Origin of the sequence: Nocardia rosealba (genome assembly GCF_020216065.1) — a bacterium.
Lineage (GTDB): Bacteria > Actinomycetota > Actinomycetes > Mycobacteriales > Mycobacteriaceae > Nocardia > Nocardia rosealba.
Genome location: NZ_JAIWNA010000005.1, coordinates 246,474 through 302,119, shown reverse-complemented (window position 1 = coordinate 302,119; position 55,646 = coordinate 246,474). Strand labels below are relative to the sequence as shown.

Below are 55,646 nucleotides of genomic sequence, written 5' to 3'. Positions count from 1 at the left end.
CGTGGTCGCGCTGGTCGAACTCGACGAAGGCGTGCGGATGCTCGGTGAACTGCGCGGCATCGATCCGGCCGAGGTCGCCATCGACCTGCCGGTGCGCGTGGCCTTCGAAAAACTGGCCGACGGCACCGTGCTGCCGTATTGGCAGGCCGAGCGGTGAGCGCGGCACCTCGTCGCGCTTGATCCGCCCAGCCGTCGCGGAACAGTGCGTGGGGTGCGCCGAGTCGACTCGCTCTGCCCGTCCGGAAAGGACCCGCTCGTGACAACCACCATCGATCCCGCCGCTCTCGCGGTGGGAACCACCCTGCCGGAGTTGGTGATCCATGCCGATCCCACCTTCGTGATCAGTACCGCCCTGGCCACCAGAGACTTCCAGGACGTGCACCACGACCGCGACAAGGCCGTGCGGCGCGGTTCCGACGACATCTTCGTCAACATCCTCACCGACACCGGCCTGGTGCAGCGCTTCGTCACCGACTGGGCCGGTCCGCGCGCACGGGTGAAGTCGATCGCGTTGCGTCTGGGGGTTCCGCTGTATGCCGGTGACACGCTGAGCCTTTCGGGCACCGTCACCGCTGTCGACGGCACCCTGATCACCATCGACGTCCGTGGCCGCGACAGCCTCGGTGAACACATCATCGCCACCTCGGTCATCGCCGTTCCCGATCTGGAGCCGAAATGAGCACGCTGTCCGGCCGCGCGGCCGTCGTCGGTATCGGTGCCACCGACTTCTCCAAGGACTCCGGCCGCAGCGAATTGCGATTGGCCGCGGAGGCGGTCACCGCTGCCCTGGCCGACGCGGGTCTCACGCCCGCCGACGTCGACGGCCTGACCACCTTCACCATGGACACCAACACCCAGGCCGCCGTGGCCAGGGCCGTCGGCATCCCGAACCTGAAGTTCTTCAGCCACATCGGGTACGGCGGCGGTGCGGCGTGTGCGACCGTGCAGCAGGCGGCCATGGCCGTGGCCACCGGTGTGGCCGACGTGGTGGTCGCCTACCGCGCCTTCAACGAACGCTCCGGCGCCCGCTTCGGCCAGTTCTCACCCGCCCTCGCCGCCGCGCCGACGTCCTCGGGGATCGACGCGGGCTGGGCCTACCCGCAGGGCCTCGGCACGCCCGCCGCGCAGGTGGCGATGGTCGCGCGCCGGTACATGCACGTCACCGGTGCGACCAGTGCCGACTTCGGGAAGGTGGCCGTCGCCGATCGCAAGCACGCGGCCGTGAACCCGAACGCCTTCTTCTACGGCAAGCCGATCACGCTGGAACAGCACCAGGATTCACGCTGGATCGCCGAGCCGCTGCATCTGCTCGACTGCTGTCAGGAATCCGACGGCGGCGTCGCCATCGTCGTCACCAGCGCCGAACGCGCCCGTGACCTGCCGCAGCGCCCCGCCGTCATCGCCGCCGCCGCGCAGGGCAGCGGTCCCGACCAGTACGTGATGACCAGCTACTACCGCGACGCCATGACGGGCCTGCCCGAAATGGGCCTCGTCGGCGAACAGCTCTGGGCACAAAGCGGTTTCACCGCCGCCGACATGCAGGCCGCCATCCTCTACGACCACTTCACTCCGTTCGTCCTTATGCAACTCGAGGAACTGGGTTTCTGTGGTCGCGGCGAAGCAAAGGACTTCATCGCCGACGGCGCCATCGAACTCGGCGGCCGCCTACCCCTCAACACCCACGGCGGCCAGCTCGGCGAGGCCTACATCCACGGCATGAACGGCATCGCCGAAGCCGTCCGCCAGATCCGCGGCACCTCGGTGAACCAGGTCGCCGACCTGGAACGCATCGTCGTCACGGCGGGCACGGGCGTCCCCACCTCCGGATTGGTGCTCACCGCCTGAGGTTTCGCGCCTGGGTGACTCAACGCACCTGTTGAGCACGTCACCATGTGTGTTGCCCGGCTTCCTCGCCCCACTACAACTGGGTGGGACGAGGAGGTCGGTGTGACGGTGGTTCTCGATGCCGGGCAGACGGCGGCGGCGCGGCGGCTCGGGGAGTTGCTCGATCGGAACGGGCGGGTGCGCAAACGGGCGCGCGGGGTGTATCTGCACGGCAGGCCCGGGCGTGGCAAGACAATGGTGATGGATCGATTCTTCGCTTCGGCCGATCCGATTCGTCAGCGCCGCTTCCATTTCCACAATTTTTTCGCCGCATTGCACACCGCGGTACACGAACTGGGTTCGATCGATAATGCGATCGACCGTTTGCTGGGTGACGCGGATCTGGTGTGTTTCGACGAGTTCCACGTGCACGACATCGGCGACGCCATGCTCGTGGCCCGGCTGCTCGACACCCTGTTCGCCGAGCGTCGCACCCTGGTGGTCACCTCGAACTACCCGCCCGCGGGGCTGCTACCGAATCCGCTCTTCCACGACCGGTTCGTGCCGACCAGCGAGCGCATCCTCGCCAACCTCGAGGTCGTGACCCTCGACGGTCCGCTGGACTACCGCACTGTCGGCACCCGTGACGATCACGGATTCTGCGCAGGCCGGTACGTGGTGACGACGGAGCGCGCCACCGGTCCCGGCGTGGTGCTCGACCTGGCCGACGGGCGAACCGTGCGCGCGGAATCCGTCGACGGCGACGCGGTGACCTTCGCCTTCGAGCACCTGTGCGGCGCCGCGACCAGTGCCGCCGACTACCTGCGCCTGACCACGCGTTTTCGCCGCTGGACCCTGGTCGCGGTACCGCCGCTGCGCGCGGTTCCACCGGACTGGGCGATGCGGCTGGTGAATCTGGTCGACATCCTCTACGACGCCGACCTGCCGTGCACGGTCCACGCGGCCGAACCCGTCACCGAGCTGACCACCGGGGTACCGGTCGTGCCGGACCTCGCGCGCACCGCCAGCCGGCTCGGTGAACTCTCACTAACCGGATCTCACACCGTTCGCACTGCGTAGCGTGCCCCTTGCCTCGAGGGGGACAATGAATAGGAGGAAATCCAAAAGAGCCGATTTCCTCCCGAGCGAACCGCCCGGCATGTAACTATGTGGCTGATTTGTGCAGTCTCTGGGGTTTGGTGGTACAGCTGTGATCGGGGTGAATCAGCCCATTACGCGGGCGATCGTCGTGATCGCACTGGTGGCCTGCGCGACTTTCGCGTTGCAGGGCAGTCTCCCCGGCGCCGGATCAGACGAGTCCTCCGGCGCACCGTCACCGCTGCTCGTCGCGGTGATGCCGGTGCTGCTGCTGGTATCGATCGTCATCCTGGTGGCCGGAGTTGTCGCCAGCCAGCATCGCCTCCCGCTCGCCAAGCCGCAACACGAGGACATCGGGCTGCCGAGAATCCAGTGGCGCAGGCTCGCGGTGCTCGTGCCGATGCTCATCGCCTCCGTCGCCCTGATGTTCGCCGCAGGGGTCACCGCACTGTTCCTGCTGCCCGGTGCCCGGCCGGTGCGTCCGGCCGCCGAGACACTGTCCGAGGGCTCGGGCCCGGTGCCGACCCCCACCGACGCGCCCGCTCCCGACCCCACCGCGGGGCCGGCCGAACTCACCGGCACCGCCCTGCTCATCGCGGCGGGGCTGGCCATCACCCTGATCGCGGTCGCGCTGGCCGGGCTCGCCGCCGTCGCGGTCGCCGCGCGGCGTGCCCCCGAGCAAGCCGTCGCCGACGAGCCCGCCGCACCGTCCGCGAGCGATGTCGACTCGCTAACCAGGGCCGCCGAAATGGGCCTGGCCGCGATGAACGCACCGGGCCAGGACCCGCGCACCGCGATCATCGCCTGCTACGTGGCCATGGAACGCGGTCTGTCCACCGACAGCATCGCCCGCCCGAAGGCCTCCGACACCCCGATGGAGGTGCTGGCCAGAGCCTTCGAGAGCGGCGTGCTGCACGACGCCTCCGCCCGCGAACTCGTCGCGCTCTTCGAAGAGGCCAGGTTCAGTCCCCACTCGATGCTCGAATGGCAGCGCATGCGCGCCGAACAACTGCTGCGCATCGTGCTCTCCGACCTGCAGCGAAGGGTGGTACCCGCATGACCGGCCCACGTCGGGCGGCCCGTCGCGTGGAGGTCGCGTGAATCCCGGTGAAGAGATCAAGTCCAACCGGACGACCGTGGTCGTGACGGCGGTGGTCGCGGTGCTGGTGCTCGAGGTCGTGCTGTTGCGGCTCGACCGCGATCTGCTTCCGCTCGCCGTGGCTTTGCCGGTCGCGGTGGCACTCGGCGTGCTCGTGTGGTCGCTGCGTTATCGGGTGCGGCGCGAGGAGCCACTCACCGAGTACATCGACAACGGTCCGGCCGAGATGCTCGGCCGCTGGCATGCCCGCGCCGAGATGCTCGTCGCCCGTGCCGACGGCACCCGCGCCGACTGGGACCGGCACCTGCGCCCGCTGCTGGCCAAAGAGTTCGAATTGTCCACCGGTATGCGGGTATCCAAGAACCGCAGAGCCATCGAGGCAGCCGGTCAGCTGCAGTTCGGTCCCGAACTGTGGCGCTGGGTGGACCCGGCGAATTCGTCGTTGCGCGACCAGACGGGTCGCGCACCGGGTAGGGCGGCGCTGGACGAGATCCTGCGCCGATTGCAGTCGATGTGAGGGGTTAGAGGCCACCGATGACAATGCCGTTGAACGTGACCGTCCAGCGCTCCGACGCAGTGCTGCGTGAGCTGGGCCGGGTCGTGGTCGGCAAGCGCGATGAGATGCAACTCATCATGATCGCCGTGCTGTCCGGAGGCCATGTCCTCATCGAGGATCTGCCGGGCCTCGGCAAAACGCTGATCGCGCGTTCCTTCGCGGCCGCGCTCGGCCTGGATTTCACCCGCGTGCAGTTCACGCCGGATTTACTGCCCGCCGACCTGCTGGGATCGACGATCTACGACATGTCGTCCGGGCGGTTCAATTTCCGGCGCGGACCGGTGTTCACCAATGTGCTCCTCGCCGACGAGATCAACCGCACCCCGCCCAAGACCCAGGCGGCACTACTCGAGGCGATGGCCGAGGGGCAGGTGAGTATCGACGGCGAAACCTACCTGCTCCCACAGCCTTTCATCGTGCTCGCCACCGACAACCCGATCGAGTACGAGGGCACCTACCCACTGCCCGAGGCCCAGCTCGACCGGTTCGCCATCCAGCTGCGCCTGGGGTACCTGTCCGAACAGGACGAGACCCAGATGATCCGGCGCAGGCTCGAACGCGGTTCCACCCCACCGCAGGTGGGCCAGGTGGTCGACGCGCAGGGGCTGATGGAGATGCGTCAGTCGGTCGAGTTCGTCACCGTGCACCCGGATGTGGTGAATTACGTCGTCGCGCTTGCCTCCGCCACCCGAAGCCATCCGCAGGTGGAGGTCGGCGCCAGCCCGCGCGCCGAACTCGACCTGGTGCAGATGTCGCGCGCGCGTGCCCTGCTGCTCGGCCGCGACTACGTGATCCCCGAGGACGTGAAGGCGCTCGCCGTGCCTGCCATGGCGCACCGCATCACGCTGCGACCGGAGATGTGGGTGCGGCGCATCCGCGGCGAGGACGTCATCACCGAATTGCTGCGCAGGCTACCGGTTCCCCGCGCCACGAGCACATGAAGCACCGCGACGAATCGAAGACCGTCGAGGTCGACCTGCGGTGGCGCCCGGCGCCTTTGGTGTTCATCCTGGCCGGCTGCGCCGCGGCGGCGCTCGTCGTCGCGGTGCTGCGCGGGCAGTGGCAGCTCGTCGTCTTCGCCGCGCCGATGCTCGGGGTGCTCGCCACCGCACCGTGGCAGCAGAACCCGACCAGAATCCAGGTCGACGGCAGCGGCACCGTCCGCTGTTTCGAGGGTGAGGTCGTCACCGCCGTTGCCGCGGCGTTCGTCGAGAGCGGGCACGCGCTGCTGCGGATGGCCCCGGTTCCGCTCACCGGTCTCGACCTCGAGGTGGAGGAATCCCACGATTCCGGTGGCGCACCGGCGGGGATGCGGCTGGCACTCTCGGCCACCCGCTGGGGGCGCTACCCGGTGCAGGCAGCGGTGACCGCGCTGAGCCCCGCCGGGCTCGCCGTCGCCCACGCCGAGCTGCCCGCAGCGAATCTCTACGTCTACCCGATCGCCGATCCGCAGCGGATGCGCATGCCGCGCACCGAGCTGCCCGATCGCATCGGCACCCACCTCACCCGCAAGCACGGGCCGGGTGTCGAATACGCCGACATCCGCGCCTACGCCCCCGGTGACCAGCTACGCACCGTGAACTGGCCGGTGAGCGCGCGTCGCGGCAGGCTCTATGTCACCGAGCGGTTCACCAACCGCTCCGCCGACGTGGTCGTCCTCGTCGACACCTCCCAGCAGGCACCCGGCCCCGCCAGCGACTCGCTGGAACTGTCGGTGCGCGGCGCCGCCCAGGTGGTGCAGTCCACCCTGCAGGCCGGTGACCGCACCGCCGTGGTGTGTCTCGGTGAGCAGCCGCGTTGGTTGCGTCCCGATATCGGGCGCAGGCAGTTCTACCGGATCGTCGACACCGTGCTCGGCGTCGGCGACGAACATGTCGAGCACACCGGTACCCTCGCCCCGCACGCCGCGGTGCCGATCGGCGCCATCATCGTCGCCTTCTCCACCCTGCTCGACACCCAATTCGCGCTCGCCCTCATCGACCTGCGCAAACGCGGTCACGTGGTGGTCGCTGTGGACGTGCTGCGCGGTACCCCCTTCGCCGAGGGCCTCGACCCGACCATGGCCAAGATGTGGCAGCTCGAGCGGGCCTCGATGTATCGCGACATGGGCACCGTCGGCGTCGACATCATCGCCTGGCCCGACGGCACCCGCCTCGACCAGGCCATGCGCCTGCTGCCCGAACATCGCCGAACAGTGCGGGTGCGCCGATGACCAGATTCCTCGCCCTGCTGGCCGGCCTGCTGCTCGTCGCCTCGGTCGCCCTGATCAACCCGATCCTGGGCGTACCGGCCCTGGCTTTCGTCATCGCGAGCTGGTGGTGGCGCCCCGCCTCGGTCGCCGCGGTCCTCACCGCCATCGCCGCCCTCGCCTTCGCCGACGTCGGCGTAATCGCTTCCGCGGCAACAGGTCTGGTAGCAACCACTTACCTTCTCAACGCCGCGGTCCTGCACGCTCCCGAAGGCGTAGTCCCCACCACCATCCCCTCGGTAGGCGGCGCCGTCCTGTTCACCATTGCCGCGACCACCGCGGCCTTGGTCCCCGTCCACCTGGCCTGGGCCCCCTTGGCCGCCCCCATCCTCATCGTCACCATCTACGCCTTCCTCACCACCACCCTCACCCCCCAATCCCCGCACACCACCCTGCCCCCGCCCTGACCAAGATCACCACGCCCTGGTGGCGGCGACCTCTCGGCCGATTTCGCCACCAGAGCGTGGTGATCAGGGGGTCAGGACGTGGCGGCTTCGCGTTGGAGTTCGAGGGCGATGTCGATGAGCTGGTCTTCCTGGCCGCCGACGAGCTTGCGCTTGCCCGCGCGGACGAGCATTTCGGCAGCGGAGACGTTGTAGCGTTCGGCCTGGCGTTCGGCGTGGCGGAGGAAGCTGGAGTAGACGCCCGCGTAGCCCATCATCAGGGCCTGGCGGTCCAGGAGGCATTCGGTGGGCATGGCGGGGCGGACGACGTCTTCGGCGGCATCGGTGACGGCGAAGAAGTCGACGCCGGTCTTGATGCCGAGTTTGTCGCAGACCCCGATGAACGCTTCGACGGGGAGGTTGCCCGCGCCCGCGCCGAAACGGCGGGCCGAGCCGTCGATCTGGGTGGCTCCGGCGCGCACCGCGTAGACGGAGTTGGCGACGGCGAGACCGAGGTTCTCGTGGCCGTGGAAACCCACCTGCGCGTCGTCACCGAGCTCGGCGACTAGGGCCGAGACCCGGTCGGAAACCTGTTCGAGCACAAGGGCACCGGCGGAGTCGACGACATACACGCACTGGCAACCGGCGTCGGCCATGATGCGCGCCTGCTTCGCCAGCTTCTCCGGGGTGGTGGAGTGCGCCATCATCAGGAACCCGACGGTTTCGAGGCCGAGTTCGCGGGCCAGACCGAAATGCTGGATGGAGACATCGGCTTCGGTGCAGTGCGTCGCGATACGGCAGATCGACGCGCCGTTGTCCTGGGAGATCTTGATGTCTTCCTTGACGCCGACGCCGGGCAGCATGAGGAAGGCGATCTTGGCCTGCTTGGCCGTTTCGGCGGCTGCTTTGATGAGTTCTTGTTCGGGGGTCTTGGAGAACCCGTAGTTGAACGACGACCCGCCGAGCCCGTCACCGTGGGTGACTTCGATGACCGGGACGCCCGAACCATCGAGGGCGGCAACGATGTTGCGTACCTCGGCCACCGTGAACTGGTGGCGCTTGTGGTGCGACCCGTCACGCAGCGAGGTGTCGGTGACGCGGACATCGAGTTCGCCCGAGAAGGGCTTCAGGATTGTGCTCATTGCGGAAACTCCTTACACCCGAGCCGAGATGATCTGATCGGCCAGCACGTCACCGACGCGGGTCGCGGCGGCGGTCATGATGTCGAGGTTGCCCGCGTACGGGGGCAGGAAGTCGCCCGCGCCCTCGACCTCGACGAAGATCGACACCTTCGCCATGCCGCCGGACACCACCGACGGGTCGTCGAACTGGGGTTCGTTGAGCAACCGGTAGCCGGGCACGTATTCCTGGATGGACTTCTCCATCCGCAGGATGCTGTCGGCGATGGCGTCGCGGTCGGCGTCTTCGGGAATCGAGCAGAAGATGGTGTCGCGCATGATCATCGGCGGCTCGGCCGGGTTCAGGATGATGATGGCCTTGCCGCGCTGGGCGCCACCGATCGTTTCGACACCCTTGGAGGTGGTCTTGGTGAACTCGTCGATATTGGCGCGGGTACCGGGCCCGGCCGACACCGACGCCACCGACGCCACGATCTCGGCGTACTGCACCGGCACCACGCGGGAAACGGCCGCGACCATGGGGATGGTCGCCTGCCCACCACAGGTGATCATGTTGACGTTCGGTGCGTCCCGCAACGAATCCAAGTTCACCGGCGGAATCACGGCCGGGCCGACAGCGGCGGGAGTGAGGTCGACGGCGCGGATGCCCGCGGCCTCGTACTTCGGTGCGTACGCGCGGTGCACGTAGGCGGAGGTGGCTTCGAACACCAGGTCCGGTTTGTCGTCCAGGGCGAGCAACCAGTCCGCGCCCTCGGCGGAGGTTTCCAGGCCGAGCCCGCTCGCCCGCTTCAACCCCTCGGAGTCCGGGTCGATGCCGATCATCCAGCGCGGCTCGATCTTGTCCGAACGCATCAGCTTGTACAGCAGATCGGTGCTGATATTGCCGGACCCCACGATCGCGGCGGTGACTTTACTTGTCACGGAATACTCCTAGGGAAGGTCAGCTGAAACGCAAACGGACCGAACCGAGTCCGGTGAATTCGGCGTGGAAGTCGTCGCCGGGGCGGGCGTCGATGGCGCGAGTGCAGGAGCCGGGCAGCACGATGTCACCGGCTTTGAGTCGCACTCCGAAGGTGGCGACTTTGCGTGCCAGCCAGGCGACCGCGATCACCGGGTCACCGAGGACCGCGTCGCTGCGACCCTCGGCGGCGACCTCACCATTGCGGGTGAGGACCGCATCGATCGCCTTGATGTCGATATCGGCGGGAGCCACCCGTTGCTTGCCGAGTACGAACCCGGCCGAGGACGCGTTGTCGGAAATGGTGTCGACCAACCCGATCTTCCAGTCGTTGATCCGCGAATCGATCAACTCGATCGCGGGCGCGTAGGCGACGGTCGCGGCCAGCACGTCGGCTTCGGTGCAGTCTTCGCCGGGCAGGTCTTTGCCGAGGACGAAGCCGACCTCGACCTCCACGCGGGGGAGCAGGTACTGGGAGGTGTCGACGGGAACGTCCTCGAAGACTTCCATCTCGGCCAGCAGATGCCCGTAATCGGGTTCGTCGACACCCATCATCTGCTGCATCGCCTTCGACGACAGTCCGACTTTGTGCCCGACCACCTGGGCGCCGTCGCGCAACCTGCGCTGGATGTTCAGCAACTGGATCTCGTAGGCGTCGACCACGTCGATCCCCGGATACCGGTCGACCAGCGGCGGCACAGCCACCCGATCGTGTTCGGCGCGCGCCAGTTCATCGGCGAGTTCACTCCGCTGCGCGTCGGACAGCACGGGTACCTCCTGGGAAAAATCTGCTCGGCCGGACAGTCAAACTGTAACCGGTTTCGGAGCTGAATATCTGCTCTTCTTCCAGACAACATAGCGCAACAGCGCCCTGATTCTATAACGTGTTCTACATGAGTGATCGGGAATACGATGTGGTGGTCGTCGGGAGTGGCGCCGCTGGAATGACCGCCGCCCTCACCGCGGCGCACCACGGGCTGAGCGTGGTGGTGCTGGAGAAGGCGGCGCACTACGGCGGGTCGACCGCCCGGTCCGGGGGCGGTGTGTGGATTCCGGGGAACAAGGCGCTGCTCGCCTCGGGCCGCCCCGACGATCGCGACGAGGCGCGCACCTACCTGCACAGCATCATCGGCGACGTGGTGCCCGCCGAGAAGATCGACACCTACCTCGATCGCGGTGCCGAGGCGTTCGACTTCGTGCTCGACCACACCCCGCTGAAAATGAAGTGGGTGCCCGGCTACTCCGATTACTACCCCGAGGCTCCGGGCGGCCTGGGCCAGGGCCGTTCGTGCGAACCGACCCCTTTCAACGGCAAGGTGCTCGGACCGGAGCTGGCCGCTCTCGAGCCGCCGTATGCCAAGGCACCGATGAACGTGGTCGTCATGCAGGCCGACTTCGTGCGGCTCAACCTGATCCGCCGCCACCCCAAGGGCATGATGCGGGCGCTGCGTGTCGGCGCGCGCACCTACCTGGCCAAGTTCACCGGCAAGCACCTGCTCGGCATGGGCCAGGCCATCATCGCCGCCATGCGCAAGGGCCTGCTCGACGCGGGCGTTCCGGTGCTGCTCAACACCCCACTCACCGACCTGGTGGAGACCGACGGCCGGATCACGGGCGTGAAGGCCACCGTCGACGGCGAATCGGTCACCTTCACCGCGCGCTACGGCGTGATCCTCGGCAGCGGCGGTTTCGAGCACAACGCCGACATGCGCGCCAAGTACCAGCGGCAGCCGATAACCACTGAGTGGACAACCGGTGCCGCGGCCAACACCGGCGATGGCATCGTCGCGGGTATGGCGGCAGGAGCGACGGTCGGGTTCATGGAGGACGCCTGGTGGGGTCCGACGATCTTCAAGGGCGGCAAGCCGTGGTTCGCGCTCGCCGAACGCAACCTGCCCGGCACCATCATGGTCAACGACCGCGGCGTGCGTTTCGGCAACGAGTCGGCCCCGTATGTGGAGGCCGTGCACACCATGTACGGCGGCGAGTACGGCCAGGGCCCCGGTCCCGGCGAGAACGTGCCCGCCTGGCTGGTGTTCGACCAGCGCTACCGCAACCGCTACATCTTCGCGGGACTGCAACCGGGACAGCGTTTTCCGAAGCGCTGGATGGAGAACGACAACATCGTCAAGGCCGACACGATCGCCGAACTGGCCGCCCGCATCGGTGTTCCCGCCGACGCGCTCGCGGGCACCGTCGAGCGGTTCAACGGCTTCGCCGCCAAAGGCAAAGACGAGGACTTCGGTCGGGGCGACAGCCATTACGACCGCTACTACGGTGACCCGACCGTGAAGCCCAACCCGTGCCTGGCCGAGATCTCGCAGGGCCCGTTCTACGCCGCGAAGATCGTCCCCGGCGACCTGGGCACCAAGGGCGGCCTCGTCACCGATACCGCCGGACGTGTGCTGCGGGAAGACGATTCGGTGATCGACGGCCTCTACGCCGCGGGCAACTGCAGCTCGCCGGTGATGGGCCACACCTACGCGGGCCCCGGCGCGACCATCGGTCCCGCGATCACCTTCGCCTACCTGTCCGTGCTCGACATCGTCGGCAAGAAGTCCGCTACCGCAAAGGAAGTGAAGTAGTGCCCATCGATCCCCAGATCGCGCTCGGCGCGGCGCTGCCCAGCCGCGAATTCAGCTGGACCCCCACGGATGTGCAGCTCTACCACCTGGGTCTCGGCGCCGGCGCGCGCTGCACCGATCCGGTCGAGCTGCGCTATCTCGACGACAGCGAACCCCAGGTGCTGCCCACCTTCGCCACCGTCGCCCCGACCCTCGGCGAGACCGCCGCGCCGCGCGTGAGCTTCCCCGGCGTCGAGATCGACCTGGCGAAGGTGGTGCACGGTCATCAGGAAGTGGTGGTGCACAAGCCGATTCCCGCGGCGGGCAAGGCCGTGTCCGTCGGCCGGATCTCCGAGGTCTGGGACAAGGGCAGCAATGCGGTGATCGTGCAGGAGCACACCGTCACCGGCGCCGACGGGGAGCCGCTCTGGACGGCGCGCTCGTCGATCTTCGCCAAGGGCGAGGGTGGTTTCGGTGGCGAACGCGGACCGAGCACGAAAGCCGAGCTCCCCGATCGCGCCCCCGACGCGGAACTCACCACCGCCACCCTGCCGCAGCAGGCACTGCTCTACCGCCTCTGCGGTGACCGCAACCCACTGCACTCCGATCCCGAATTCGCGAAGGCGGCCGGTTTTCCCGCACCGATCCTGCACGGGCTGTGCACCTACGGCGTGGTCTGCAAGTCGCTCACCGATGTCCTGCTCGACGGTGACGCCACCCGCGTCGCGGGCTTCCGCGCGAAGTTCACCGGCGTGCTCTACCCCGGCGAAACCCTGCGCACCAAGGTCTGGCGGGAGGCCGACACGCTCGTCGCGGTGGTCACGGCCGTCGATCGCGACGACGCGCCCGTCCTCGGCGACGTCACCCTGCGCATCGCCTGACCTGAACACCTGATCACCACGCTCTGGTGGCGGCATCGGCCGAGAGGTCGCCGCCACCAGCGCGTGGTGATCTTGGTTTCGGTGCGGAAACTCGCTGGACACGGGGGCTATAAGTGGGGGATGAGCGAAAACGGGTTGTCGTTGTTTTGTGGTGGGGAGTTGGCGGCGCGGATCGAGCGGGTGGAGACTTCCGCGATTGTCGGGGCTGCTCGGGTGGGGATCGGGCAGGGAGTCGACGGGTTCGTCCGGGAGGTCGGGGGTGGGGCGGCTTGTTTCGCGGGGGTGGGGTCGCCGTTGAACAAGGTGGTGGGGGTCGGGTTCGGTGGGGTGCCTTCGGTGGGGGAGTGGGAGGCGATCGAGGAGGCTTATGCGCGGGCGGGGTGCCCGGTGCAGGTGGAGTTGTCGCAGTTGGGGGAACCGCGTATCGCGGAGGAGCTGACGGGGCGGGGGTATCGGTTGATGTCGTTCGAGAATGTGCTGGGAATGCCGTTGGACGGCGGCGGGTGGGTGGCGCCGGACGGGGTGGAGGTGCGACTGGATGCCGGGGACGATCTCGGGCCGTGGCTCGATGTGGTCGTCGACGGGTTCGCCCATCCCGATGACGGTCCGACGCATGAGGAATTCCCGCGCGAAGCCATCGCGGAAGTGATGCGAAATATGGCCTCGGCCAACGAGACTCGTCGCTACATCGCCTACCGTGACGGTGTGGCGGCCGGTGGCGCGAGTATGCGCACCGATGGTGGGATCGCCGCACTCGCGGGCGCGGCCACCCTCCCTACGCATCGCAGGCGTGGGGTTCAGACCGCGCTGCTCACCGCACGTCTCATCGACGCGGCTGAAGCCGGATGTGACCTGGCGACAGTCACCACCGCGCCCGGCTCCAAGTCGCAACAGAACGCCCAAGGCCGAGGATTCTCCCTCCTCTACACTCGCGCAATCCTGGTGAAAGAGCTCTGAGTACCCGGGCAGCTTCGTCCTGGCCCGGGGGCCCCAGGGTGGTGCGCCGGGCCGCGTCCGCACGCGTCGGATTCGGCCTACCGGACGGTGCACGTGACCCCGCCGGGGCCTCGCTGAACGGTCGCGGTCAGAGTGCGGCGAGGGCTTGGGCGACGCGGGTCGCCCGCTCTTGCGACGTAGCGGCCTTGAGGATCGGTAGGAACAGTCGGTACCGATCCGAACGGTTGAGCGCCGCGTAAGCCGATGCCGCGCTCGGTGATTCGGCAAGGGCGGCAGCCAGCTCCGCAGGCGTCTCGGCGGTGCGCTGCCGTTCGTAGGCCCCCGCCCACCGACCGTCGGCAACGGCCTCCTCGATCGCCGCGAACCCGGCAGCCCGCATCCGGCCTGCCGCGATCAACGCCTCGGCCTTGGCGACATTGACCTGCGACCAAGGACTGCGGGCCCGTCGCGGCGAGTACCGCTGCAGGTAGTGATGCGCGTCGAGGGAACGCCGGTGACTGTCGATCCAGCCGTAGCAGAGCGCGCCGTCGAGCGTCTCGGTGATCGTCACCGAGGGCTCCGGCGCGCCCTTCTTCGCGATCCGCACCCACACCTCGTCGACCGAGGCGTGGTTCGCGGCCAGCCACGATTCCCATTCGGCGGAGTCGGCGCAGGTGATGAATTCAATGCTCGCGGTCATGAGAATCATCCTGCTCGCCAAAGTGCTCACCGAATGAGCAGTTTCCTCGTCGATTTCCACGTGTAGAACGACCGGTTGACGAGCGCCCTACGCGGCAGTTAGAGCGGCCAGCAAGGTGTGTGCGCCCTGTTTGGCCTGCTCGGTGCGCTCGGGCTGGTCCACACCTTGGAGGTGAAAAGCCCAGTGCGCTTCGAAGAGGCACGCCAGGGCGTACGCGGTGGCGGCCACCCGTTCCGGTGCGGCCGCCGGGTACGCGGCGGCCAGCTGCTGCTCGAGTCCGGGTAACCAGCGCTCCGCCCACAGATCCGTGAGCCGTTGCCGCACAACAGGTTCCCGCGCAGCGAGCGCGACCAGTTCGCACCACACGACCAGGTCGTCGCGACTCGCATAAGCGCCCGGCTCGAACATTCGTGCCACCCGTTCCTCGATCGGCGAATCGGCGCCGATCCGCAGCAGGGTGTCGCCGTATTCCGCCACCGCGTCGGTGATGAACGCCTGCATGAGACCGTCCCGGTTGCCGAAGTAGTGCAACACCAGGGTGCGTTGCACGCCTGCCGCCGTCGCGACCCGTGACAGCGTCGTATTCGCGAACCCGTCGGCGGCTACCACCGAGCGTGCCGCCCGCAGGATCTGCGCGATCCGCTCGGGGGCCTTGCTGGGCCGGCCGATTTTATTTACTGTCATGACAGTCAATATATTCGAAGGGGAGGCAGTGATGCGAGTTCTGGCACTGGGTGGGGCAGGGGAAATGGGGCGTGTCGCGGCGCGCGTCCTGCGCGGCGACGACAGGGTCACCGCGTTGACGATCGCCGACCGGAACGAACAGGCGGCGCGCAAGGTCGCCGGGGAATTGGGTGCCGAAGCACGAGCACTCGACGTCACCGACGGTCCGTCACTCGCCGCGGCACTGCGCGAGACCGACCTCGTGGTGAACACCGTCGGCCCGTACTTCCGCTTCGGCCCGCCGATCCTGGCCGCCGCCATCGCGGCGGGTTGCGACTACATCGACATCTGCGACGATCCACAACCCACCGCCGACATGCTCGAACTCGACGCCGAGGCGAAAGCGGCCGGGGTGACGGCGCTGCTCGGCATGGGCGCGAGTCCGGGTGTGGCGAACCTGCTCGCGGTCCGGGCGGGCGCCGAACTCGATCGGGTCGACTCCCTGGTGACGGGCTGGAACATCCACTCGGCCCACACCGAGGAAAGCGCCGCGGCGACCGCCGCCGTCGTGCACGGCATGCGCCAGATCAGCGGGAACATCCCGGTCACCAGGGCCGGAATACGCGTCGAACGCCCTGCACTGGAACGGTTTCGGCTCGAATACCCGGGACTCGGCACCGGTGAGGGCCGCAGCTTCGGTCACCCGGAGGCGATCACCTTGCCGCTGGCTTTCCCCGGTGTCAGGGACGCGACCTCGGTGGTCGTCGCCGATCGTCCGACCTCGGCCGCGCTGCTGGCACTGCGCTGGGCGATGAACCGCCGCCTGCTGACCGTCGATCGCGCGGCGATCCTGGCTGCCCGTCTCGAACGCCTGCTCCCGGCGGACCCGGCAACTCTCGTCGCGGCCGGTGGACTGCCGCCGCTGTTCGCCATCGCCGAGGGGCAACGGGACGGCTCCCCCGCGAGGGTCGCCACTGCGCTGAGTCAGGTCCCCGGCCTGTCGATGGCCGACAACACCGGCGTCCCGTTGGCTGTCGGCGCGCTGCTGCTGGCCGCGAACCCATGTCCAGGGGTCCACGCACCTGAAACGCTGCTCGACCCGGACCAGTTCTTCGAAGCCTTCGCGTCCCACTGCCTCGGCGCACCGGACCCCGCGGCGATGACGATCACCACCCGCAGCTGGGCCACCCCCGACAGCAACGCCGCGGCGCTGTCGTCCGCCCTGCTGACAGCCCTCATCGCGGCACGCTGAGCCCGCGACGCACTACGTCGGCACGCCCGACCCGCCACGATGAGTTTCACAACGACAAGCTGGGCTGTGCCCGAAGCCAACGACGAGGCTTGTCGTCCGCCCTGCTGACCGCCCTGATCGCGGCTGAGCCCACAACCGGGCGTCAGCGCTCGTGCACGTCGGCGATGCGTGCTCACTCGAGCACCGGCGCCACTTACAACCAGGTGTCGAGGCTGGTGGTGGTGAGGAAGTGGTCCAGGTCGGCGCGCCAGGGGGCGGGGGTGGTCTTGTCCGGTTCGATGCCGGTGTACTGGCCCCGGTAGAACAGCAGCGGGCGACCATTGGTCGTCGTCTCCGATTCCGCCAGCGCCTGGACTCGTCCGATGACGATGAAGTGGTCACCACCGTCGACCACCGAATCCACCGTGCATTCGATCGTGGCCAGCGAATCGTCGAGTACGGGCACACCCAGATCCGAGGTGTGCCAGGGGACTCCGGCGAACTTGTCGGGTTCGCGGGAGCCGAAGCGGGCACATGTCGGCTGCTGTTCCTCGGCGAGCACGTTCACACAGAACTTGCCCGCCGCCTCGATCGCCGCCCACGAGCGCGACCCCTTGGTGGGGCAGAACAGCACGAGCGGCGGATCGAGGGAAAGGGCGGCGAAGGACTGACAGGCGAACCCGATCGGCGCACCGTCGGGGTCGAGCGCGGTGATCACGGTGATGCCGGTGCAGAACTGCCCGAGCACATTACGGAATTGCCGGCCGTCGATCGCCGGTGTCTGTTCGGTCATGTCCCTCGCCGCCATTCCTATTGCTGCTTGAATCCGACGGTGAAGTCGTGACCCCAGAGGCTGACCGCGGTGGATTCGCGGGCCGTCCAGTTGTCGTCGTCGACTTCCAGTCCCTCACAACCGAATTCGATGTCGAAGCCGCCCGGCGTCTTCATGTAGAACGACAGCATCTTGTCGTTGATGTGCCTGCCGAGGGTGGCCGACATCTTCACCTTCTTGCGCAGGGCGCGATCCAGGCACAGGCCGACATCGTCGGAGTTCTCCACCTCGACCATCAGGTGCACGATGCCGGTGGGGTTCGGCAGCGGCAGGAACGCCAGCGCGTGGTGGCGCGGGTTGCAGCCGTAGAAGCGCAGCCAGGCGGGGTCGCCGTCGGCGGGTCGACCGACCATCTGCGGTGGCAGCCGCATGGAGTCGCGCAGGCGGAAGCCCAGCACATCTTGGTAGAAGGCTTGTGCCGCAGCATCATCGGTGCAGGTCAGCACCACGTGGCCGAGTCCCTGTTCGGCGGTGACGAACTTGTGGCCGTACGGGCTCACGAAGCGGCGGCCCAGGTACTGCGCGCCGTAGAACGCCTCGAGGGTGTTCCCGGACGGATCCTGGAACCGGATCATGCCCTCGACACGGCGCTCGCCCAGCTCGTCCTTGGTGCCCTCGGTGTACTCGACCCCGGCCTTGTCCAGGGTCTCCCGCAACTGCTGCAGACCACGCGCGTCGGTGACCTCCCAGCCCGAGACCAGCAGCCGGTCCTGCTCACCGGGGACGATCACCAGTCGCGCGGCGAAATCGTCCATGCGCAGGTAGAGGGCGTCGGGGTTCAGCCCGGTGCCCTCCATCATGCCGAGTACCTTGAGGCCGTACTCGCGCCAGGCCGCCATGTCGGTGGCCTCGATGCGCATGTAGCCGAGTGCGCGAATACTCATCACTTGCTCCCGAGGAAATCGACTGTGAGCCGGTTGAACTCGTCGAACTTCTCCAGCTGCGCCCAGTGGCCGCAACCGCCGAACACGTGCAGCTGCACCCGGGGAATCACCTTGGTGGCTACGAGCGCGCCGTCGAGCGGGTTCACCCGATCCTCCCGGCCCCAGATCAACAGCACCGGCTGACGCAGTTTGTAGGCATCGCGCCAGAGCATGCCCTTCTCGAAATCGGCGCCGGCGAAGGACTTGCCCATCGCGCGCATGGCCGCCAGCGATTCGGGGGTGCTCGCCTGGGCGAACCGTTCGTCGATGAGCTCCTCGGTGACCAGCGACTGGTCGAAGACCATGATCCGCAGGAACTTCTCGAGGTTCTCCCTGGTCGGCGCGTAGCTGAACGCCGAGAGCAGCTTGACGCCCTCGGTCGGGTCGGGCGCGAACAGGTTGGTGCTCAACCCGCCCGGACCCATCAGCACGAGTTTGCCCGCGCGCGTGGGGTTGTCGAGCGCGAAGCGCACCGAGGTGCCGCCACCGAGCGAATTGCCAAGCAGGTGAACACGATCGGTGATCTCGAGATGATCGAGCAGCGCGAGCAACGCGGTGGACGCGTGCACGAAGTACTGCGGATGATCCACCGGCTTCTCGGACTTGCCGAAACCCGGCTGGTCCAGGGCGATCACGTGGAAGTTCTCGGCCAGCACGGGGATGTTGCGGGCGAAGTTCGACCACGCCGAGGCGCCGGGCCCGCCGCCGTGCAACAGCACGATCGTCGGACCGTTGCCGACGCCCGCTTCGTGATAGTGCAACTTCAATGAGGGGGTGACCTGCGCGAAGCGTGAGGTCGATGCGTAGGTGATCTCAGCGGTCTGGGTCATCGGCTACACCATGGCGTCGGTGACGGGCAGCCCGAACTCGTGCGTGCCGTACATGACGTAGGCGCGCTCGGGATCGTTGGCCGCGTGCACTCGTCCGGCATGCGCGTCGCGCCAGAAGCGCTGCAGCGGAGTGCCGTTGGCCAGCGCGGTGGCACCGGAGGACTCGAAGAGCTTGTCGATCGAGGCGATCACCCGGCCGGTGGCGCGCACCTGGTCGCGCCTGGCCCGCACACGCAGGTCGAACGGCACTTCCTCGCCCGCGAGCAGCAGCGCGTACTCCTCGGCCACATTGCCCGAGAGCTGTCGCCAGGCGGCGTCGATATCGCTGGCTGCTTCGGCCACACGGACCTTGGCGAACGGGTCGTCCTTGGCGTTCTCACCCGCGTAGGCCGCGCGCACCCGCTTGCCCTGATGCTCGACGTGCGCCTCGTAGGCGCCGTAACCCATGCCGACGATCGGGGTGGAGATGGTGGTGGGATGGATTGTGCCCCACGGCATCTTGTACACGGGATCGGGATTCTGCGCCAGGCCGGGCGAGCGGCCCTCGCTCATCGCGCGGAAGCTGAGGAAGCGGTGCGTCGGTACGAAGATGTCCTCCACCACAACGGTATTGGAACCGGTGCCGCGCAGGCCGACCACATTCCACACGTCGTCGATGCGGTACTCCGAGCGCGGAATCAGGAAGCTGCCGAAGTCGACCGGCTTCCCGTTCTTGATGACGGGTCCGCCGAGCACTGCCCAGGTCGCGTGATCGGAGCCCGAGGACCACGCCCACGACCCGCGCACGATGTACCCGCCGTCGACCGCCTGGCCCATGCCCATGGGGGCGTACGACGAGGAGATCCGCACGTCGGTGTCCGCACCCCACACCTCCTCCTGGGCGGCCTGGTCGAACAGTGCGAGGTGCCAGTTGTGCACGCCGATGATGCCTGCCACCCAGCCCGTCGACCCACAGGCGCTGGCGATGCGGCGCACGGAGTCGTAGAAGACCACCGGGTCGGCGGCATGCCCGCCCCACTGCTTGGGCTGCAGCAGCCGGAAGAACCCGGTCTCCTGCAGTGCCTTCATGGATTCGTCGGGTATGCGGCGCAGGTCTTCGGCCTCCTGCGCGCGTTCGCGCAGCGTCGGCAGCAGCGCCTCGACCCGTTCGGTCACTTCTTGCGTCATTTCGCCAGCCCGTTCCTGCCCTGTCGGAATCGACAAACTGTTCTCGTTCGTCTCTGAGACTAGAACAGGTTCCCATTCCTGTCGAGAAGGGAATAACGCGGACAGCTAGCGTGAACCGGCCGTATTTTGTAACGTGTTCTAGTGAAGAAGGAGGGTTCGGGATGGCAGTCAACCCCAAGGTGAGAGAACTCGATGTCGGTACCACGCCGACCAGGTTCGCGCGCGGCTGGCACTGCGTCGGTCTCGCGAAGACGTTCCGCGACGGTAAACCGCACGCGGTCGAGATCTTCGGAACCAAACTCGTGATCTGGGCCGATACGTCCGACCAGCTCCGCGTGCTCGACGCCTACTGCAGGCATATGGGCGGCGACCTGAGCATGGGCTCGGTGAAGGGCGACGACATCGCCTGCCCGTTCCACGACTGGCGCTGGGGGGCGAGCGGCAAGTGCACCGCGATCCCCTACGGGCGCCGGGTGCCGCCGCTGGCGCGCACGCGCAAGTGGACGACGCTGGAACGCAACGGTCAGCTGTTCGTGTGGCACGACCACGAGGGCAACGAACCGCCGCCCGAGGTCACGATCCCGCACATCGAGGGCGTGTATACCGACGCGGACGGCAACCCGAGCGAAACCCACGACAGCGGCTGGACCGACTGGACTTGGAACTCGCTGCTGATCGAGGGTGCGAATTGCCGCGAGATCATCGACAACGTCGTGGACATGGCGCACTTCTTCTACATCCACTACGCCTTCCCGACGTACTTCAAGAACGTCTTCGAAGGCCATGTGGCGACCCAGTTCCTGGAGACCAAGGGCCGCCCGGATATCGGCATGGCGGCCAAGCACGGTGGTGAGACGCTGCTCAAGTCGGAGGCGTCGTACTTCGGTCCGTCCTACATGATCAACCCGCTGATCAACATCTACAGCGGGTACGAGATGAAGGTCGTGCTGATCAACTGCCACTATCCGGTCACCCAGGACTCGTTCGTGCTGCAGTGGGGCCTGACCGTCGAGAAGCCCAAGGGCATCGATGACGAGACCGCCACCAAGCTGGCCAACACGATGACCACGTTCTTCGGCGACGGCTTCCTGCAGGACGTGGAGATCTGGAAGCACAAGTCCAAGGTCGAGAACCCGCTGCTGTGCGAGGAGGACGGGCCGGTCTACCAGCTGCGACGCTGGTACGACCAGTTCTATGTGGACATCGCCGATGTCACCGAGAAGATGACCCAGCGCTTCGAGTTCGAGGTCGACACGACCAAGGCGAACGAGGCCTGGGAGGCCGAGGTCGCCGAGAACCTGCGGCGCAAGGCCGAGGAAGCGGGCGTGTGACATGGCCGCCAGCTGGGCCAAGGCACCGGATTTCGCCGATCAGCCCGCCCGCCGGGCGGCGGTGCGGGCCCAGACCGCCCTCGACCAGCAACGGTATCTCGACGAAGGTCTGACGCCCCTGCGGTGTCAGGCATGCAGCACGGAGGTGCTGGTGCGCAAGGCAAGTGCGCACCAGACCTCGGTGCAGTGGACCGAACGGCCCGAAACGCGCTGTCCGGTCTTCGCCGAGCTGAGTTCCCACGGTGCCCGGCCGGGTCGGCCGGACACCTGTCCGTCGCTGCAGAAGACGATCGAATGGGCGGTCGACGAGGGCGTGCTCGAGGTCCCCGACAACCCGTCCTAGCCGCTACGCCGCCCCGATGGTCGCGGGGCGGCGGGCGGTTCCGAACAGTTCCGCGGTGGCGTGTGCCCGCTTGAAGTACAGGTGGGCGTCGTGTTCCCAGGTGATGGCGATACCGCCGTGCAACTGGATGGTCTCGGCGGCCACCGCGTTGAACGCTTCGGTGCAGTGGGTGCGGGCAACCCACACGTCCTCGGCGGCCGAATCGCTGCCCGCCGCCAGCGACTGGGCGGCCAGCAGCGCGGCCGATTCCGCCGATTCGACGAGCACATACATATCGGCCATGCGGTGCTTGAGCGCCTGGAAGCTGCCGATCGGCCTGCCGAACTGCACTCGCGCGCTGGTGTATTCGACCGTCATCTCGATGCAGCGTCGTGCGGCGCCGACCTGTTCGGCGGCCAGCGCCGCCCACGCGATGTCACGCAGCCGGCTGCCCGGGTCGCCGAGCCTGGTCGCCGGGGTTTCGGTAAAGGTGATGCTCGCGAGGGTGCGGGTGTGGTCGAGTCCCGGCGTCGGCGTCACAGTGACACCTGCCGCGGTAGGCGAGGTTTCGAACAATCCGTCGTCGGTGAGTACGAGCAGGACGTCGGCTTGCGCGCCGTGCAGCACGTAATGCGCTGTCCCGCTGAGCAATCCGCCTTCCACGCGCACGCCGCAGTTGTCCCAGCCCTGGGAATCCGCCCAGCACAGCGCGGCCGTGCGAGCGCCTTCGGCGAGGTCGGGGAGCAGCCGCTCGCAAGCCTGTTCATCGCCGGCCAGCAGGACGGCTTGGACGCCGAGTACGGCCGAACCGAGCATCGGCACGCCGCTCAGCACCCGGCCCAATTCGCCGACGACCATGAGCGATTCGACGAGACTCGCGCCGACGCCGCCCCACTGCTCCGGCACCGCGAGGGCCGCGACTCCCACCTGCTCGCACAGCAGCTGCCACAGCTTCGGGTCGTACCCGAGGTCGCTGTCCATCGCCGCGCGAAGGGCTTCCGGAGTCGCGTGTTTGGCCAGCAGTGCCCGCACCGACGAGCGGAATTCGAGCAGTTCATTCGATGACATGGGTTTCCTCGGTGCGTAGGGCGGTGGCGATCCGCGCTCGGTGGAAGTCGGCGGTCCCCCAGGCGGTGCGCAGAGCGGCGACCCGGGTGAGCCACAGCGAGAGGTCGCATTCGGCGGTGTAGCCGATCGCGCCATGGACCTGCAGGCCGGCCCGTGACGCGCGGTGAGCCCCATCGCCGCAGGCCACGAGGGCTGCCGATACATCGCGCGCGCGATCGGGGGAGTCGAGGGTGAGGGCGGCGCGGTACAGTAGCGGCTCGGCCAGATCGAGCGCGATCCGTACATCGGCGAGCTGCTGCTTCACCGCTTGGAATTCACCGATGACGCGGCCGAACTGCTTGCGCTGCTTGGCATAGGCGGTCGTCTGATCGAGGATGGCGCGACCCGCTCCTAGTAGCTGTGCCGCGCAGGCGAGCACACCCATATCGAAGGCGAAGTCGACGGCATCGGAATCCTCGGCCACCACCTCGTCGGCGGACACTTCGAACAGCTTGCGGGCCGGATCGATCGACGCGATCGCCGCCGTGGTCTCGAACCGGCGCGCACCACGGACATCGGCGCCGACATCCGCGGTTTCGTCGGGTTCACCGGTCCCGGGCCGCGATCGGTCGGCGGTAGCGGCGCCGAGGCCAGGCTGACCTGTGGAGACCTGTGCACTACCGGCCACCAGGACGAATTCAGCGGCATCCGCGTCGAGCGCGACGGTGCGGCCGCCGTGCTCGAAGGCGATGGTGCCGAGCAGTTCACCAGTCGCCACCCCCGACAGCCAGCGCTCGGCGGTGGCCGGGAGATGTTGCAGCAGAGCGGGAATCACGGCGGACGATTCGATCACCGGACCAGGTACGGCCGCGCGCCCGAGTTCGATCAGTGCCACCACCAGGTCGACCGGCGTGGCATCCGCGCCGTCGTGTTCCTCGTCGACGATAAGCCCGAAGACACCCATGTCGGCGACCTGCCGCAGGATCGCGCGGCCACGGGCGGTGTCGCCCTCGGACCAGGCGCGCACGGCGGCAGGCACCTGCCCCGCATCCAGGATCTTGCGCAGCTCCGCGGCGAAGTCGAGCTGCTCGGTACTGAGGGCGAATCTCATCGCACACCTCCTGTTGTCGGGTGGTCGATTCGACTCACATCGTTCGACGTCCGGGTCGCGGGCCCGGTGGTCGCGGCGAGAGGGGTCCGGCCGTCGGGGACCTCGCGCCGGTGGGTGGAGAAGTTGAGCTGTGTCCGAGCATCCGGGAGGTCGATCGCAGAGCCGGGGGCGCCGCCGAGCTCGTCGCGGGCGGCGCGCACCTCACCTGTGCGCTGCTCGAGATGCAGCAGGAAGCGGGTGTTCATCGCTTGCTCTCCCGTGGCAGGCCGAGGAGGCGTTCGGCGATGATGTTGCGCTGGATCTCGTTGGTGCCCGCGTAGATCGGGCCCGCGAGGGAGAACAGGTAGCCGTCGGTCCACGAACTGCGCTGCTCGGCGGCCGGTCCGAGCAGGTCGAGGCCCGTTTCGTGCATGGCGATGTCGAGGTCGGACCAGAAGACCTTGGTGATCGAGGATTCCGCGCCGAGCTGGCCGCCGTCCTGCAGGCGGGTGACAGTTCCGAAAGTGTGCAGCCGGTATGCCTCGGCCCCGAGCCAGGCGTCGACCACCGCGTTGCGGGCGGCGGTGTCGGTGGGATCAGAGGTCTGCTTCCACAGATCGATCAGGCGTTGCGCGGTGGCGCTGAATCGGCCGGGGCTGCGCAGCGAGAGGCCGCGCTCGTTGCTCGAGGTGGCCATCGCCACCCGCCAGCCCTCGTTGGGTGCGCCGATCACGTCGTGGTCGGGGACGAACACGTCGTCGAGAAAGATCTCGGCGAAGCCGGGTTCGCCGTCGAGCTGCGGGATCGGGCGCACGCTCACGCCCTCGGCCGTCAGCGGGAACATCACGTAGGTCAGCCCGTGATGACGCTGCGCCTCGGGATCGCTGCGGAACAGGCCGAAAGCCCAATCCGCGTAGGACGCACGGGAACTCCACGTCTTCTGACCGTTGAGCACCCACCCGCCCTCGGTGCGCCGGGCGGTCGAGCGCAGGCCCGCGAGGTCGCTACCCGCCTCCGGCTCCGACCAGGCCTGCGCCCAGATGTCCTCGCCGCGAGCCATTCTCGGCAGGATCCGGGCCAGCTGCTCCTCGGTGCCGTGCTCGAACAGTGTCGGCGCCAGCAGGAAGATGCCGTTCTGGGCCACCCGGCCCGGCGCGCCCGCCGCGTAGTACTCCTGCTCGAACAAAACCCATTCGAGAATGGAGGCGTCGCGCCCACCGTATTCACGCGGCCACGACACTGCCGAGAGCCGAGCCTCGGCCAGCGTCGCCTCCCAGGCACGATGGGCGGCAAAGCCTTCCGCGGTGTCCATGGACGGCAGCGGTTCGCGGGGCACATGGGTGGCGAGGAATTCGCGCACCTCGAGCTGGAACTGTGTGGCTGCCTCGTCGATCTCGAGATCCATCTACTTCGACCCGTTCTGTTCGGCCGCGGCGGTCTTCATCGTCTTGGCGTTCATCCCGCCCAGCGAATCGGCACCGACCTCGGCATTGTGCGCGTGCGCGAAATGATGCAGTCCGAAGACCGAGTCCATGCCCGAGCGCATCCCCATCAGATCCTCGGCCTGGTTCACCGCCTTCTTGGTGAGCGCGAGCCCGAACTGCGGCATGGTGGCGATCTTCTCGGCGAGCGCGATGGTCTCGGCTTCCAGCTCCCCGCGCGGCACGACCCGGTTCACCATGCCCCACTTCTCGGCCTGCGCGGCCCCGAACCGGTCACCGGTGAACAGGAACTCCTTGGCCGCGCGCGGGCCCATCACCCACGGATGCGCGAAGTACTCCACACCCGGAATGCCCATGCGGACAACGGGATCGGAGAAGAAGGCGTCGTCGGAGCAGACGATCAGATCGCACACCCAGGCCAGCATCAGCCCACCGGCGATGCACGCGCCCTGCACCATCGCGATCGTCGGCTTGGGGATCTCGCGCCAGCGCCTGCACATGCCGAGATACACCTCGGTCTCGCGGGCGAATCGCTGGTCGCCACCGGTGCGGTCGACGTGGTCCCACCACAGCGCGGCCTTGTTCTCGTAGTGCGCGTCGTGGTCGCGGCCCGGTGTGCCGATGTCATGCCCGGCACTGAAGTGTTTTCCGTTGCCCGCGAGCACGATCACCTTCACCGCGGCGTCCTCGACCGCGCGCACGAACGCGGCGTCGAGGGCGTAGGTCATCTTCGAGTTCTGCGCGTTGCGGAAATCGGGCCGGTTCATGGTGATGACAGCCACCGGTCCGCGCACCTCGTAGGTGACGACCTCGGTTTCGGAACTCACGACTTCTCCTCACGTAGCTCGCGCTTGAGCACCTTGCCCGCCGCGCTGTAGGGCAGCCGGTCGCGGAACTCGACGAACCGGGGCACCTTGAAATTCGCCAGATGGGCGCTCGCGTGGGCGAGCACGTCGTCGGCGGTCAGGTCCGTGTCCGGCTTGCGGACGACGAACGCCATGCCGACCTCGCCCATCCGCTCGTCGGGCACCCCGATCACCGCGGACTCGGCGACACCGTCGAGGCGGGCGAGGGTCTGCTCGATCTCGGCGGGATAGACGTTGAATCCGCCGGTGATGTACATGTCCTTGAGCCGGTCGGTGATCTTGAGGTAGCCGCGGTCGTCGACCACGCCGATGTCGCCGGTGTGCAGCCAGCCGTCGGTGTCGATCGCCTCGGCGGTGGCCTCGGGATCGTCGAGGTAGCCGAGCATCACGTTGGGGCCGCGCAGCAGCACTTCACCGTTGTCGGCCAGGCGCAGTTCGAAGCCGGCGATGGGCTTGCCGCAGGTGTTGGCGATGGTCTCGGCGTCGTCGTCGGGGTCGCACATGGTGCCGAAGCCTGCGGTCTCCGACAGGCCGTAGGCGGTAATGACCACCTCGAAGTCGAGGTCGTCGCGCATCCGCTCGATCAGCACCACCGGCACGGTCGCCGCGCCGGTCACCGCGACGCGCAGCGAAGAGAGGTCCCGCTCGCCGCGCTCGGGGTGATCGAGGATGGTCTGGTAGATCGTCGGCGGCCCGGTGAGCACGGTGATCCGTTCGGACTCGACCAGGCGCAGCGCGGCCGGGACATCGAATGTCGCCTGCGGGACGATCGTCGCCCCGGTGACCAGGCACGCCAGGATGCCCGCCTTGTAACCGAAGTTGTGGAAGAAGGGTGGGATCACCAGGTAGCGGTCGCCCGCGCGCACGGTCGAGCAGGCGCACCAGGCACGCACCACATCCAGAGCCTGCCGGTGGGCGACCAGGGTGCCTTTGCTGCGGCCGGTGGTGCCGGAGGTGAAGAGGATGTCGGAGATGTCGTCGGGGGAGACCTGCGCCGCGCGCGCTTCGCCGTCGGCCTCGGTGACCCGCTCGGCCTCGGCGAGGAAATCGTCCCAGGTGAGCGAGCCGGTCCCGGTGGCCGCGCCCGGCTCGACCGGGATGACGACAACCGTTCCGATGGTCGATTCCGGTGCTTCGGTGAGCAGCTCGGCGACCCGGTCGCGGCCCAGGAACGGACCGGCGACGAACAGTGCCTTCGCATCGACCCGGTTCAGCACGTCGACCGCCTCGGCCGCCACGTACCGGGTGTTCAGCGGCACGAGCGCGGCACCGGCCGAATGCGCGGCCAGCGCGGCCACCACCCAGTGATGGGTATTCGGTGCCCACATGGCGACCCGGTCGCCTGGTTCGATGCCGCGGGCGATGAGCGCGCGCGCCGCGATCCGCACCTGGTCGAGCAGTTGCGCCCACGTCAGGCGGGTTTCGCCGTCGACGATGGCAGGCTCGTGCGGATACGCCGCGGCGGTCTGGCGCAGCGCCTGCGGGGTGGTCTGTGCAGCGGGTGTCACGGGGTCCTCACCGTTGTGCGGTTCGCTGTTCTTCACGAAGCAGCTAACAAAGCAAGTGCTTGGTAGGTTACTCTACCGTGGTGGGCGTGATCCAGACCGCAGATTCAGTTACCTCCGACGCGGAGTTCCGCGCCGAGATCCGTGATTGGCTTGCCGAAAACCTCGCGGGCGAGTTCGCCGACCTGCGCGGTACCGGCGGGCCGGGCCGAGAACACGAGCACTTCGAGCGACGGCTGGCCTGGGATCGTCATCTCGCCGCCGCCGGCTGGACGTGTCTCGGCTGGCCGGTGGAGTACGGCGGCCGCGACGAGAGCGTCGCCAGGCAGGTGATCTTCCACGAGGAGTACGCCAAGGCCGACGCGCCCGCGCGGGTCTCACACGTGGGTGAGGAACTGCTCGGGCCGACCGTGCTCGCCTTCGGTACCGAGGAGCAGAAGAAGCGCTTCCTGCCCGGCGTCCGTTCGGTCGGCGAGCTGTGGTGTCAGGGCTACTCCGAGCCGGGCGCGGGTTCCGACCTGGCCGCCGTGTCGACGACCGCCCGCCTCGACGGCGACCAGTGGGTGATCAACGGCCAGAAGATCTGGACCTCGCTGGCCCACGTGGCCGACTGGTGCTTCGTGATCGCCCGCACCGAACGCGGGTCTACCCGTCATCACGGCCTGTCCTACCTGCTCGTCCCGATGAACCAGCCGGGCATAACCGTTCGCCCGATCCAGCAGCTCACCGGCACTTCGGAATTCAACGAGGTGTACTTCGACGACGCCCGCACCGACGCGGACCTCGTCGTCGGCGTGCCGGGTGACGGCTGGCGAATCGCCATGGGCACCTTGACCTTCGAGCGTGGCATCTCCACCCTCGGCCAGCAGATCCGCTTCGCCCGCGAACTCACCGACATCGAAGACCTCGCCCGCCGCACCGGTGCCGCCGACGACCCGCTGATCGCCGCGCGTTTCGACCGCGCCTGGGTGGGCCTTCGGGTGCTGCGCGCCCACGCGCTGCGCACCATGGGCGACGAGAACGACGCGGGCGGCGCCTCGGTGTCGAAGTTGTTGTGGGCCAACTGGCATCGCGACCTCGGCGAGCTGGCCATGGCGGTGCAGGGCGCCGCCGGTCTGGTGATCCCCGACGACGACATGACCGCATGGCAGCGGCTGTACCTGTTCAGCCGCGCCGACACCATCTACGGAGGTTCGAACGAAGTGCAGCGCAACATCATCGCCGAGCGGGTGCTCGGTCTGCCGCGCGAGGCCCGACCGTGACCGGCCCGCTCGCCACCCCGCCCGCGCCCATCCCCGGCCACGGCCTGCTCACCGGCCGCAAGGGTGTCGTCACCGCCGCCGCCGGTACCGGCATCGGCTCGGCCACCGCCCGCAGGCTCCTGTCCGAGGGTGCCGATGTGGTGGTATCCGATTGGCACGAGCGGAGATTGGGTGAAACCGCCGAACTGCTCGCCAAGGAATTCCCGGAGCGCACCGTCGGCGCCGTGGTGTGCGATGTGCGCGACACCGCCCAGGTGAATCAGCTGCTCACCGCCGCTGCCGCCGAACTCGGGCGCATCGACATCATGATCAACAACGCCGGCCTCGGCGGCGAGACCCCCGTGGTCGACATGACCGACGAGCAGTGGGACCAGGTTCTCGACATCACCCTCACCGGCACCTTCCGCTGCACGCGGGCAGCGCTCGGCTACTTCCGCGACGCGGGCCACGGCGGCGTGATCGTCAACAACGCCAGCGTGCTCGGCTGGCGAGCGCAGCACGGCCAGGCGCACTACGCCGCGGCCAAGGCGGGTGTGATGGCGCTGACCAGGTGCAGCGCGATCGAGGCCGCCGAGTTCGGGGTGCGCATCAATGCCGTCGCGCCGAGCATCGCGCGCCACCCGTTCCTGGACAAGGTGAGCTCATCGGAACTGCTCGACAACCTCAGCGAGCGTGAGGCTTTCGGGCGCGCGGCCGAGCCGTGGGAGGTCGCGGCGACGATCGCCATGCTGGCCAGTGATTACACCTCGTACCTGACCGGTGAGGTGGTTTCCGTGAGTAGTCAGCGCGCATGACGGCAGCAGCATTCCAAGCAAGTGCTTGGTTGTACGATGTCTAGGGTGACAGCACCCGATACCGCGAAACGCACCCGCCGCGACGAACTGCTCGCCCTCGCCGCCGACCTGTTCGCCGAGCGCGGCCTGCGCGCCACCACGGTGCGCGACATCGCCGATTCGGCAGGCATCCTCTCGGGCAGTCTCTACCACCATTTCGATTCCAAGGAATCCATGGTCGACGAGATCCTGCGCGGCTTCCTCGACGACCTGTTCGGTCGCTACCGCGAGATCGCCGCCGCCGGACTCAGTTCGCGGGCCACCCTCGAGGCCCTGGTCCTCGCCTCCTACGAGGCGTTCGACCGGCATCACGCCGCCGTCGCGATCTACCAGGCCGAAGCCAAGAACCTGCGTGACGTGGAACGTTTCGGCTACATCCGTGACTTCAACACCGAGTTCCGCGATCTGTGGCACCGGGTGCTCGCCGCCGGCGTCGCCGACGGCAGCTTCCGGCCCGAACTCGACGTGGAACTGGCCTTCCGCTTCCTGCGCGACACCGTGTGGGTCGCGGTCCGCTGGTACACCCCCGGCGGTCCCATCACCGTGAAAAACCTTGCCTCGCAATATCTGACCATCGTGCTCGACGGGCTCACCGTGCCCGCGAGCGACGCGCCTTAGGAGTACCCCATGACCGCACCCGCCGAGCGCCGCCCCTACACCCCGTTGCGGGAGGCCTATGTGATCGATGCGGTGCGGACCGCTGTCGGCAAGCGTGGCGGCGCGCTGGCCGGTGTGCACCCGGCCGACCTCGGCGCCGCCGCACTGCGCGGACTCGTCGAGCGCACCGGTATCGACCCGGCTGTCGTCGACGACGTGATCGTCGGCTGTGTCGACAACATCGGCCCGCAGGCGGGCAATATCGGGCGCACGATGTGGCTGACCGCGGGCTTCCCCGAGGAAGTTCCCGGCGTCACCGTCGACCGGCAGTGCGGTTCCAGCCAGCAGGCCATCAATTTCGGCGCCCAGGCCATCATGAGCGGCACCGCGGAGGTGATCGTCGCGGGTGGCGTGCAGAACATGAGCGCCATCCCGATCTCGGCGGCCATGCTCGCGGGCAAGGAATACGGATTCGACTCGCCCTTCGTCGGCGCCACCGGCTGGGATCAGCGCTACGGCACCGGCGAGGTATCGCAGTTCCGTGGCGCCGAGCTGATCGCCGAGAAGTGGGGCATCACCCGCGAGGACATGGAGCAGTGGGCGCTGCGCAGCCATCAGCGGGCTCGTGCGGCCATCGCCGAGGGCCGCTCCGAGGCCGAGATCGTGCCGGTCGGTGACTTCACCGTCGACCAGGGCCCGCGTGAGACCAGCCTCGAGAAGATGGCCACGCTGCAACCGCTGAGCGAGGGCAGCCCGCTCACCGCCGCGGTGGCCAGCCAGATCTCCGACGGTGCGAGCGCGACGTTGCTCGCCTCGGAGTGGGCCGTCAAGGAGTACGGGCTCACCCCGCGGGCCCGCATCCATCACGTCAGCGCGCGCGGCGCCGACCCGATCTTCATGCTGAGCGCGCCCATTCCGGCCACCCAGTGGGCGCTTGAGAAGACCGGGCTCACCATCGACGACATCGATGTCATCGAGATCAACGAGGCCTTCGCGCCGGTGGTCCTGGCCTGGATCAAGGAGATCGGCGCCGATCCGGCGAAGGTCAATGTCAACGGCGGTGCCATCGCCCTCGGTCATCCGCTCGGCGCGACCGGCGCGAAGCTGTTCGCCACCCTGCTGCACGAGCTCGAGCGGGTGAACGGCCGCTACGGTCTGCTCACCATCTGTGAGGGCGGCGGCACCGCGAACGTCACCATCATCGAACGCCTCGGCGCGAGCGAGTAATTCGACACGAAGCCGCCAGCGGCCCGGTACCGGACACTCCGGTATCGGGCCGCTGTGCGTCCGGCGGACTTGCGGGCGAGCGATCGGTCACCGAGACTGAGCGGTTGCTCTCCCGGCGCCACCGCGATAACACGTTGGCGCAGTGGGTAAGCCATGTGCTGAAGCGGTGCCGGTCAGGTACTGCTCGTGGAAACAGGGAACAGGAATTTCGAATGGGTTACCCACAACCGCCCAACCCGTATCAAGGTCGGCCAGGTCAGCCGATGCAGCCTGGTCAGCCGTATCCGGGCCAGCCGATGCCGGGTCAGCCCTACCCGCAGGGTCAGCCGTACCCGCAGGGTCAGCCGTACCCGCAGGGACAGCCGTATCCGCAGGGACAGCCGTACGGCGCGCCCGGTGGTTACGGGCAGCCGCCGCGTCGGTCGGGCGGCGGCGGCAAGATCGTTCTCATCCTGGGCGGTCTGGTCGTGCTGGTCGCGATCGCGGTCGGCGCGATCTACATGTTCGGCGGTGGCGGCGGTCCGCTCGGTGGTGGCGGCTACGACACCCCGCGCGCGGCGGCGCAGGCCTGGGTCGACAAGGAGGGCGAGCTCGAAGACCTGGTGTGCGCCTCCGACCGCGACGAGATCGCGAAGTACGAGAACCAGGCCACGCCGACCAAGGCACCGTCGGGCGGCGGTGCACCGAGCGTCACGACGACGCTGAAGAGCGTGGATGTCGCCTCCGGCAGCAAGTCCGGGACGTTCACCACGGCGATGAGCATGACGATCCTCGGCCAGAGCACAACCTCCACCGCGACCTACAAGCTGGTCGAGGAGGACGGCGGCTGGCGGGTGTGCGGAATCCTCAACCCGACCATCGAAACGGAGTGAGCGCGGCGGGTCGGTCCCATCGGGCCGACCCGGTCGCCGCCTCTCCTGCTCCGCGGGCGTCGGGCACCGGCCTACGATGGGAGCGGTGAAGGTGCTCGGCGCGTGCCCACTCGACTGTCCTGATGCCTGCTCGTGGGTGGTGACGGTCGAGGACGGCGTCGCGACCGGCCTGCGTGGCAACAAAGAACACCCGGTCACGCGCGGTGCGCTGTGCGTGAAGGTGAATCGCTATCTGGAGCAGGTCGGTGCGCCGGACCGGCTCAGGTATCCGCTGCGCCGGACGGGTCCCAAGGGTTCCGGGCGGTTCGAGCGGATCAGCTGGGACGAGGCCCTCGACGAGATCGCCACCCGGCTCACCGGCATCATCGACGAGTTCGGTGCCGAGGCGATCTGGCCGTTCCACGGCACCGGCAGCCTCGGCTACCTTCAGGGCCTCGAGGGGTATCCCGGCCGCCGCATGTTCAACGTGCTCGGCGCCTCCCACCATGCGGCGACCATCTGCTCGGTCGCGGGCAGCGCGGGGCTGAGCTACACACTCGGCACCTCCGGCGGCATGGACCCGGAGGACTTCGCGAAGTCGAAGCTGATCCTGCTGTGGGGCACCAATCCGCTCACCTCCGGTCATCACCTGTGGAAGTTCGTGCAGGACAGCGGCGCCTACCTGGTCGCGATCGACCCGGTGCGCACCAAGACCGCCGAACGCTGCGACGAACACCTCGCACCCCTGCCCGGCACCGATGCAGCCCTAGCGCTCGGCTTGCTGCACGTGGTGGTCTCGCTGGGTGCCGAGGACACGGAATTCATCGCCGAGCACACCGAGGGCTGGCCCGAATTCCGTGAGCGCATCATGGAATTCACCCCGGAGCGGGTGGCCGCGATCACCGGCCTCGAGCGCGAACAGATCGTCGCGCTCGGTGAACGGATCGCGGGTACCAGGCCGACCGCGATCCGCGCCTCCCAGGGCATGCAGCGCCACGCCGGTGGCGGGATGGCGCTGCGGGTGCTCGGCTGCCTGCCCGGCGTCACCGGTGACTGGGCGCTTCCCGGAGGTGGCCTGCACTATTCGACGAGCGGGCACTTCGAACTCGACCTGCCCGCCCTGGTGCGCGACGATCTGCTGCCGCACCCGGTGCGCACCTTGTCGATGACCAGGCTCGGTGAGGCCTTGCTCGACGTCGACGAGCCGCCGGTGCAGGCGCTGTTCGTGATCGGCGCGAATCCGGTCGGCTCCAATCCGGATCAGCGCCGGGTGATCGAAGGCCTGTCACGCGAGGACCTGTTCACCGTGGTGCTGGAGCATTTCACCACCGACACGGTCGATTACGCCGACATCGTGCTGCCCGCGACCATGCAACCCGAGCATCTCGACGTGATCGCGGGCTACGGCCACCTGTACCTGGTGTGGAACGAGCCCGCCGTCGAGCCGCCGGGCGAATGCCTGTCCACCACAGAGACTTTCCGCCGGCTGTCCCGTCGCCTCGGACTCACCGAACCGGCGCTGTACGAATCGGACGAGGAACTGGCCCGTCAGCTACTGAAGGGTCACGATCTCGACCGGTTGCGCGCCGACGGCTTCTTGAAGGTGCAACCGGGGCCCGTCCCCGCAGGAAAACTCCAGTTCGTCTCTCCTCGCGCGCAATTCGCGGGTCACGACCCGCTGCCCACCTACACCCCACCCGCCGACCCCGGCGACGGACTCGTGCTGATTTCGGCCGCCTCGCACTACTTCCTGAACACCACCTTCGGTGCCAACCCCGAATTGCGCCGCCGCGCAGGCGAAACCCGTATCACGCTGCATCCCGATGATGCCGCCGCGCGCGGAATCGCCGACGGTGCCCCGGTGTCGGTCGTCAACGCTCGCGGTTCCTTCGAGGCGATCGCCGAGGTGTCCGACCGTGTCAGACCCGGCGTAGCGGGTACCACGAAGGGACGCTGGGCCAAGGATTCCGGCGGCGCGACCGTCAACGCCACGATCGCCGAACGCGACGCCGACTTCGGCGGCGGCGCGGTCTTCCACGACAACCGGGTGGAGGTGGTACCCCGCTGACAAGAACCGCACGCGATCACCGAACGAAAGGCACGCAGTGATGTGGAAGTACACCGGCCGCGCGACGCTCGTCGCGGCGGCAACCGCAGGACTCCTCCTCGGCGCGACGACCCCCGCCTCGGCAATGACTCCGTTCAAGCCCACCTACACCCTCGCCACCGGCTGGACCTGCGCAGGTCAGATCGACGCGACTGCCCTGTCCGGGCAAGGCATCACCAGGTCCGGTGAGGCGGAGATGCGGCTGCGCGGCACGTTCTGGAGCGCGACCCCCGGTTCACATCAGAGCGGCTGCACGGTGACGACGACGGTCGAGTGGCGCAATCTCGACACCGGTGCGGGCGGTTCGGCGGCGACTGTCGTCGCAGGCGGTCCGAGCGGGCAACCGGGCCCCGAGGTGGGCCTGACACTCGCGACGGGCGCCGGACGGATCGAGGCGACCATCCGCACCACGCCGCTGGCGCATCTGCCGAGCACCGGGGAGTTCGCGGTCTCCGAATTCTGAGTGGAAAGAGCACCGAACCGGATGCGCGCCTTGTGAGTACCACATCCGGTTCGGTGCCCTGTTCGCCCTTTCGACGGGAGGCTCAGACCCGTCGGGCGGCATCCCGGCGCACCGCTGTGGGGGGCTCGCCGGGATGGGTCTGGAGTCAGCTCTGCTCGGTGACCGGTGTGTCGACCAGCGTGCCGACGGCCGCGATGCGCGTGAGCGCGTCGGTGACGATGCCGTCGATCAGCTCGGCCACCGTCGGCAGGCTGTCGATGATTCCGGTGACCTGGCCCGCGGGCAGCACACCCGCATCGGTACGGCCCTCGACGAGACCGGCCTTGGTCAGCATCGCCGAGTTGGCCGCCATCACGACCTGCGACCAGCTGAGGTCCTTGGTCTTCCGCATGGCGAGACCGTCGCGCATCAGCGTCGACCACTTCATCCCGGTCATGCTCTTGAACTTGGCGGCGTTGCCGACGGCCGCCGACAGTCCGCGCCAGCCGCCCGAATGTTCCAGGCGCTCCACCAGTTCGGTGTTGAGCATGCGGTGCGGCATGCCGTCGACCTTCACCGAAACCACGGTGTCGCCCAGTCCACGCGCCAGGTACTCCTGTTTCACGGCGTCGGGGACGGTGCTCTCCTGGGTGAGCAGGAACCGGGTGCCCATGGCCACCCCGGCGGCACCGTAGGACAGCGCCGCCGCGAGCCCGCGCCCGTCGAAGAAACCGCCGGCCGCGACGACCGGGATGTCGACGGCGTCGAGCACCGAGGGCAGCAGCAGCGTGGTGGCCACCGGTCCGGTGTGCCCACCGCCCTCACCGCCCTGCACGATCACCGCGTCCGCACCCCACGAGGCCACCTTCACGGCGTGCTTGGCGGCACCGATCGACGGAATCACCACCACGCCCGCGTCTTTGAGCCGGGCGATCAGTTCCTTCTTCGGCGCCAAGGCGAACGAGGCGACCCGCACCTGCTCACGAATGAGCAGTTCGATGCGCTCGGGCGCGTCGGTGGCATCGGCGCGGATGTTCACCCCGAACGGCTTGTCGGTGAGCGACTTCGTCTTGGCGACAGCCGCTTCCAGCTCCTCGAAGGTCATCGTCGCCGAGGCGAGAATGCCCAGCCCGCCCGCGTTCGCGGTCGCGGCGACCAGCCGCGGTCCGGCCACCCAGCCCATTCCCGTCTGCACGACGGGATGCTCGATGCCGATCAGCTCGGTCAGCGGGGTACGCAGGCGGGCGGTCATGCGGCCACTTCCTTCTCGCGGAAACCCTTGGGGTCGAGCACGGTCCGGATGAGCCGCAGCTCCTCCTCGGTGGGCAGCCGGGTTTCGCCCGCGTCGGCCAGCCCGGCGATCTCGAAGGAGGTGTTCTCGGCGACCTCCTCGGCCGTCACACCCGGGTGCAGCGACAGCGCGCGCATGGTGTGCTCGGGGCCGCCGAAATCGAAGACGCCGAGGTTGGACACCACCCGGTGCAGGTGATGGAAACGGAAGGCGGGGTTGGCCGGGTCGATCTTGTCGTAGCCGACACCGCTCACGATGTCGACCTGCTCGCAGAACACCCGCGGGTTGTGCTTGGGCACGAAGTAGCTGGTCGCGTGGTTGATCGTATTGCCGGGCGCCCCGCGCACACCGAACATCTGCCTGCGCGGCTGCTGCAACGGCCCGAACGCCGAGAGGTTCTGGTTGCCGAAGCGGTCGAGCTGATTGGCGCCCATCACCACGTGCCGCCGACCCGAGGCCACCACGTCGAACACCTTGGAGAACGGAATCCAGCCCTCCACCGGGGCTTTCGCGCCGATCGCGGGCACCTCGGCGAAGAACAGTGCCTCACCGTCGGACAGCAGCAGGTCGGGTTCGAAGGTGAGCCTGGCCAGTCGCGCGCCGATGGTGGTGATCGTCGACATCGGGCTGGCCATGATCTCGCCCGCACCACGGAAGATCTCCGCCGCCGCGACGACGCACACCTCCGCGCGCGTGATCTGGCCGGTCGCCGGTACTGCGTTCATCGCTGCTCCTCCGCGAAAGCCTTGACGGCGGACTGGTATTCGTCTTCGTTCACGTCGAGATAGCGCGCCCTGAACTCGGCCCACGACTCCGGCGACTGCGCGGCCGCCACATAGTGCTTCTGGAATTTCTCGTCGCGTCCGTAGCTGCCCGAGAACGTGAAGTGGGCGCCACCGGGTGACTCGACGACGCCGTCGACCATCATCCGGTTGAGGATCAGCGCCTGCGACGGAACGGCTTTCACCAGTTCGTCGGTGTCGACGAGGCGGTCCACCGAGACGTAGCGTCGTTCGGCCGCGAGACAGTAGAGGTCGTCGAAGTAGGGATCGACGCCGGTGTAGGCGGCATTGCCGTGCTTGTCGCCCAGGTCCAGATGCACGAACGCCGCATCGAGATTCAGGGCGGGCATGGCGATCAACGTTTCGGTCCGGCCGTCGGCGTGCGGATACGGCGAGACGACGGTCTTCAGCTCGCCCTCCCAGAAGTCCGGCACCGCCGAGCCGAGCCCGGCCCGGATCGGCAGGAACGGCAACCGGGCGGCGGCGGCCTGCAATCCGCACTTCACCATGCCCTCGTCCATCTCGCGCACCGTGATCGCACCCTCGGTGCGCGCCTTGGCGAACCACGGGTCGTAGAACGGTGCCGAGTCGAGCGAGACGAAGCCGTAGTAGGCCTTGCGCACCTTGCCCGCCGAACACAGCAGACCGAGGTCCGGCCCGCCGTAGGTCACAACGGTCAGGTCGGTGACATCCGAGCGGAGCAGCGCACGGACCAGCGCCATCGGCTTACGCCGGGATCCCCAACCGCCGAGCCCGATCGTCATGCCGCTGCGCAGCTCGCCGACCACCTCGTCGAGGGTCATTCTCTTGTCGCGCATAGCTTTTCCTACTTCCCCTTTTTCTGCGCGGCGAGGTCGTCGTCGAAACGCGCTCTGATCTCGTCGGCCACCCCGGCCAGGTTGAGCTCCATCGTGAAGCCCTGTTCGTAGCGATAGGAGCGGTGCACGTCCTGCACGTCGATGCCGTTGAGTGCCCGCTTCGCGGCGCGGATCACCCGGCCGTCCTTGTTCGCGATGTTCTTCGCGACCTCCATGGCCGCGGCGTCGAGTTCGGCGCGCGGCACCACCTTGTACACCGACCCGTAGTGGTGCAGCTGCTGGGCGGTGAGCTTGCCCGCGGTGTAGAACATGGTCCGCATCAGGTGCTGGGGGACCAGCCGCGACAGGTGGGTCGCGGCACCGAGCGCACCGCGGTCCACCTCGGGCAGGCCGAAGGTGGCGTCGTCGGACGCCACGATGACGTCGGAGTTGCCGACCAGGCCGATCCCGCCGCCGAGGCAGAACCCGTTGACGGCGGTGACCACCGGAACCTCGCAGTCGTACACGGCGGCGAAGGCCTCGAAGCATCCGTGATTCGCGCGGATCAGGGCGGTGTGCCCGGTGTCGGCGTTCATCTCCTTGATGTCGACGCCCGCGTTGAAGCCGCGACCCTCCGCGCGCAGCACGACCACGCGGGTGCCGGGGTCGCGTCCGGCGGCGCGCACGGCGTCGGCCAGCGCGAACCAGCCGTCCGACGGCAGCGCGTTGACCGGCGGATAGTCGACCGTGACGACCTCCACCCCCTCGGTTTCGGTATGCCGGTCGATTCCCATGGCAACTGTCCTATCGGTGCGTGCCCGGGCGAACCCGAGACAAAGCAAGCAATTGCTTGGTAGGTTAACACGGTGGCGATAGAAATCGACCTTTCCGGCCAGATCGTTCTGGTGACCGGCGGAGTGCGCGGCGTGGGCGCGGGCATCACCCGTGCCTTCCTCGCGGCGGGCGCGACAGTGCTCACCTGCGCGCGTAGACCCGCCGACACCCCGATCGACGGCACCGAGCACTACTCCTGCGATGTGCGCGACGACAGCGCGGTCGCCGCCATGTTCGACGAGATCCTCGCCGCGCACGGGCGGCTCGACCATGTCGTGAACAACGCGGGCGGGGCGCCCTTCGCCCTGGCCGACGCGGCGAGCCCGCGCTTCCACACCAAGATCATCGAGCTGAATCTGCTCGCCCCCCTGGTGATCGCGCAGCAGGCCAATGCCGTGATGCAGAAACAGGATTCGGGCGGTTCCATCGTGATGGTCTCGAGCGTCAGCGGGCACCGGCCCTCGCCCGGCACCGCCGCCTACGGCGCGGCCAAGGCCGGACTGGACAACCTCACCACCTCGCTCGCGGTGGAATGGGCGCCGAAGGTCCGCCTCAATTCCGTGGTGGTCGGACCGGTGGAAACCGAACTGAGCCACCTGCACTATGGCGACGACGACGGTGTCGCCGCCGTCGGCGCGACCATCCCGCTCGGCCGCCTCGCCGCCCCCGCCGACGTCGGCAATGCCGCCCTCTTCCTCGCCTCCCCGCTGGCCGCCTACATCAGCGGCGCGAGCCTGCTGGTGCACGGCGCGGGGGAGCGGCCCGCTTTTCTCGATGCCGCGAATACGAACCACGGATAACTAGGAGTTTCGATGGACCAGCAGTTGATCTGCGCCGACCGCACGGTGATCGTCACGGGTGCGGGTCGCGGGATCGGGCGCGCGCACGCGCTCGCCTTCGCCGCCGCGGGTGCGCGCGTCGTCGTCAACGACGTGGGCACCGCGCTCGACGGCGCACCCACCTCGGAGACGCCCGCACAGCAGGTCGTCGACGAGATCGTCGCCGCCGGTGGGCAGGCGGTCGCCAACTACGACGACGTGGCCGACTGGGAAGGCGCGCGCCGGCTCGTCCGCCAGGCCGTCGACACCTTCGGTGGGCTCGACGTGCTGGTCAACAATGCCGGTTTCGTGCGCGACCGCATGCTGGTGAACCTGAGTGAGGACGAGTGGGACGCGGTGATCCGCGTGCACCTCAAGGGCCATTTCGCCACCATGCGTCATGCCGCCGAGTACTGGCGCGGCGAGGCCAAGGCCGGGTGCGCGGTCGACGCCCGCGTCGTCAACACCAGCTCCGGCGCCGGTCTGCAGGGCAGCGTCGGCCAGGGCAACTACGGCGCGGCCAAGGCGGGCATCGCGGGGCTCACGCTCACCGCCGCGGCGGAGTTCGGGCGCTATGGCGTCACCGTCAACGCCATCGCGCCCGCGGCCCGCACGCGGATGACCGAAACGGTCTTCGCCGAAACCATGGCCGCGCCCGATGCCGGCTTCGACGCCATGGACCCGGCGAACATCTCGCCGCTGGTCGTCTGGCTCGGCAGCCCCGAGTCCGCCGGGGTGACCGGGCGGATGTTCGAGGTGGAGGGCGGCAAGGTCGCGCTGGCCGAAGGCTGGCGGCACGGCGTCGCCGTCGATCGCGGTGCGCGCTGGGATCCGGCCGAGCTCGGTCCGGTGGTGGCTCAGCTGATCGAGAAGGGCGCCGAACCGGAGCCGGTTTACGGTGCATAGCTAACTTCGCAAGAGGACACTGAGCGAAGCCGCCGGGCCTGCGGTTTTGCCATGTCATAGGCGTCCAGGGGGCTGGACGGCTCTTGCGCTCTCCTGCGGGGTTCTGCGCGTGGGTTTACTATGGGCTACTGTTCGTCGATCCCGGAATGTGTCGCGACCGGGGGTAATGCTGCGCGGAATTACTTAAAGGGGATGACAGGCGCATGGCCGTTGGTCGCATGTTGCGCGTTCTTGCCGCTGCGAGTGTCTTGGCCGGCTGCGCCCTATTGGGGCCCGTCGCCGCATTCGCCGCGCCGGAAAAGCCGCCGACGCCCGCCGCGCAACCGTCCGGCAGCGGGAGCACCGGCATCGGCGGAAGCGGCGGTGAACCGGCCGAGGATCCCGCCCAGGGCAACGGCAAGCCGATCGAACTCACCCTGCCGGGTACGGGCAGCGGCAACGACCCGGCACCGGCGAATCAGGGCGACCCACCCCAGACCGGTGCCGAAGTCGCCGAAGAGACCGAGTGGACCCCGCTGAGCATCCCCGGCCAGGACACCACCGAACTCCCGACCAAGGAAGTGGCCGGTCCGGCCTCCGGCTCCGCCGTTCTCGGCGCGGGTTCGGCCGCCGCGGGGTTGGTGCTCGGCACCGGGTCGGCAGGCCTCGGCGTGCTCCTCGGCACCGGCTCAGCGGGCCTCGGCGCCGTGCTCGGCACGGGCTCGGCAGGCGCCTTCGCGATCCTCGGCACCGGTTCCGCCGGTGCCGCCGCTGTACTCGCCACCGGTTCGGCTGGTGCGGCCGCGGTACTGGGCACCGGTTCGGCCGCCGTGGGCTCGGCCGCGGCGGGGACGGGCTCGGCACTGGCCGGTACCGGCTCCGCGGCCGTCGGCTCGGCTGCCGTCGGTTCCGCCGCGGTCGGTTCCGCGGGCGCTGGTTCGGCTGCGACCGGTTCGGCCGCCGTCGGCTCGGCCGCTGTCGGTTCGGCCTCGCCGCTGCTGCTGTTGCTGTTGCTGCAGACCCCGCCCACACCGTCGCCCGCGCTGCCCGCGATCGCTATCCCGCCCGCACCGGGCACGCCGTCGATCCCGGGTATCTCCGCGCCGAATGTGGCGGTGGCGGCACCGGCCCCGGCCGATGCGCCGCCGCCCCCGGCCGCCGCCCCCGCGCCGCCTGCCGCCGCCGCGCCCGCTCAGGCCGCCAAGCCCAACCACGAGGTCCGGCCGACCAGCGACAACAACGGTCTGCCCGAACCCGAACTGCTGTCGGTGATCGGCGGCCTGATAGCGCTCGCCCTGGCCGGAACCGGTTCGGGCGCAGTGAGTTTCCAAGGTGCCGCCGCCGCCCAGGCGCGGGTGAACGCGGCGCGTGCCGAGTTCTTCGGACCGAGGTCGTGAGGGGATCTTCGATGAGCAAGAGCAAGACCCAGTCCACCTCGCGGTCCTATCGTCGCGTCGCCGCCGCCGTCGACGCGGTGTGCGCGGTCGCCGCCGACTCCGACGCGACCACCCTCGATGAGGTGGTCGCGGCGGTCTCGCTCGAGCGGCAGCGCGAAATCGAGATCACCAGTGCGCAATTGGGTCCCGGCGTGTGCGGCCAGCGGCGGTTCTACCCGGAGCGCGACATCATCGTGCTCGCCGACGCCCTGCCGAGCCGCGACCACACCCTCGCCCACGAACTCGGGCACATCGTCTTCGACCACGAGGGCGCGCCCGCGGTCGAGACGACACTCGAGGTCAGCGACGACCTCATCGCCTACATGCTCAGTCAGCGCGCCCACGCCCAGATCGTCGAGGACGGAGCCGACGACCTGGCCGAGTGGGAGGCCGAGACCTTCGCGGCCATGCTCATGACACGACTGCGCGTCTTCAACAACCGAGGCGCAGGCGTCTCGGTCCTTCGATTCGATGAGGCACTCGGATGACACTCTGGTTGACAGCCCTGCTGGTCTGGGTTGCCGCGGGTGCGCGAGTGGGACGCGTGCTCGTCAAGCCCGCGACAACGGCCCGCGTGGCCATCGTCGTCGCGGTCGCCGCCGTCGCACTCGCCTCGACCGTCGCCATCCCCGATATCGCCGTCGCCGTCGACAATCTGCTCCCGGGCGGCCTGCACAGCGGCTGGCTGTCCACGGGCATCGTCGATTCGGCGTGGATCCTGTTCACCACCGCCACGTCGGTGGTCGCCTCGGCCGCCTGGCCGGTCGTGTCGCGACGCAACCTGCGCCAGGTCGCGATGATCGTCTACGGCATCGGTGCCCTCGCCATCGCGCTGACGCTGGCCTGGTCGTTCACCTTCGGCTGGATCGTCGTCGCGCTCGGCGCGGTCTTCATCGTCACCACCGGTCTGCGCAATCTGGACTGGACCACGCTGGGTCGCGGCATCGCGATCTACACGGCGGGAACGGCATTGGTCGCCGTGCTCGCCTTCGCCAACGCGGGCCGCGCCTTCCAGGGCGCCGAGCCGACCCCGCCCGGTCAGCCGACGTGGGGCTGGCAGGCGTGGGAGATCGCGAGCCTGCTGATCTCGCTCGGCGCGGTGTCGATCGTCATCGAGCTGTGGTGGCGGGCCCGAATCCTGTTGCGGCGTATCCGCCCACTGCACAAGTTGATGGTCGGCCGGTTCCCGGAGGTCGTCGCACCCGAGCAGAACGCCACCTCGGCGCAGCTGAAGGCCTCCGATCACGTGGCCCAGGTGATGGACGCGCTGTATCTGCTGTCGGGCAGCGGCATCGTCATCCCGGCGGCGGGTGAGCCGCCGAACTCCGTCCCCGAGCGCGCGGCCGTGGTGGCCGAGTGGGCCCGAAACCCGTTGGGGGACTTGTTCGTCGACGCGCGCTGGATCGCGCCGCCGCCCGGCGTGAGCCCACGCGGCTGGGTGCTGGCACTGGCCAAGCGATACGAGGTGGCGGTGGCCACGGCGGGCGCACCGCAGAATGCCGCCGCGTCGAGCTGACGCAGACAACAAGAACGGGCCTGAGCTGGTGTTTCCACCGGCTCAGGCCCGTTCTTCGCGTATCCGCCTGGTTGTTCCTATTCCGTTCCGTCCGGAGGAATTTCGGGCAAGCCTTCGCTGGCCCGCAACTTCTCCGCCATGGAGGTGAGCAGATTCTGTGATTCTTCCGAGAGGTCGAATGCCCTGCTGGACAGACGACGCAGCCCGTAACCCTGCAGCTGCGCAAGCAGTTCCAGGTCGTGATCGATCTTGGCCGCGTAGATGTCGTTGAAGAAGTAGTCAGGCTTGACCTTGAAGAACTTCGCCAGGGCGGCCACCGTCTCGTCGGACGGGTTGGTTCGTTGTCCCGACCGCAGCTGCGAGAGATACGGCTTGGAGATCGGATGCCCGGAGGCAGTCAGCGCAGCCGCAACCTCTGCGTTGGTGTGCGGCTTGCGCCCCGGGGGATGCACGGTTTCGAACAGCTTGTTCAGCCGCGCCGCGAAATCAGCCATTGTGAGCCGCCCAATTCCCTTCACTGTACTAACAGTCGTTATCTCGGATACGTATCATTGATATTAGCGGCTCAGTAACTGAAAACCTACGCCTGATTCAGGATTTCTCTGCGGATTCCGACGCTCACCTGCGTACAGGGCCCGCGACGGCCGCGTTTGCGGGGTCACGTCAACGACTCTTGTGGAGCCGATGGGTGCCGGAGTTCGTGCCCGTCGCGGGGGTCTTCCACCTCGGACCCATGATAGCCCAAAGATTGCTGATGCCTCATCATCCCCCTCGCCCCTCGGATCGTGTGGCGTACGACACGTTCCGGGCGCCTGGAGATGAATGTTCAACCTGGGCGCCCGGTTTCGGTACGCCCAGTCTACAGGCGTTCGATGATCGTGCCGGTCGCGAGGGCTCCACCGGCGCACATGAGAACCATCGCGGTTCCCTTGCCGGTGCGTTCGAGCTCGTGTAATGCGGTCGTGATCAGACGAGAACCGGTGGAACCGACAGGATGCCCGATTGCGATCGCACCGCCGTTGACATTTACCCGTTCCATGTCCGGCTGATGTACAGAAGCCCACGAAAGGGCAACCGCCGCGAATGCTTCGTTGATCTCGAAAAGATCGATATCGCCGATCGCCATTCCCGAGCGTTCCAGCAGTCGCGTGCATGCCTGCACAGGTCCGTCCAGATGGAACTCCGGTTCGGCGCCGACGAGTACCTGGGTGCGGATCCGTGCGCGCGGTCGCAAACCCTTTCGGTGGGCGACGGTTTCGTCCATCAGGAGCACCGCCGCCGCGCCGTCGGAAATCTGCGACGACGTACCCGCGGTGTGCAGGCCGTCGGTGACCACCGGCTTCAGCTTGGCCAGGCCCTCGATCGTGCTCGCGCGCAAGCCCTCGTCGCGGGTCACCTCGGCCTTCTCGCCGGTCGGCGCGCCCTCGCTGTCGAGCACGGGCGCGACCACGGGCAGTACCTCGCGATCGAAGCGGCCTTCGGCCCAGGCGGCGGCGGCCAATTGCTGTGAGCGCAGGCCGAATCGGTCGAGGTCGTCGCGAGTGAGCCCGCGCCGCCGCGCGATTCGCTCGGCCGCGCCGAACTGATCGGGCAGATCGATCGACCACGACTCGGGCCTGCGCGGTCCCGCCTCGGTGCCCACATTGGCGCCGAGCGGCACCCGGCTCATCGCCTCGACACCGCACGCCATGCCGATATCGATGGCCCCGGTGGCGATCAGCCCCGCGACGAGGTGGTTGGCCTGCTGGGCCGAACCGCACTGCGCGTCGATGGTCGTCGCGCCGGTCTGCCACGGCAGCCCCGCGTGCAGCCACGCGACGCGGGTGACGTTGTTGGACTGCTCGCCTGCCTGGGTGACGCAGCCGCCGATCACCTGCTCCACTTCGGCCGGATCGAGGTCGGCCCGGTCGAGCAGTCCGCGCTGGGCCAGGCCGAGCAGTTCGGCCGCGTGCAGGCCGGAAAGCCGCCCGCGCCGCTTGCCGATCGGGGTTCGCACTGCCTCGACGATTACCGGTGTGCCCATCTGGATCTCCCTCTGAACTGCAACGTGTTCTGTTTATGTAAGCGGGGCAAAACCGCGAGGTTCTTCCGTCGTGGCATACCCTGTGCTTGAATGATTGTAGAACGTGTTTCAGTTTGTCGAAGGAGACATCTGGTGGTAGATCCGCGCAACGAAGCCACGGGTACCCTGCCGAACCTGCCCGAGGGGTTCGACGTCACCGACCCGGCCATCTACGCCGAACGTGTCCCGGCGGAGGAGTTCGCTGAGCTGCGCCGGTCGGCGCCGATCTGGTGGAACCCGCAGCCGCCCGAGGTGGGCGGCTTCCACGACGACGGGTTCTGGGTGGTCAGCAAGCACGCCGACGTCAAAGAGGTCTCGCGCCGCAGCGATGTCTTCTCGACCTACGAGAACACCGCGATCCCGCGCTTCAACGACGACATCAAGCGCGAGCAGATCGAGCTGCAGCGCTTCGTCATCCTGAACAAGGACGCCCCCGAGCACACCAAGCTGCGCAAGCTGATCGCCAAGGGCTTCACCCCGCGCGCGGTGAACAGTCTGCGCGCCGAGCTGTCCTCGCGCGCCGAGAAGATCGTGAAGGCAGCGGCGGAGTCGGGCGGCGGCGACTTCGTCACCCAGGTGGCCTGCGAGCTGCCGCTGCAGGCGATCGCCGAACTCATCGGTGTGCCGCAGGAAGACCGGATGAAGGTCTTCGAATGGTCCAACGACATGACCGGCTACGACGATCCCGACAATGTCGATGTCGACCCCGTCGCGGCGTCGATGGAGCTGCTCGGCTACTCGTACCAGATGGCCGAGGCGCGCAAGGCCTGTCCGGCCGACGACCTGGTCACCACCCTGATCGAGGCCGACGTCGACGGTGAGTCGCTGAGTGCGGAGGAGTTCGGCTTCTTCGTCATCGTGCTCGCGGTCGCCGGCAACGAGACCACCCGCAACGCGATCAGCCACGGCATGATCGCGTTCATGGAGAACCCCGATCAGTGGGAGCTCTTCAAGAAGGAACGCCCGGCCACCGCGGTCGACGAGATCATCCGCTGGGCCACCCCGGTCACCTCCTTCCAGCGCACCGCGCTCGAGGACACCGAACTCGGCGGCGTGCAGATCAAGAAGGGCCAGCGCCTGGTGATGCTGTACCGCTCGGCGAACTTCGACGAGGACGTCTTCGAGAACCCGGAGAAGTTCGACATCATGCGCAAGGAGAACCCGCATCTGTCCTTCGGCGGCACCGGCGCGCACTTCTGTGTCGGCGCGAACCTGGCCCGCCTGGAGGTCGACCTGATCTTCAACGCCATCGCCGACCATCTGCCCGACATCACGAAGATCGGCGACCCCAAGCGTCTGCGCTCGGGCTGGCTCAACGGCATCAAGGAGCTCCCGGTCGACTACAAGACCAAGGGCTGCCCGGTCTCGCACTGAGGTACCGAACGACAACGGCCCCGGACCGAAAGGTCCGGGGCCGTTGCGTTTTCGAGACTCAGGAGGCCTTGCGGCTGGTCGCCATCGCGCGGTCGACCTCCCAGAAGGCCCGCAGGGCGGCGATCTTGCCGTCGGCGTCGACCTTGTAGGTGAACACGCCCTCGGCGTCGATGAGGTAGCCGGCCATGGTGGTGCGGATCAGGCCGGTGAAGGCGATCTCGTTGCCGCAGGCGAAGGAGTCCTCGAACAGGAACTCGATCGAATCGGTATTGGCGATGGCCTTGTCCCAGAACGCGCCGATCGCCTCGTGGCCGCGATGACCCACGCCCTCGGGATCGAAACCCGAAGGGCCGACGGGGTCTTCGACGATGCCGTCCTCGGCGAACAACGCGATCCAGGCGGCGCGGTCCTTGGCGCGGACCGCGGCCTGGGAGGCCAGTCCTGCATCGCGCGCGTTCACGACGCCGCCACGATGGGATCGGCGATGTACTTCTCGGCGAAGCGGCGCAGCGAGTCCTGCTTGGCGGCGAGTTCGCCGTCGAAGCCGATGCCGTCGAAGAGCCACGGCACCACGATGATGTCGGTGACGCCCGCGTCGGCCAGGTCCTGATAGCCGCTGCGGCCGTGGCGATCGATGCAGACCGCCTGGATCTCGAAGGGCTCGGTGTCCCTGCCGTATTCCGCCCGCAGCGTGCGCAGGGTCGCGATGGTCCCGGTGAGCTCGTCGAACTTCATCATCGCCGAGGTCCAGCCGTCGCCGACGCGGGCCGCGCGGCGCAGGGCCGGACCGGTGTGACCGCCGATGTAGAACGGCACCCGCTCGGTGGGCGCGGGGCTCATCTGCAACGGGTCGAAGTCGAAGAACTCGCCGTGGTACTCGACCATGCCGCCGTCGAGGACGAGTTTGATGACCTCGATCATCTCGTCCACCCGGGCGCCACGCTTGGCGTAGGGCACCCCGCACCACTCGAATTCCTCGGGAGCCCAGCCGATTCCGACGCCGAAGCCGAAGCGGTTGCCCGACATGTTGGCGATCGAGCCGACCTGGCGGGCCAGTAGCAGCGGATTGCGGGAGCCGAGCTTGAGCACATTGGTGTAGAACCGCAGGGTCGTCGTCACGGCCGACATGGACGCGGCGGCGATGAGCGGATCCACCCACGGTGTCTCCGGGCCCCAGAACCGGCTCCCGTCCGGGGTGTACGGGTAGTCGGCGCTCTGGGACTTCATGTAGAACAGCGAGTCGGGCAGGCCGATCGAGGTGAAGCCGCACTCCTCGGCCGTCTTGGCCAGCTCGGTGAGCTGGTCGAGCGGGCTCAGCGCGACACCGAGGGTGAATTTCATTCGGGGCGCTCGCTTCCCACGACCCACATGGCGAAGTACTGCGACCCGCCACCGTAGGCATGGCCGAGCGCCTTGCGCGCGCCGGCGACCTGGTAGTCGCCTGCCCGGCCCATCACCTGTTTGGCCGCCTCGGCGAAACGGATGAGGCCCGACGCACCGATCGGGTTGGACGAGAGCACCCCGCCCGACGGGTTCACCGGCAGCCTGCCGCCGATCTCGGTCTCGCCCTTGTCGGTGAGCTTCCAGCCGTCGCCCTCGGCGGCGAAGCCGAGGTTCTCCAGCCACATGGGCTCGAACCAGGAGAACGGCACGTAGATCTCGGCGACGTCGATTTCCTCGAGCGGATCGGTGATGCCCGCGGCGGCCCACAGCGCGGCGGCCGCGTCGCGACCGGCCTGCGGGTTCACCTGGTCGCGCCCGGAGAAGGTGGTCGGTTCGGTGCGCATCGAGGTGCCGTGCACCCAGGCGACCGTCTTGCCCTGTGCCTCGACGGCGGCCGCGGCCTCGGCGTTGCCGAGCACCACCGCGCAGGCGCCGTCGGAGGACGGGCAGGTTTCGTCGAAACGAATGGGGTCCCAGAGCATCTGGGAGGCCAGCACCGATTCGAGGGTGATGTCGGGCTGGTGCAGGTGCGCGAGGGGATTCTTGGCACCGTTGCGCCGGTCCTTCACCGCCACCTGGGCACCGATGTGCATGGGCGCGTTGGAGCGGCGGATGTAGGAGCGCACGTGCGGGGCGAAGTAGCCGCCCGCGCCCGCGCCGACCGGCATGGTGAACGGCACCGGAATCGACAACGCCCACATGGCATTCGACTCCGACTGCTTCTCCCACGCGATCGCGAGCACCTTGCCGTGCACACCGGCCTGCACCAGGTTGGTGGCGACGATGCCGGTCGAACCGCCGACCGATCCCGCCGTATGCACGCGCAGCAGCGGTTTGCCGATGGCGCCGAGGGCTTCGGCCAGGTACAGCTCGGGCATCATGACGCCCTCGAAGAAGTCGGGCGCCTTGCCGACCACGACCGCGTCGATCTCGTCGATGGTCAAGCCCGCGTCGTCTAGCGCGCGATCGATCGCCTCGCGGCACATGCCCGCCATGGACACGTCCGCACGTTTTGTCACGTGATGTGTTTGACCGGTGCCGAGCACCGCTGCGGGGAAGCTCATGATGCCTCGGATTCCAGGACGGCGACCAGGTTCTGCTGCAGCGCTGGGCCGCTGGTCGCATGGGCGAGGGTCCGGTTCGCGGTGCCGGACATGATGGCCGTGGCGGCATTGCCGATCCGCTCGAGACCGGCCGCGAACATCGGGTTGGCCGCGAGCGCACCGCCGGACGGGTTGATCGTGGTGTCGGGGGACAGGCCGATCGCCTCGGCCAGGATCAGCTGCTGATGGCTGAACGGTGCGTGCAGTTCGGCCACGTCGAAGTCCGTGTTGCCCCGGGTCACGGCGGCAGCCGCGCGCGTGGTCGACGGCGAGCGGGTCAGGTCGCGGACGCCGAATCCCTGGGGGTCGATATTGTGCGCCATGCCGGTGATCCAGGCCGGGCGCTCGCACAGTTCGCGTGCCCGGTCGCCGACGGCGAGCACGATCGCGGCCGCGCCGTCGGTGATCGGCGCGATGTCGTGCGCTCGTAAGGGATCGGCGACATACGGTGCGGCGAGCAGGGATTCGATGTCACCACCGGCGACGGCCGCCATGTCCTGTTCGGTCCAGCGTCCCGCGTCGAGTCCCGCGCGCGCCTGCAGGCCCGCGACGGAGACGGAGTCGGGCCACAGCGGGCCGACCAGATACGGGTCGAGTTGCCTGCTCAGCACCTGGCGCAGCGTGCCCGCCGACGACTTGCCGAAGCCGTACACGAGGGCGGTCTGTGCCTGTCCGGAGAGCAGTTTCACCCACGCCTCGTAGAGCGCCCACGCGGCGTCCATCTCCACGTGCGACTCGTTGATCGGCGGCACCGCGCCGATCGCGTCGACCGCCGAGATGAACGAGAAGGCGCGGCCGGCAAGGTAATCCGAGGAACCCGAGCACCAGAAGTCGATGTCGGACTTGGTGATGCCGAGGTCGGCATAGAGCTGCTGGAAGCACGGCACGAGCATCTCGACGCCGTTGGTGGTGCCGAAGGTCTCCGGCACGTGCGGTGCGTGGGCGAACCCCACGACCGCGATTTCGGGAATAGTCACGTCGCCTCTCTCAGAGGTGGTGCTGGTAGGACTCGTACGGGGCATCGGGCTCGCCGGTCGGGCGGAAGTGGTCGATGTTGGCCAGTGCGTGGCCCCATTCCTCGCGGGGCTTCCACACGGCCTCGACCCGCATGCCCATGCGCACCTCGGACGCCTCGCACCCGAGAACCAGGTGCAGGAACGGGATATCGGCACCGTCGAGAAGCACATAGGCGGCGACGTAGGGCGGCTTGATCCGCTGGCCGAGGAACGGCACGTTCACGATGCAGAAGGTGGTCACCGTGCCCTTGTCGGGCAGTTCGACGAGGTCGTCGGTGGGGGTGCCGTCGGTCGGGTTGGCGCCGCGCGGCGGGAAGTACACGGCTCCGCCCGTTTCGGAGCGGCCGCCGATCAGCTTGCCCTCGGCGAGACCGCGCAGGTACACGCTCTCCTGGGGCGAGGCGGTGTGCTTGTAGCTCATGTCGACGGGCGTCACCAGCATGGTCACCGGCTCGGCCGCATCCTCGACGGGCGGTGCGGTCGCACCCTCGCCCGGCTCGAAGCAGGCGATGTCGGCGATGGTGCCGGTGCGTTCCTCGGCCCAGCGCACGCGCACCCGCATGCCGGTGCTCACCTGGGCGGGCTCGGTCACGTCGAGGGCGTGGAGCATGCTGGTGTCGGCACCGTCGAGCTGCACGAGCACCCAGGCGAACGGGCGGTCGAACGGCTGGCCGGGTAGCGGCTCGGCCACCCATGTCCACGATCGCACCGTGCCGGTCGTCTCCACCTGCACGAGTTCGGCCAATGGGGCCGAGGTGATGGGATCGTATTCCTGGGCGGGTACCAGCACCCGGCCGTCACTGCCGCGCACGCCGAGTATGCGGCGCTCGCGCAGTCCGGTCAGGAAGGCTCCGATGATCGGTCCGACGGATCTGGTGTAGTCGAACTGCACCCGAAGGGGTGCACTCAATACTTCCACTGCGGTATTCCCCTGGGTCACGATATCGAGTAGAACAGGTTCTTATTCTGCACGCAAGGATTCGCCGGAAAGGGCGTCGGCCATGAAATTCGGACTGCAACTCGGATACTGGGGTGCGCAGCCGCCCACAAACGCGGGCGAGATGGTCGTCGCGGCCGAGGAGGTCGGGTTCGACGCGGTGTTCGCGGCCGAGTCCTGGGGGTCGGACGCCTTCACCCCGCTGGCCTGGTGGGGCTCGGCCACGCAGCGCGTGCGGCTGGGTACCTCGGTCGCCCAGCTGTCGGCGCGGACCCCGGCGGCGGCCGCCATGCACGCGCTCACGCTGGATCATCTCAGCGGTGGCCGGGCCATCCTCGGGCTCGGTGTGTCCGGGCCGCAGGTGGTGGAGGGCTGGTACGGGCAGCCGTTCGCGCAGCCGCTGCGGCGCACCCGCGAGTACGTCGACATCGTGCGCAAGGTGCTGGCCCGCGAGGCGCCGGTGACCTCCGACAGCCAGGTCTACGGCCTGCCCTACACCGGTCCCGGCGCCACTGGCCTGGGTAAACCGCTCAAGCCGATCGTTCATCCGCTGCGCGCCGACCTGCCGATCTGGCTCGGCGCCGAAGGCCCGAAGAATATCGCGCAGACGGCCGAGATCGCCGACGGCTGGCTCGCGATCTACTACGCCCCGCGCCTGGCAGGCATGTACAACGAGTGGCTCGACGAGGGCTTCGCACGGCCGGGCGCTCGGCGTTCACGTGCGGATTTCGAGATCGCGGCCAGCGCGCAGGTGATCGTCACCGACGATCCGGCCGCCGAGATCGAGCGGATGCGCTGGGTCACCTCGCTCTACATCGGCGGTATGGGCGCGCCCGAGCTGAACTTCCACGCCCAGGTCTACAAGCGGATGGGCTACGACAAGGAGGTCGACGAGATCTCTGCGCTGTTCCGGGCCGGGCGCAAGGCCGAGGCCGCCGCCGCGGTACCCGACGAGCTGATCACCGACACCGCGATCTTCGGCGACGAGGCGCACGTCCGCACCCGATTGCGGGAATGGGAGGACGCCGGCGTGACCATGATGCTGATCTCGGTTTCCGATGCCGAACAACTTCGTCGGCTCCAACCCCTTGTTACGCGGTAGAACACGTTCTAAATTCGTAGGGGTGAGCAGTCAGCAGACAACGGAAATCCTCGGACTGTGGAATATCGCCGCGGCCGAACCCGAGCGGGTCGCCGTCGTCGACCCGGACGGCCGGGAGATCACCTATCGAGAATTGGCCACCCTCGCCAACCGGTACGCCAACGGGCTACGCGGGATCGGATTGCGAACCGGAGACGTCGTTGTCAGCATGCTGCACAACGGCGTCGAGGCGATCGCCGCGTACTTCGCCGCCTACCAGTGCGGTTTCTACATCGTCGCGGTCAACTGGCATCTGACCGCGCCCGAGATCGCCTACATCCTCCAGGACAGTGACGCCTCGGCCTTCCTGGCGAGCGAACGGTTCGCCGCCACCGCCGCCGCGGCCGCCGACGAGGCCGGACTCCCCACCGACGCGCGGTTCGCCGTGGGCACGATCGAGGGCTTCCGGCCGGTGTCGTGGCTCGGCGCGGCCGATACCGGCAGGCCGGACGAGCGTTCGGTCGGCGCACCGATGCTCTACACCTCCGGAACGACCGGGCGCCCCAAGGGCGTTCGCCGCCCGCTGACCGGCGCCGATCCCGACGAGGTTCCCGCACCTAACAAGGCGTTCTTCAGCCTCTTCGGGCTCGCGCCCTACGACGACCACGTGCACATCTGCGGTTCGCCGCTCTATCACACCGCCGTACTGAACTTCTCGACCATCTCGATCCAGTTGGGGCACAAGCTCGTTCTGATGGACCGCTGGGACGCGCAGGACATGCTCGCGCTCATCGAACGGCACCGGGTGACCCACTCGCACATGGTGCCCACCCAGTTCCATCGCCTGCTCGCCCTGCCCGACGAGGTGCGCGCCCGCTACGACGTGTCCTCGCTGCGCAGCATGGTGCACGGCGCCGCGCCGTGCCCGCCGCAGACCAAGCGGCAGATGCTGGAGTGGTGGGGGCCGGTCGTCACCGAGTACTACGCCGCCACCGAGGGCGGCGGCACGGTGATCTCCGGCGCCGAATGGCTGGCCAAGCCCGGATCGGTCGGCAAGGCTTGGCCGTGGTCGGTCATCAAGATCCTCGACGAGACCGACGGCACCGAACTGCCGCCGGGCAAAGAGGGCCTGGTCTACATGAAGATGGGCGCCTCGAGTTTCGAATACCACCACGCCAAGGAGAAGACCGAGGAGTCGCGCGTCGGTGATCTGTTCACCGTCGGCGACATCGGTTACCTCGACGAGGACGGTTATCTGTTCCTCTGCGACCGGCGCTCGGACCTCATTCTCTCCGGCGGCGTGAACATCTACCCGGCCGAGATCGAAGGCGTGCTGATGAGTCACCCGAAGGTCGCCGACGTGGCGGTTCTCGGTGTGCCCGACCCGGATTGGGGTCAGCAGGTGAAGGCGTTCGTGCAGCCGGTCGACGGTGTCGCGGGCGACGACGAACTCACCACCGACCTGCTCGCCTTCGCGGCCGGTCAGCTCGCCAAGTACAAGCTGCCCCGCACGGTGGAATACCGTGCGGAGCTGCCTCGCGACCCCAATGGGAAGCTGTACAAGCGCAGACTGCTCTGAAAGAGCCTGCCGCTCAGACGGCTTCGCGCCACTCGGGCGGCAGGCCGAACAGCGGGAACAGGCGCTGGGTGTCGAGGAAGAAGTTGAGGCCGGCGATGGTGTCGCCCTCGAGTTCGAGCACCGTGATCGACCACGGCACCCAGACGCCGGGCTCCTCGCTCGGCTTGTAATGGCCGAACGCGGGCAGGCCGTTGGCGCCCTCCAGCGGAACCATCCGCGAATCGCGGCAGGCGCTTCCGGTGCCGAGCATGAAAGCCGCCACGTTCTCCGGTCCGGAGATCCAGAGGTCGAAGGGCGGCATCGACAGCGCCACATCGGCTTTCAGCAAGGTGGTGAGCGCGTCCATGTCGTAGGCCTCGAAGGCCTTCACGAAATCGTCGACGAGCTTGCGCTGATCAGGGTCGGTGTCGTCGAAGCCGTCGGTGACGGTGGGCTGCACCTTCGACATCGTCGAGCGGGCGCGTTGCAGCGCGCTGTTCACCGACGCGGGCGACATCATCAGCGCCTCGGCGGTCTCGCTCGCCGAGAAGCGCAGCACCTCACGCATGATCAGGATCGCGCGCTGGGTGGCGGGCAGATGCTGACACGCGGCCACGAACGCCAGACGCAAGGTGTCCTTGGTCGAGGCGTGCTCGGCCGGGTCGGCGCCGAAGGCGAGCGCGTTCGGGATCGGCTCGATCCACACGTAATCCGGCTGCGGCATCGGCAGCGGGGAATCCGGGCGGCCCGGGCCGTTCAGATCCATCGGTCTGGCTCGGCTCTGCGGGCGATCGAGCATGTCGAGACAGATGTTGGTGGCGATCTTGTAGAGCCACGAGCGAAGGCTGGCGCGACCCTCGAAGGAATCGTAGGAGCGCCAGGCGCGCGTGAACGTCTCCTGCACCGCGTCCTCGGCCTCGAAGGAGGAGCCGAGCATGCGGTAGGCGTACGCGCACAACTCGCGCCGGTGGGTTTCGAATTCGGCGAGGACCTCGGGGTCCGGTCCGGTGGTTGCGGTTGTGGCGTCCGTCATGGTTTCACGATGCCACAGGGGTCCGACAGCCGACAGGGGATGAATCGGACTATCGAAGTTTCGCGAATTTTCCGGTCCGGCGATGAATCCTCATCCGTCGCAGCGTCTACATGAACGAGACCGCAACGACGCTCCGAAAGGCTGAACCATGAGCAGCAAGATGATCTTCATCAACCTCCCCGTCGCCGACCTCGACCGCTCCAAGGGGTTCTACGAGGCGCTCGGGTGGAAGGTCAACGAGGATTTCACCGACCAGAACGCGGCCTGCATCGTCGTCGACGACAACATCTGCCTCATGCTGCTGACCAAGGACTTCTTCACGACGTTCAGCAAGCGCCCCATCGCCGATACCGGCAGCCAGGTCGCCGCGGCCTACGCCCTGTCGCTGGGGAGCGCCGAGGAGGTCGACGCGCTGACCGACGCTGCTGTCGCGGCCGGTGCTCGCGAGGAAGTCAACGATGACAAGCGGGCCGAAGAGGCGCAGGTGGGTATGCACGGCCGCACCTTCATCGACCCCGACGGGCACCAGTGGGAGCCGTTCTTCATGAACTACCCGGGGGCTTAGAACTACCTTGGTGTTTTGTGCACCACGAAGGTATTGGGCTGTGTTTATTGGAGCGCTGGCGCGCTCGAGCGCGGCCCCTGGGGGGGGGGGGGGGGGGGGGGGGGGGGGGGGGGGGGGGGGGGGGGGGGGGGGGGGGGGGGGGGGGGGGGGCGGGGGGGGGG

The 55,646-nt window shown here is 68.1% G+C and carries 58 protein-coding genes (1 of these 58 only partly in view); 31 read left to right on the top strand and 27 right to left on the bottom strand.

Annotated features, from left to right (window positions below):
• The 9 genes from LDL21_RS20495 to LDL21_RS20455 form a co-directional block, all read left to right on the top strand.
• Window positions 1-157 carry the end of a bifunctional MaoC family dehydratase N-terminal/OB-fold nucleic acid binding domain-containing protein gene (locus tag LDL21_RS20495; RefSeq protein ID WP_308017153.1) on the top strand. Its footprint begins 812 nt before the window's first position, so only the last 157 of its 969 coding nucleotides appear in the window; the start codon falls outside the window, past its left edge; its stop codon occupies window positions 155-157.
• A gap of 99 nt (window positions 158-256) precedes the next feature.
• Window positions 257-679, top strand: coding sequence for a MaoC family dehydratase (locus LDL21_RS20490; RefSeq protein WP_225281361.1), 423 nt, complete (start codon window positions 257-259; stop codon window positions 677-679).
• Window positions 676-1,845 (top strand): lipid-transfer protein, encoded by a 1,170-nt coding sequence (locus LDL21_RS20485; protein ID WP_225281360.1) that lies wholly within the window; start codon window positions 676-678, stop codon window positions 1,843-1,845. Before LDL21_RS20490 ends, LDL21_RS20485 begins: the two co-directional genes overlap by 4 nt.
• A 102-nt stretch (window positions 1,846-1,947) precedes the next feature.
• On the top strand, window positions 1,948-2,904 hold the full coding sequence (gene zapE, locus LDL21_RS20480) for a cell division protein ZapE (protein ID WP_225281359.1): 957 nt from the start codon (window positions 1,948-1,950) through the stop codon (window positions 2,902-2,904).
• 139 nt (window positions 2,905-3,043) lie between these two features.
• Window positions 3,044-3,982, top strand: coding sequence for a DUF4129 domain-containing protein (locus tag LDL21_RS20475; RefSeq protein ID WP_225281358.1), 939 nt, complete (start codon window positions 3,044-3,046; stop codon window positions 3,980-3,982).
• A 37-nt stretch (window positions 3,983-4,019) separates the two neighbouring features.
• Window positions 4,020-4,538: a hypothetical protein gene (locus LDL21_RS20470; protein WP_225281357.1), complete on the top strand. Its 519-nt coding sequence runs from the start codon at window positions 4,020-4,022 to the stop codon at window positions 4,536-4,538.
• A gap of 17 nt (window positions 4,539-4,555) precedes the next feature.
• Window positions 4,556-5,518 (top strand): AAA family ATPase, encoded by a 963-nt coding sequence (locus tag LDL21_RS20465; protein WP_181701149.1) that lies wholly within the window; start codon window positions 4,556-4,558, stop codon window positions 5,516-5,518.
• Window positions 5,515-6,789 carry a DUF58 domain-containing protein gene (locus LDL21_RS20460; protein WP_181701147.1) on the top strand — a complete coding sequence of 425 codons (1,275 nt, stop codon included), beginning with the start codon at window positions 5,515-5,517 and terminating at the stop codon, window positions 6,787-6,789. Before LDL21_RS20465 ends, LDL21_RS20460 begins: the two co-directional genes overlap by 4 nt.
• Complete coding sequence (locus tag LDL21_RS20455; RefSeq protein ID WP_181701145.1) at window positions 6,786-7,232, top strand: hypothetical protein; 447 nt, start codon at window positions 6,786-6,788, stop codon at window positions 7,230-7,232. Before LDL21_RS20460 ends, LDL21_RS20455 begins: the two co-directional genes overlap by 4 nt.
• Window positions 7,233-7,303: 71 nt before the next feature.
• Here the strand turns inward: LDL21_RS20455 and dmpG are convergent, their stop codons facing one another.
• Genes dmpG through LDL21_RS20440 form a run of 3 tightly spaced genes read right to left on the bottom strand, consistent with a single transcriptional unit; the run spans window position 7,304 to window position 10,073 of the window.
• Complete coding sequence (gene dmpG, locus LDL21_RS20450) at window positions 7,304-8,350, bottom strand: 4-hydroxy-2-oxovalerate aldolase (protein ID WP_225281356.1); 1,047 nt, start codon at window positions 8,348-8,350, stop codon at window positions 7,304-7,306.
• A gap of 12 nt (window positions 8,351-8,362) precedes the next feature.
• Window positions 8,363-9,268: an acetaldehyde dehydrogenase (acetylating) gene (locus tag LDL21_RS20445; RefSeq protein ID WP_181701141.1), complete on the bottom strand. Its 906-nt coding sequence runs from the start codon at window positions 9,266-9,268 to the stop codon at window positions 8,363-8,365.
• 19 nt (window positions 9,269-9,287) lie between these two features.
• The gene (locus tag LDL21_RS20440) at window positions 9,288-10,073 is read right to left on the bottom strand and encodes a 2-keto-4-pentenoate hydratase (protein WP_181701139.1); all 786 of its coding nucleotides are present in this window, start codon (window positions 10,071-10,073) and stop codon (window positions 9,288-9,290) included.
• 125 nt (window positions 10,074-10,198) lie between these two features.
• Here LDL21_RS20440 and kstD point away from each other — a divergent pair, with 125 nt between their 5' ends.
• The 3 genes from kstD (at window position 10,199) to LDL21_RS20425 (ending at window position 13,707) form a co-directional block, all read left to right on the top strand.
• A complete protein-coding gene (gene kstD, locus LDL21_RS20435; protein ID WP_225281355.1) occupies window positions 10,199-11,890 on the top strand; it encodes a 3-oxosteroid 1-dehydrogenase in 1,692 nt (563 codons plus the stop codon).
• Entirely contained in the window at window positions 11,890-12,750 is an 861-nt protein-coding gene (chsH3, locus tag LDL21_RS20430; RefSeq protein WP_225281354.1) for an enoyl-CoA hydratase ChsH3, read from the top strand. Before kstD ends, chsH3 begins: the two co-directional genes overlap by 1 nt.
• A gap of 141 nt (window positions 12,751-12,891) precedes the next feature.
• Window positions 12,892-13,707, top strand: a complete 816-nt coding sequence (locus LDL21_RS20425) for a GNAT family N-acetyltransferase (protein ID WP_225281474.1) — start codon at window positions 12,892-12,894, stop codon at window positions 13,705-13,707.
• A 127-nt stretch (window positions 13,708-13,834) separates the two neighbouring features.
• Here the strand turns inward: LDL21_RS20425 and LDL21_RS20420 are convergent, their stop codons facing one another.
• Window positions 13,835-14,386 (bottom strand): YdeI/OmpD-associated family protein, encoded by a 552-nt coding sequence (locus LDL21_RS20420; RefSeq protein WP_225281353.1) that lies wholly within the window; start codon window positions 14,384-14,386, stop codon window positions 13,835-13,837.
• An 87-nt stretch (window positions 14,387-14,473) separates the two neighbouring features.
• Window positions 14,474-15,070 carry a TetR/AcrR family transcriptional regulator gene (locus LDL21_RS20415; RefSeq protein WP_225281352.1) on the bottom strand — a complete coding sequence of 199 codons (597 nt, stop codon included), beginning with the start codon at window positions 15,068-15,070 and terminating at the stop codon, window positions 14,474-14,476.
• 31 nt (window positions 15,071-15,101) lie between these two features.
• Here LDL21_RS20415 and LDL21_RS20410 point away from each other — a divergent pair, with 31 nt between their 5' ends.
• Window positions 15,102-16,301 (top strand): saccharopine dehydrogenase family protein, encoded by a 1,200-nt coding sequence (locus LDL21_RS20410; RefSeq protein ID WP_225281351.1) that lies wholly within the window; start codon window positions 15,102-15,104, stop codon window positions 16,299-16,301.
• A 193-nt stretch (window positions 16,302-16,494) separates the two neighbouring features.
• Here the strand turns inward: LDL21_RS20410 and hsaB are convergent, their stop codons facing one another.
• The 4 genes from hsaB to hsaA are packed head-to-tail and all read right to left on the bottom strand — an operon-like array spanning window position 16,495 to window position 20,032.
• Window positions 16,495-17,073: a 3-hydroxy-9,10-secoandrosta-1,3,5(10)-triene-9,17-dione monooxygenase reductase subunit gene (hsaB, locus tag LDL21_RS20405; RefSeq protein ID WP_181701045.1), complete on the bottom strand. Its 579-nt coding sequence runs from the start codon at window positions 17,071-17,073 to the stop codon at window positions 16,495-16,497.
• 17 nt (window positions 17,074-17,090) lie between these two features.
• Window positions 17,091-17,999 (bottom strand): iron-dependent extradiol dioxygenase HsaC, encoded by a 909-nt coding sequence (gene hsaC, locus LDL21_RS20400; protein ID WP_308017152.1) that lies wholly within the window; start codon window positions 17,997-17,999, stop codon window positions 17,091-17,093.
• The gene (hsaD, locus tag LDL21_RS20395) at window positions 17,996-18,865 is read right to left on the bottom strand and encodes a 4,5:9,10-diseco-3-hydroxy-5,9,17-trioxoandrosta-1(10),2-diene-4-oate hydrolase (RefSeq protein WP_225281349.1); all 870 of its coding nucleotides are present in this window, start codon (window positions 18,863-18,865) and stop codon (window positions 17,996-17,998) included. The genes hsaC and hsaD overlap by 4 nt, the downstream gene beginning before the upstream one ends.
• Before the next feature lie 3 nt (window positions 18,866-18,868).
• The gene (gene hsaA / locus LDL21_RS20390; RefSeq protein WP_225281348.1) at window positions 18,869-20,032 is read right to left on the bottom strand and encodes a 3-hydroxy-9,10-secoandrosta-1,3,5(10)-triene-9,17-dione monooxygenase oxygenase subunit; all 1,164 of its coding nucleotides are present in this window, start codon (window positions 20,030-20,032) and stop codon (window positions 18,869-18,871) included.
• 161 nt (window positions 20,033-20,193) lie between these two features.
• On the opposite strand from hsaA, the gene LDL21_RS20385 reads away from it, so the two are divergent.
• Window positions 20,194-21,363 (top strand): 3-ketosteroid-9-alpha-monooxygenase, oxygenase component, encoded by a 1,170-nt coding sequence (locus tag LDL21_RS20385; RefSeq protein WP_067640650.1) that lies wholly within the window; start codon window positions 20,194-20,196, stop codon window positions 21,361-21,363.
• A gap of 1 nt (window position 21,364) precedes the next feature.
• The gene (locus LDL21_RS20380) at window positions 21,365-21,706 is read left to right on the top strand and encodes a hypothetical protein (RefSeq protein WP_181701039.1); all 342 of its coding nucleotides are present in this window, start codon (window positions 21,365-21,367) and stop codon (window positions 21,704-21,706) included.
• 3 nt (window positions 21,707-21,709) lie between these two features.
• Here the strand turns inward: LDL21_RS20380 and LDL21_RS20375 are convergent, their stop codons facing one another.
• From LDL21_RS20375 to LDL21_RS20350, 6 genes are read right to left on the bottom strand one after another with little or no spacing between them, the layout of a single operon-like run.
• Window positions 21,710-22,753, bottom strand: a complete 1,044-nt coding sequence (locus LDL21_RS20375; protein WP_225281347.1) for an acyl-CoA dehydrogenase family protein — start codon at window positions 22,751-22,753, stop codon at window positions 21,710-21,712.
• The gene (locus LDL21_RS20370; RefSeq protein WP_225281346.1) at window positions 22,740-23,843 is read right to left on the bottom strand and encodes an acyl-CoA dehydrogenase family protein; all 1,104 of its coding nucleotides are present in this window, start codon (window positions 23,841-23,843) and stop codon (window positions 22,740-22,742) included. Before LDL21_RS20370 ends, LDL21_RS20375 begins: the two co-directional genes overlap by 14 nt.
• Window positions 23,840-24,088 carry a hypothetical protein gene (locus tag LDL21_RS20365; RefSeq protein WP_225281345.1) on the bottom strand — a complete coding sequence of 83 codons (249 nt, stop codon included), beginning with the start codon at window positions 24,086-24,088 and terminating at the stop codon, window positions 23,840-23,842. Before LDL21_RS20365 ends, LDL21_RS20370 begins: the two co-directional genes overlap by 4 nt.
• Window positions 24,085-25,227 (bottom strand): acyl-CoA dehydrogenase family protein, encoded by a 1,143-nt coding sequence (locus LDL21_RS20360; protein ID WP_225281344.1) that lies wholly within the window; start codon window positions 25,225-25,227, stop codon window positions 24,085-24,087. Before LDL21_RS20360 ends, LDL21_RS20365 begins: the two co-directional genes overlap by 4 nt.
• Window positions 25,228-26,091, bottom strand: a complete 864-nt coding sequence (locus LDL21_RS20355; RefSeq protein ID WP_225281343.1) for an enoyl-CoA hydratase — start codon at window positions 26,089-26,091, stop codon at window positions 25,228-25,230.
• Window positions 26,088-27,638 carry a FadD3 family acyl-CoA ligase gene (locus LDL21_RS20350; RefSeq protein ID WP_225281342.1) on the bottom strand — a complete coding sequence of 517 codons (1,551 nt, stop codon included), beginning with the start codon at window positions 27,636-27,638 and terminating at the stop codon, window positions 26,088-26,090. Before LDL21_RS20350 ends, LDL21_RS20355 begins: the two co-directional genes overlap by 4 nt.
• Window positions 27,639-27,718: 80 nt before the next feature.
• Between LDL21_RS20350 and LDL21_RS20345 the strand changes: the two genes are divergently transcribed.
• From LDL21_RS20345 to LDL21_RS20315, 7 genes are all read left to right on the top strand, one after another.
• On the top strand, window positions 27,719-28,897 hold the full coding sequence (locus tag LDL21_RS20345) for an acyl-CoA dehydrogenase family protein (RefSeq protein WP_225281341.1): 1,179 nt from the start codon (window positions 27,719-27,721) through the stop codon (window positions 28,895-28,897).
• Window positions 28,894-29,691: an SDR family oxidoreductase gene (locus LDL21_RS20340; protein ID WP_067495528.1), complete on the top strand. Its 798-nt coding sequence runs from the start codon at window positions 28,894-28,896 to the stop codon at window positions 29,689-29,691. Before LDL21_RS20345 ends, LDL21_RS20340 begins: the two co-directional genes overlap by 4 nt.
• Window positions 29,692-29,736: 45 nt before the next feature.
• Window positions 29,737-30,348 (top strand): TetR/AcrR family transcriptional regulator, encoded by a 612-nt coding sequence (locus LDL21_RS20335; RefSeq protein ID WP_370465895.1) that lies wholly within the window; start codon window positions 29,737-29,739, stop codon window positions 30,346-30,348.
• 45 nt (window positions 30,349-30,393) lie between these two features.
• Entirely contained in the window at window positions 30,394-31,554 is a 1,161-nt protein-coding gene (locus tag LDL21_RS20330; RefSeq protein ID WP_225281473.1) for an acetyl-CoA C-acetyltransferase, read from the top strand.
• Window positions 31,555-31,766: 212 nt separating this feature from the next.
• Window positions 31,767-32,426: an Rv0361 family membrane protein gene (locus LDL21_RS20325; protein ID WP_225281340.1), complete on the top strand. Its 660-nt coding sequence runs from the start codon at window positions 31,767-31,769 to the stop codon at window positions 32,424-32,426.
• A gap of 85 nt (window positions 32,427-32,511) precedes the next feature.
• Entirely contained in the window at window positions 32,512-34,473 is a 1,962-nt protein-coding gene (locus LDL21_RS20320) for a molybdopterin-containing oxidoreductase family protein (RefSeq protein ID WP_443678047.1), read from the top strand.
• A gap of 40 nt (window positions 34,474-34,513) precedes the next feature.
• Window positions 34,514-34,975 carry a hypothetical protein gene (locus LDL21_RS20315; RefSeq protein WP_067640670.1) on the top strand — a complete coding sequence of 154 codons (462 nt, stop codon included), beginning with the start codon at window positions 34,514-34,516 and terminating at the stop codon, window positions 34,973-34,975.
• 145 nt (window positions 34,976-35,120) lie between these two features.
• Here LDL21_RS20315 and LDL21_RS20310 read toward each other — a convergent pair whose 3' ends face one another.
• From LDL21_RS20310 to LDL21_RS20295, 4 genes are read right to left on the bottom strand one after another with little or no spacing between them, the layout of a single operon-like run.
• Complete coding sequence (locus LDL21_RS20310) at window positions 35,121-36,206, bottom strand: NAD(P)H-dependent flavin oxidoreductase (protein ID WP_225281338.1); 1,086 nt, start codon at window positions 36,204-36,206, stop codon at window positions 35,121-35,123.
• A complete protein-coding gene (locus LDL21_RS20305; protein ID WP_181701010.1) occupies window positions 36,203-36,970 on the bottom strand; it encodes a CoA-transferase subunit beta in 768 nt (255 codons plus the stop codon). The genes LDL21_RS20310 and LDL21_RS20305 overlap by 4 nt, the downstream gene beginning before the upstream one ends.
• Window positions 36,967-37,845 (bottom strand): CoA transferase subunit A, encoded by an 879-nt coding sequence (locus LDL21_RS20300; RefSeq protein WP_225281337.1) that lies wholly within the window; start codon window positions 37,843-37,845, stop codon window positions 36,967-36,969. Before LDL21_RS20300 ends, LDL21_RS20305 begins: the two co-directional genes overlap by 4 nt.
• 8 nt (window positions 37,846-37,853) lie before the next feature.
• Complete coding sequence (locus tag LDL21_RS20295; protein ID WP_181701007.1) at window positions 37,854-38,618, bottom strand: enoyl-CoA hydratase family protein; 765 nt, start codon at window positions 38,616-38,618, stop codon at window positions 37,854-37,856.
• A gap of 72 nt (window positions 38,619-38,690) precedes the next feature.
• On the opposite strand from LDL21_RS20295, the gene LDL21_RS20290 reads away from it, so the two are divergent.
• The 5 genes from LDL21_RS20290 to LDL21_RS20270 all read left to right on the top strand — a co-directional run bounded on the left by LDL21_RS20290 (window position 38,691) and on the right by LDL21_RS20270 (window position 43,313).
• Complete coding sequence (locus LDL21_RS20290; protein WP_372462210.1) at window positions 38,691-39,458, top strand: SDR family oxidoreductase; 768 nt, start codon at window positions 38,691-38,693, stop codon at window positions 39,456-39,458.
• A 12-nt stretch (window positions 39,459-39,470) separates the two neighbouring features.
• On the top strand, window positions 39,471-40,382 hold the full coding sequence (locus tag LDL21_RS20285) for an SDR family oxidoreductase (protein WP_225281336.1): 912 nt from the start codon (window positions 39,471-39,473) through the stop codon (window positions 40,380-40,382).
• Window positions 40,383-40,585: 203 nt separating this feature from the next.
• Window positions 40,586-41,758, top strand: a complete 1,173-nt coding sequence (locus LDL21_RS20280) for a hypothetical protein (RefSeq protein ID WP_225281335.1) — start codon at window positions 40,586-40,588, stop codon at window positions 41,756-41,758.
• An 11-nt stretch (window positions 41,759-41,769) separates the two neighbouring features.
• On the top strand, window positions 41,770-42,285 hold the full coding sequence (locus LDL21_RS20275; RefSeq protein WP_181698756.1) for a M78 family metallopeptidase domain-containing protein: 516 nt from the start codon (window positions 41,770-41,772) through the stop codon (window positions 42,283-42,285).
• Window positions 42,282-43,313 carry a hypothetical protein gene (locus tag LDL21_RS20270; RefSeq protein ID WP_067492265.1) on the top strand — a complete coding sequence of 344 codons (1,032 nt, stop codon included), beginning with the start codon at window positions 42,282-42,284 and terminating at the stop codon, window positions 43,311-43,313. The genes LDL21_RS20275 and LDL21_RS20270 overlap by 4 nt, the downstream gene beginning before the upstream one ends.
• A 77-nt stretch (window positions 43,314-43,390) precedes the next feature.
• Here the strand turns inward: LDL21_RS20270 and LDL21_RS20265 are convergent, their stop codons facing one another.
• Window positions 43,391-43,807 carry a helix-turn-helix domain-containing protein gene (locus tag LDL21_RS20265; protein ID WP_019044759.1) on the bottom strand — a complete coding sequence of 139 codons (417 nt, stop codon included), beginning with the start codon at window positions 43,805-43,807 and terminating at the stop codon, window positions 43,391-43,393.
• A 365-nt stretch (window positions 43,808-44,172) separates the two neighbouring features.
• On the bottom strand, window positions 44,173-45,336 hold the full coding sequence (locus tag LDL21_RS20260) for a steroid 3-ketoacyl-CoA thiolase (RefSeq protein ID WP_225281334.1): 1,164 nt from the start codon (window positions 45,334-45,336) through the stop codon (window positions 44,173-44,175).
• A gap of 132 nt (window positions 45,337-45,468) precedes the next feature.
• Between LDL21_RS20260 and LDL21_RS20255 the strand changes: the two genes are divergently transcribed.
• Window positions 45,469-46,749: a cytochrome P450 gene (locus tag LDL21_RS20255; RefSeq protein ID WP_225281333.1), complete on the top strand. Its 1,281-nt coding sequence runs from the start codon at window positions 45,469-45,471 to the stop codon at window positions 46,747-46,749.
• A 58-nt stretch (window positions 46,750-46,807) separates the two neighbouring features.
• On the opposite strand, the gene LDL21_RS20250 is transcribed toward LDL21_RS20255, so the two are convergent.
• From LDL21_RS20250 to LDL21_RS20230, 5 genes are read right to left on the bottom strand one after another with little or no spacing between them, the layout of a single operon-like run.
• Window positions 46,808-47,209, bottom strand: a complete 402-nt coding sequence (locus LDL21_RS20250) for a nuclear transport factor 2 family protein (protein ID WP_067492266.1) — start codon at window positions 47,207-47,209, stop codon at window positions 46,808-46,810.
• Window positions 47,206-48,090, bottom strand: coding sequence for a TIGR03619 family F420-dependent LLM class oxidoreductase (locus tag LDL21_RS20245; RefSeq protein ID WP_181698753.1), 885 nt, complete (start codon window positions 48,088-48,090; stop codon window positions 47,206-47,208). The genes LDL21_RS20250 and LDL21_RS20245 overlap by 4 nt, the downstream gene beginning before the upstream one ends.
• Window positions 48,087-49,256: a thiolase family protein gene (locus LDL21_RS20240; protein WP_181698752.1), complete on the bottom strand. Its 1,170-nt coding sequence runs from the start codon at window positions 49,254-49,256 to the stop codon at window positions 48,087-48,089. Before LDL21_RS20240 ends, LDL21_RS20245 begins: the two co-directional genes overlap by 4 nt.
• On the bottom strand, window positions 49,253-50,266 hold the full coding sequence (locus tag LDL21_RS20235) for a thiolase family protein (RefSeq protein WP_225281471.1): 1,014 nt from the start codon (window positions 50,264-50,266) through the stop codon (window positions 49,253-49,255). The genes LDL21_RS20240 and LDL21_RS20235 overlap by 4 nt, the downstream gene beginning before the upstream one ends.
• 16 nt (window positions 50,267-50,282) lie before the next feature.
• Window positions 50,283-51,251 (bottom strand): Zn-ribbon domain-containing OB-fold protein, encoded by a 969-nt coding sequence (locus LDL21_RS20230; protein ID WP_225281332.1) that lies wholly within the window; start codon window positions 51,249-51,251, stop codon window positions 50,283-50,285.
• A 61-nt stretch (window positions 51,252-51,312) separates the two neighbouring features.
• On the opposite strand from LDL21_RS20230, the gene LDL21_RS20225 reads away from it, so the two are divergent.
• Together LDL21_RS20225 and LDL21_RS20220 are read left to right on the top strand one after the other, a co-directional pair.
• Window positions 51,313-52,350 (top strand): LLM class F420-dependent oxidoreductase, encoded by a 1,038-nt coding sequence (locus LDL21_RS20225; RefSeq protein WP_225281331.1) that lies wholly within the window; start codon window positions 51,313-51,315, stop codon window positions 52,348-52,350.
• Between the two features lie 22 nt (window positions 52,351-52,372).
• Window positions 52,373-53,908: an acyl-CoA synthetase gene (locus tag LDL21_RS20220; RefSeq protein WP_225281330.1), complete on the top strand. Its 1,536-nt coding sequence runs from the start codon at window positions 52,373-52,375 to the stop codon at window positions 53,906-53,908.
• 13 nt (window positions 53,909-53,921) lie between these two features.
• Here LDL21_RS20220 and LDL21_RS20215 read toward each other — a convergent pair whose 3' ends face one another.
• Window positions 53,922-54,920, bottom strand: a complete 999-nt coding sequence (locus tag LDL21_RS20215; protein WP_225281329.1) for a sigma-70 family RNA polymerase sigma factor — start codon at window positions 54,918-54,920, stop codon at window positions 53,922-53,924.
• 148 nt (window positions 54,921-55,068) lie between these two features.
• On the opposite strand from LDL21_RS20215, the gene LDL21_RS20210 reads away from it, so the two are divergent.
• Window positions 55,069-55,485, top strand: a complete 417-nt coding sequence (locus LDL21_RS20210) for a VOC family protein (RefSeq protein WP_067492273.1) — start codon at window positions 55,069-55,071, stop codon at window positions 55,483-55,485.
• Window positions 55,486-55,646: the final 161 nt, after the last annotated feature.

What these genes read in the sequence shown, in the direction of transcription:
- LDL21_RS20485 (WP_225281360.1), top strand. Translation starts at nt 676, where the DNA reads ATGAGCACGCTGTCCGGCCGCGCGGCCGTCGTCGGTATCGGTGCCACC.
- LDL21_RS20465 (WP_181701149.1), top strand. Translation starts at nt 4,556, where the DNA reads ATGACAATGCCGTTGAACGTGACCGTCCAGCGCTCCGACGCAGTGCTG.
- LDL21_RS20460 (WP_181701147.1), top strand. Translation starts at nt 5,515, where the DNA reads ATGAAGCACCGCGACGAATCGAAGACCGTCGAGGTCGACCTGCGGTGG.
- LDL21_RS20455 (WP_181701145.1), top strand. Translation starts at nt 6,786, where the DNA reads ATGACCAGATTCCTCGCCCTGCTGGCCGGCCTGCTGCTCGTCGCCTCG.
- dmpG (WP_225281356.1), bottom strand. Translation starts at nt 8,350, where the DNA reads ATGAGCACAATCCTGAAGCCCTTCTCGGGCGAACTCGATGTCCGCGTC.
- kstD (WP_225281355.1), top strand. Translation starts at nt 10,199, where the DNA reads ATGAGTGATCGGGAATACGATGTGGTGGTCGTCGGGAGTGGCGCCGCT.
- LDL21_RS20420 (WP_225281353.1), bottom strand. Translation starts at nt 14,386, where the DNA reads ATGACCGCGAGCATTGAATTCATCACCTGCGCCGACTCCGCCGAATGG.
- LDL21_RS20415 (WP_225281352.1), bottom strand. Translation starts at nt 15,070, where the DNA reads ATGACAGTAAATAAAATCGGCCGGCCCAGCAAGGCCCCCGAGCGGATC.
- LDL21_RS20410 (WP_225281351.1), top strand. Translation starts at nt 15,102, where the DNA reads ATGCGAGTTCTGGCACTGGGTGGGGCAGGGGAAATGGGGCGTGTCGCG.
- hsaB (WP_181701045.1), bottom strand. Translation starts at nt 17,073, where the DNA reads ATGACCGAACAGACACCGGCGATCGACGGCCGGCAATTCCGTAATGTG.
- hsaD (WP_225281349.1), bottom strand. Translation starts at nt 18,865, where the DNA reads ATGACCCAGACCGCTGAGATCACCTACGCATCGACCTCACGCTTCGCG.
- hsaA (WP_225281348.1), bottom strand. Translation starts at nt 20,032, where the DNA reads ATGACGCAAGAAGTGACCGAACGGGTCGAGGCGCTGCTGCCGACGCTG.
- LDL21_RS20385 (WP_067640650.1), top strand. Translation starts at nt 20,194, where the DNA reads ATGGCAGTCAACCCCAAGGTGAGAGAACTCGATGTCGGTACCACGCCG.
- LDL21_RS20380 (WP_181701039.1), top strand. Translation starts at nt 21,365, where the DNA reads ATGGCCGCCAGCTGGGCCAAGGCACCGGATTTCGCCGATCAGCCCGCC.
- LDL21_RS20375 (WP_225281347.1), bottom strand. Translation starts at nt 22,753, where the DNA reads ATGTCATCGAATGAACTGCTCGAATTCCGCTCGTCGGTGCGGGCACTG.
- LDL21_RS20370 (WP_225281346.1), bottom strand. Translation starts at nt 23,843, where the DNA reads ATGAGATTCGCCCTCAGTACCGAGCAGCTCGACTTCGCCGCGGAGCTG.
- LDL21_RS20365 (WP_225281345.1), bottom strand. Translation starts at nt 24,088, where the DNA reads ATGAACACCCGCTTCCTGCTGCATCTCGAGCAGCGCACAGGTGAGGTG.
- LDL21_RS20360 (WP_225281344.1), bottom strand. Translation starts at nt 25,227, where the DNA reads ATGGATCTCGAGATCGACGAGGCAGCCACACAGTTCCAGCTCGAGGTG.
- LDL21_RS20325 (WP_225281340.1), top strand. Translation starts at nt 31,767, where the DNA reads ATGGGTTACCCACAACCGCCCAACCCGTATCAAGGTCGGCCAGGTCAG.
- LDL21_RS20315 (WP_067640670.1), top strand. Translation starts at nt 34,514, where the DNA reads ATGTGGAAGTACACCGGCCGCGCGACGCTCGTCGCGGCGGCAACCGCA.
- LDL21_RS20310 (WP_225281338.1), bottom strand. Translation starts at nt 36,206, where the DNA reads ATGACCGCCCGCCTGCGTACCCCGCTGACCGAGCTGATCGGCATCGAG.
- LDL21_RS20305 (WP_181701010.1), bottom strand. Translation starts at nt 36,970, where the DNA reads ATGAACGCAGTACCGGCGACCGGCCAGATCACGCGCGCGGAGGTGTGC.
- LDL21_RS20300 (WP_225281337.1), bottom strand. Translation starts at nt 37,845, where the DNA reads ATGCGCGACAAGAGAATGACCCTCGACGAGGTGGTCGGCGAGCTGCGC.
- LDL21_RS20295 (WP_181701007.1), bottom strand. Translation starts at nt 38,618, where the DNA reads ATGGGAATCGACCGGCATACCGAAACCGAGGGGGTGGAGGTCGTCACG.
- LDL21_RS20285 (WP_225281336.1), top strand. Translation starts at nt 39,471, where the DNA reads ATGGACCAGCAGTTGATCTGCGCCGACCGCACGGTGATCGTCACGGGT.
- LDL21_RS20280 (WP_225281335.1), top strand. Translation starts at nt 40,586, where the DNA reads ATGGCCGTTGGTCGCATGTTGCGCGTTCTTGCCGCTGCGAGTGTCTTG.
- LDL21_RS20275 (WP_181698756.1), top strand. Translation starts at nt 41,770, where the DNA reads ATGAGCAAGAGCAAGACCCAGTCCACCTCGCGGTCCTATCGTCGCGTC.
- LDL21_RS20270 (WP_067492265.1), top strand. Translation starts at nt 42,282, where the DNA reads ATGACACTCTGGTTGACAGCCCTGCTGGTCTGGGTTGCCGCGGGTGCG.
- LDL21_RS20265 (WP_019044759.1), bottom strand. Translation starts at nt 43,807, where the DNA reads ATGGCTGATTTCGCGGCGCGGCTGAACAAGCTGTTCGAAACCGTGCAT.
- LDL21_RS20260 (WP_225281334.1), bottom strand. Translation starts at nt 45,336, where the DNA reads ATGGGCACACCGGTAATCGTCGAGGCAGTGCGAACCCCGATCGGCAAG.
- LDL21_RS20245 (WP_181698753.1), bottom strand. Translation starts at nt 48,090, where the DNA reads ATGAAATTCACCCTCGGTGTCGCGCTGAGCCCGCTCGACCAGCTCACC.
- LDL21_RS20240 (WP_181698752.1), bottom strand. Translation starts at nt 49,256, where the DNA reads ATGAGCTTCCCCGCAGCGGTGCTCGGCACCGGTCAAACACATCACGTG.
- LDL21_RS20225 (WP_225281331.1), top strand. Translation starts at nt 51,313, where the DNA reads ATGAAATTCGGACTGCAACTCGGATACTGGGGTGCGCAGCCGCCCACA.
- LDL21_RS20215 (WP_225281329.1), bottom strand. Translation starts at nt 54,920, where the DNA reads ATGACGGACGCCACAACCGCAACCACCGGACCGGACCCCGAGGTCCTC.
- LDL21_RS20210 (WP_067492273.1), top strand. Translation starts at nt 55,069, where the DNA reads ATGAGCAGCAAGATGATCTTCATCAACCTCCCCGTCGCCGACCTCGAC.